The sequence below is a fragment of the Pseudomonas sp. Pseusp11 genome (genome assembly GCF_047304405.1).
Taxonomy (GTDB): Bacteria; Pseudomonadota; Gammaproteobacteria; order Pseudomonadales; family Pseudomonadaceae; genus Aquipseudomonas.
Genome location: NZ_JBGLZF010000015.1, coordinates 113,355 through 156,526, shown reverse-complemented (window position 1 = coordinate 156,526; position 43,172 = coordinate 113,355). Strand labels below are relative to the sequence as shown.

Genomic DNA, 43,172 nt, shown 5'->3' with positions numbered 1-43,172 from the left:
TGCGTTTTGTGCCCGTATCCATTGCACCTTCCTGATAAGAAGCCAGAAGGTGTAAACCTTATTCAGGACGAAGCAACCCATAAATAAAAGGCCGCGATCCATATTGGATCGCGGCCTTTTTATTGGCTTCGATTCAGGCGTCAGACCGCATCCAGCTCCGGTTCGTCCGCCTGTATGTTGACCGTTGCCTTCACTTCATCGTGGCGACGGATGTACTTCCAGTCCGCCTCGTCGATGTAGATACCGTTCGGGCCGCTGCCGCCTTCCAGGTCGATGGCGACGCTGGCGCAGACTTGCGGCTTCACACTCGCCAGGATCGGCACGAAGCCCAGCTGCAGGCTGGTTTCCAACAGCGCTGCCTGGTTCTTCTCGTCGATGTCCGCCGCCTCGTCGAGGTAGTACGGCAGGCGCACGCGACCGGCCTGGTCGCGGTCCATCAAGTGCAGCAACAAGTACATGTTGGTCAGCGCCTTGATGGTCATGGTGGTGCCGTTGGACGCCGCGCCGTCGATGTCGGTGTGGATCACCGGTTGACCGTTGACCTTGGTGATCTCGAAGGCCAGTTCGAACAAGTCCTTGAGACCGAGCTGGTTGTGGTTCGCTGCCACCAGCCGTGCCAGGTATTCCTTGGCTTCTTCGTTCTTGTTGTCCTGCTCGGCGCTTTGGCTCAGATCGAAGACGGAGAGGGTTTCGCCTTCTTCGTACTGACCGGCGCTGTGGATGATCTGGTCAATGTGCTTGAGCGCTTCCTTGTTCGGCGCGAGCACGATACGGAAGCTCTGCAGGTTGGAGACCTGACGTTTGTTGATCTCGCGGTTGAACAGCGCCAGTTGATGTTCGAGGCTGTCGTAGTCGCTGCGGATGTTGCGCAGGGTCCGGGCGATGTCGGTAACCGCCGCGCGGCGCGCCTTGCCGAGGGTCAGGGCTTCATCGGTGCGGTGTGCGTACGCGTTGATCAGCAGTTGCAGGCGACGCTCCATATCGTCTTCGCTGTCGAACTTGGCCACGCCCTTGAGGCGAACCTGCGCGTAGAGCGCGTCGATCTGCCCGTCGGCCCGCAGCAGGCCTTGCCAGCTGTCCTGATAGTCATTGAGCAATGGCAGCAGGTTGTCCATGGAATCGTCGACCGGGTCCATGAACGGCGTGCCGAACGGCAGGTCAGCCGGCAACAGCTGACGGCGGCGCAGGGCATCGTCGAGGGTGCGTTGCTTGGCTTCCATGTCGCCGATCTGCCGGCCGACCAGTTGCAGCTTGGCCGACAGTTGCTGGACGCGTTCGGTGAACGCATCGCTTGAACGCTTCAATTCGTCCTGAGCGGCTTCCATCTGCGCCAATTGCTCAAGCTTGTCGCCTTCTTCGGCGCTCAGGGTTTGCGCGCGGCGGAAGTCTTCCAGGGCTTTCTGCGCATCCAGCACTTGCTGATACAGGGCTTCGGTCTGAGTCTTGCTGGCCGCGCGGTCGGCCGCCACGGCTTGTTGGGTTTTCAGTTGCTTGAGTTCTTTGTCCAGACGCTCTTTCTGATCGCGCAGTGCCGCACGGTCGGCCAAGGCTTGCAGGGCTGGCGGCTCGATGTGCGACAAGTCGATGGACAGGCCCGGCACTTCGAAGCGCTCGCCTTTGAAGCCATCGAGGATCAGCTCCATGGACTTGACCCACTCACCGTCTTCATCCAGCGCGATGCCGTGTTCACCCAACGGCAGGCTGAACAGCGCACTGTTGAACAGTCGCATCAGGCGCTCGACATCCTGCTGCGAGAACTCTTCGCGCAGACGGGCATAGCTGTTGTTGTCGGCGTGATCGAGTTGCTGCTTCACCGATTTCAGGCGTTTTTCCAGATCGCGCAGGCGCTCTTCCAGGTCTTCGGCCGAGAACTGTCGCGACTGGGCCAGCGCACCGGCCAGTTCGTCGTGCGCGTCCTTGGCGGCGAGCAATTGCTGTTCGAGGACTTTGACGTCATCGACCAGGGCGAAGCGATGCTTAAGCACCGACAACTCGCCGAGCCAGCGCTGGATACCGGTGATTTCCCGCTCCAGACGCATCAGCTCTTGAGTGCCGCCGCGTTGATCGTTTTGCAGGGCGTCCTGCTCGTTGCGGTAATGCTCGGCCTGAATCGTCAATTCTTCCTTGCGCGCACTGGCATAGTCCGACCAGGTGCCGAGCAGGGAGTCGAGCAGCGGCGACAGGCGATGCAGTTTGCCGCGCAGGATATCCCGCTGTTTCACGCCGTTGGCCAAGGCCTCGACCAAGGGACCGGCCGCGACCAGCGAGTTGTAGTCCTGCTCCATGCGGCGGACATCGCGGAACGCTTCTTCGCACGCGGCGATGTAATCGACGCTGCCGGAACGCAGGCTGTGTTCGAAGGCATCGAGGAACAGCTGCTTGAGCTTGGCCGCGGTGATCTCGCGCATGTGCAGCAAGTTGATGAACAGGGCGCGGAAGGTCTTCAGGCTCTGCTCGCTGGTGGAGCGCAGCGGAATCAGCGTCAGGTCGAGCGGAATCGAGGTGTGGCCACCCACCAGCAAACGACGCAGCTCATCCGGCTTGAGTTCGTAGGCTTTCAGGCCCTCGCGCTCAAGATTGGTGAACAGCTCTTTCTGCCGCAGGCAGGTGTCGTCTTTCTGATAATGAGCCAGGTCGAGTTTGCCGGCGTAGGCAAAGAACTGGTGACCGAAACCGCCGCCCGGGCCGCGACCGACCACGCCAATCACGTGCGGGCCGTGGGGCAGGGAGACTTCGACGAGGATGTAACTGGTGTCCGAGGCGAAGTAGAAACGCCGGGATTGCTCCAGGCTGTACTTTCCGAAACTCATGTCCGACATGCGCGCCAGGATCGGGAACTGCAAGGCGTTGATCGAGGCGGACTTACCAAGGTTGTTCGCGCCGTAGACCGACAGTGGCTCTTCCAGCGGGAACAGGCCGAGGCTGTAACCGGCGGTGTTCAAAAGGGCAAAGCGGCGAATGCCGTAGCGTTCCTTGCTCATGCGTCGGTCTCCTGTTCTTCGGCAATGGCGCGGGCCAGGGCGTCTTCTTCGCTCTCTTCTTCAAACTCGGTGAGATCGAGCGGGTCGTCGGTCTGCAGCAGTTTTTCGTCGCTGTCTTCGTCGATCAGCACCGGCGCTGGTAACGGCAGCACGCTGTGCAGGCTGGCGGCCAGGTCGCGGTCCTGCTGAACCGACAGGCAGACATCGAGGAAACGGTGCATCGGCGGCAGGAAACGGTAGACACCGTTTTCTTCGCCGGCGAATCCGAGCTGGGTCATGCGGCGCATGATTTTTTCTTCGAGTTCTTCGACGGTCTGCACTTCGGCCTGGATGAACAGGTCGCGGTACTTCTCCAGCAGCGATGGCAATTCATCGCGACCGAGGCTGCCACCGTCGAGCACGGCGATCGGGTCGCGGCCCTGGTCGGCCAGGTGTTCGACGAGGATGAAGGTGAACAGCGCCAGACGTTGCGCCGTCTTGTTTACCGCCGCCGCGGCCAGGTCCGGCACAAAGTAGTAGAAACCACGGGTGTCGCACACCAGTTCAAAACCCAGCGCCTTGAACAGGGTGCGGTACTGGTCCTGGAAGTTCGACAGTTGGGCGTACAGCTCCGGGTCGCGGCGGCTGACGTGGTAGCCCTTGAACAGCTCGCGAAAGATCGGCGCCAGCTGGGACAGTTCGGATAGATCAAGATGCATGTGGGGTGCTCGCAGAATCCTCGGCGGCGGTGTCGCGGGCCGAGAGCAGGGCGAAGGAGCGCAGGCTGACCTGGTGCTCGTGAGTGTGGTAATCGCGGCGTTCCAGACGCTCGCGCTTGAAGCGTTTTTCCCGCGACAGGCGCGAGAACCAGTAGAGCAATTCGTCGGTGGCGCCGTCCGGCTCCTGCTCCAGCAGCCAGCTCATCAGGTCCGGCATCGGCAGGGCGTCTTCGCAGCGTTCGAGCATTTCCCGAACCGTGCGTGGCGCGCGCGGGGCTTCGCCTTTCTGGGTCTTGTGGGCCTTGGGGAAACGCGCCGGTTTCGGCTCGAAACGGGCCAGGGCGTAGACGTAGGCTTCGACCTGGCTGGCGCTGCCGAGGAAGGTGCTTTGCGGGCGGGTGAACAGCGGCATCGCGGCTTGCGGCACCGCATCGATGCCTTTGCGACGAATGGCCGACAGCGCCAGGGCTGCGCCACGGGTCACGGCGTTATGCCGACGGGCTTCTTCGCGCAGCGGCAGCAGCAGTTCGCGTGCGTGGCGCAAAGTCAGTTGGGCGCTGGTCTGCATTTCGAGGATGCGTGCGTGGGTGCGCAGCAGCATGTCGTCGTCGACCAGATGGCCGAGGCGCTGCTGTTCGGTGAGCATGCGCAACAACACGTTCTCAACCTTGCGCACGCCTTGTTCGAAGGCGCCGTCGGCATTCACCAACTGGATCATCGGTTCGACGTATTCGTCCCAGGTCGCCAGCACTTCAGCATAACGCTGACGCAGCGGAATCTGCCGGTCGCTGGTCTTGGCCCGCTCGGCGACGGCCACCAGGGCCTGTTCGTCGTTGGCGAGTTTCTTCAGCACGTCCCGCACACGCATGTCGAGCAGGCGCAACTGGCGCGCCAGATCGTTGCCGTCGCGAATGTCGAAGGCGTCCTGGATGTAACCGGCCAGGCGTTCGAGGTGGCGCAGATAGGCTTCGATTTCCAGGCACAGGCCCAGACGGTGCTCACGGCGCAGGTAAGCGAGGAAGTCGTGAATCTGCGCGTTGAGCTCGAAACGGTTCGGGCTTTTCGCCACGGGAACCAGAATGTCGAGGCGGATCCACACGTCCAGCAGGCTGGTGATGTCCTGCGGTGTGCTGTCCAGTTGCTGGGCGGCCAACTGTGAACGCAGTTCGTTGAGGCTCAGGGTGCCTTGGTCGAAGTGCTCGCACAGTGGCTCCAGAAGTGCCCAGTGTTCAGCGAGGGCGCGCAAGACGCGCTTGGGTTCGATCATCGGAATGGCCGGCTGGTTGGCGAATAAAAGCCGCGATTGTACTTCATCGCAGCCGTGTCGATTCACTCTCGGGATGGGCTGTCGCTTCTTCTATCGGTGAAGTCTATCGATCAAGCGTGGGCGATCTTGAGCGAAGGGCGGTAGAATCACCGCACTTTAGTTATCCACAAGTGGCCGACCTTTGCTTATCGAGTCCCGTCGTCGCGCTTATTTGACCGCCATGCAGGTGGTCAACTGGCTGCCGCGCACCGAATTGCCCTTTGCTGCGCCATCGCGGCCCGAGCTGCTGGAGACGCCTGAACCGTTGGTCGTCGCCCCGGTTGCACCTGCTCCGGTAGCGCAAACGCCCGTGGAGCCCGCGGCCAAACCGGCCGAGCGGGTGAAAATCGAGGTGCCACGGCCGACGCCATCGGCTGGAAAACCAGCAGGCAAAGCGACGCAAGAGAGCGAAGAGGCACCGCTCGTCGCCAAGGCTGCGCCAGTGCCGCCGCCGCGTTTCGCCCTGCAATTGCTGCGAGCCGGTCGCTGCCTGTTGCTGGTGGAGTTACCCACAGGCGAAACTTTCCAGACCCGCGATCCCGCTTATCTGTTGCTCAAAGACATGCTGCGCGCCGCCGGTCTGCCGGACAGCCCGCAGATCGTCGGCGAGCCGGTGCGCTGGCCGTTGCTGGCTCGCGGCACCATGGACCAAGGGCCGGAAGCGGCTCGAGATTTCGTACAAGGTTTTCTGTCGGCCCGCCTGGAAGACGCACCGTGCGTCTGCCTGTGGCTGATCGGCCTGCCGGCGGTGCGTTTTGCCGGTGAGGCCACCGCCGAATCCTTCAACCGTGAACTTCAGGTCGAAGGCCTGGGGTCGGTCTGGGCCTTGCCGGGCCTGGAGTTATTAATGGAAGAGCCACAGCGTAAGGCTGATGTCTGGCAAGCCATGCGTCGGCTGATGGCGCGTTGGAAAGAATCGAATGAGTGACGCTGTATCGTTCCGCCCGATGACCGAGGCGGACCTGGACGCTGTACTGAAAATCGAATACGCGGCCTACAGCCATCCCTGGACCCGCGGGATTTTTCTCGATGGCCTGGGCAAGTACCAGATCTGGCTGATGTTCGAAGGGCAGCAGCAGGTCGGTCATGGCGTAGTGCAGATCATCCTTGATGAGGCGCATCTGCTGAACATCACCGTCAAACCGGAAAATCAGGGCCGCGGCCTGGGTTTGACGCTGCTGGAGCATTTGATGTCGATTGCCTACAAGGCTGAGGCGCGGGAATGTTTCCTGGAAGTGCGTGACAGCAACCGGGCGGCGTTTCGGTTGTATGAGCGGTATGGGTTTAACGAAATCGGGCGTCGGCGGGATTACTACCCGGCGGTTGGCGGGCGAGAAGATGCCGTGGTGATGGCCTGCACCTTGGTTGATTGATCCCCCTAGGAGCTGCCGAAGGCTACGATCTTTTGATCTTTACGATGGCGCGCCTATAGAAGATCAAAAGATCGCAGCCTTCGGCAGCTCCTACATTGGCATACGGTCAGCCCTGTAGATCAAGGCTTGCCGTCCAATGGATCCTGCCGGGCCAGTTCCGCTTCATCCAGCCCATCGCCCCCACCGATGTCGTCCTCGTCGACAATGCGCAACTCCCAATCCGCCTGGCCGTCTTCACCCGCTTCGTGGGCATCCCGTGCGCCGTCTTCACGGATCAGGGTTTCCGGGCTCAAATCATCGTCGGTGGCGTCATTGTCATTGGTCGCGCCGGTCATACCGGCTTTGCGGGCACGCTGGTCGGGAATCTTCTGCGCAAGTTCGCGTTCGGGGATCAGGTCACCGATTCTGGTGCCGGGTTCTTCCTCGTCGAAATCCAGCTCATGCACCGAGCCCATGCGGTCTTCATCGTCGTCGATGGGCTCGGGTTGCTCCTTATCGAACGGACGTCGTGAATCAGTCATGGCTATTCCTCATACTGTAGGCCCTACTACAATTGACCCACTGGACTGCCGAGAATTCCCGCGGGCATGGAGCGCCGGCTAGCCGTTACATACATCAGGGCATCAGGGGGATCTGCATTTCGTGCGTGACCCCGACGGGCGGTTGTCTGTCAAAGCAGTGCATCATTCTCGAGGCTTCATTGCATGAACGACTTACAAGATCTGATTGATAACAACGAGCGCTGGGCTGATGCGATCACCCGCGAAGATCCTGATTTCTTTGCCAAGCTAGCCCGTCAGCAAACCCCGGAATACCTGTGGATCGGCTGTTCAGACGCACGCGTGCCAGCCAACGAAATCGTCGGCATGCTGCCGGGTGATCTGTTCGTGCACCGCAACGTGGCCAACGTGGTGCTACACACCGACCTCAACTGCCTGTCGGTGATTCAGTATGCGGTGGATGTACTCAAGGTCAAACACATCCTGGTGACCGGCCACTATGGCTGCGGCGGTGTACGCGCCTCGATGCAGGATCGTCAGTTGGGCCTGATCGACGGCTGGTTGCGCTCGATTCGTGATCTCTACTATGAAAAACGCGACGAACTGGCCAAGTTGCCCACCGAAGAAGAGCGGGTCGACCGCCTCTGTGAGCTCAATGTGATCCAGCAGGTGGCCAACGTCGGTCACACCAGCATTGTGCAAAATGCCTGGCACCGCGGGCAGAGCCTGTCGATCCACGGCTGCATCTATGGCATCAAGGACGGTCGCTGGAAGAGCCTGAACGCCACCATCAGCGGTTTCGAGCAGTTGCCGCCGCAGTACCGTTTGCGCCCGGTCGAGGCGTTGTAAAAGCCTTTCAGCCGAGACTTCGCCGACGCCAGTGTTGAAAGAACTGTTCACCATTGGCATTCGGTGACTCGTCGTAGCCGATGATCCAGCCACGGCAGCAGGGACAACCGCAGCGGCAGGCGAACTGCCGCAGCAGCTTGTCTTCTGTCGCGGCGAAATCCATCGTCAGTCGGTCACCCTTTTTGATGTCTTTGAGCGCCCATAACCACAGCTCGCTCATATCGAGAAAGACGTTGGGGTCGCAGGAGTGACTCAGTAGACCACTGAAGCACGGATCGTAGACATGGATTCCCGGCGCCAACTGCCGGGTGTGTCGGCAGCGATAGGGCAATAGATGTCCGGAAACCCGGCAGATTCGGCTGATGCGGGGGAACTCGCGCAGTGCCGCGACCGCCATTGCCGAGCCCTGAGCGTTATGGATGATTTCAAAGTCGTCTTTGGAGGGGAATCCAAGGCGAAGGGGCAACTCTACAAACGGATAGATGCCGTTGGATGGCGGTAGGGTTGTTTCTTGTTCGGCACGGGTTCTCATAACAATCCTTGTCGGCTGGGTGCTACGACGTCCTTCAGCTGACTTCCTGTCAGCTCTGCAGCACATGGGGACACCCCAAGCCTCTCGCAAATGAAGCAACCGGTCTACTGTCAGATATGACAGGCGAAAAAAGCTCTTTCCCGCGTCAGCCATGGCTCGCGCGGGAAAGACTTTCAGCGTTTTACAGGTGTGGGGCAGTAGTGGAGGTCACAAGAGCCGGGGTCTGCAGCTGTTTCAGCTCGGATTTGACCGGCGCTGTCGAGCATTTGGCCACCGCTTGCTCAGGCGTCAGGTTGCGAATCGAGGTGTAGAACAGTTCGCAGGTTTTTTCTTTCTGGGTCACTTGCCAGGTCTGAGTGCAGCTTTTCAGCTGAGCGGTAGGGTCAGTGCCCGGTTTGCTGCCCATTCCGGCCTGCCAGCACGCGGCACTCAAATCCTGCCCCATGACTTTCAGCCCCGCGGCGTCGGCCTTGGCCTGCGCATCGTCGCCGCTATAGGCTTCGGGGTCGGCGGCGTACCAGATGTAGCTCGGGTGGTTGGAACCCAGTACGGGTACCGTCACCCCCTTGCTCGGGCTGATGGTTGCCAGGCCCAATATTTCTACGGTCTGCCCGTATTGTTGCTTGATCCAGTTACGCACCGGTGAACCAAAGGCGACCATTGGCAATGCTGCACCTTTGGCATTCTGGCTGACTTCCTTGACCATGGTGGTCTGGTAGTCCGTGAAGTAGTTGTAGACGCCTTCCAGGTCCTTGCCGGCGGTGGACGGCGCGGCAATCGGCGCGATGTCGATGATGGTCTGATAGGCCGGCGTCTGGTCGGCGGGAATGTTGTTGGCGGTCAGCAGCGCGGCCCAGCGGTCGGTGGTCTTGGACTCCAGATAGTCCTGGGCCTGGGTCAGGGAATAATCCGGCGGGAAGTGCAGCAGTTCGACGCTTTTACGGTTTTCCAGCGCCATGCCCAGCGGCAGGAACAGGTACCAGTTATAGGTCCATTTGCCATCGGCACTCAGCTTGTTGGCGCCGTTGTAGGCCAAATCCCCGGCATTGAGCAGCGCGGTCAGTGGCTTGTCATAGCCTTTGGGCACACCGCTGATATGGGCGTGGAGCTGCTTGTTTTCGGTTTTGACCAGCACTTTTGCGGTTTTGTAGCCATCGCGCTGTACGCTTTGGGTCAGGTAATGCTCGACGGTCTGCTCCAGTGTCCAGTTGCGGAAGCAGATGACATTACAGTTGTTGGGGTAGGCGAACAGCCGGGTGACGCGTTCGGTACTGCCCAGATTCAGATCGACATCGGCGTGAGCGGCGGCGCTCAGGGTGAGCGCGGCGAGGGTGAATCCTGCGAGTTTGAACATGCTCAGATCCTTTTCAGCGTGAGCCCTCGGAGGAGGGGTGGGTACATACTGGAACTAGTTGTGTCGAACGGTCTAGTACACAAGTGAAAAGATCGCCAGTCAGAGCCCCTTTTTCATCAGGCAAAGTGCAGTGTATTGCTCAAATCGCCCATGGGGTTCTGGCCACGCGCAATCATTGCGTCGTCCCGCTGCCTGAGGCCATCGAGCTTTTCAAGCTGAAACACCCGGGTGATCAACCGCAGAATCGAGCCAGTGTCATAGACCGTGTGATCCACCATGCCCTTGCGCGCAAACGGCGAAACCACCAGCGTCGGTACCCGCGAGCCCGGCCCCCAGCGGTCGCCCTTGGGTGGTGCGACGTGATCCCACCAACCGCCGTTCTCATCGACCGTGACCACGACCACCATGTTTTTCCACTGCGGGCTTTCCCGCAGCACTTTCAGGGCGCGGACGATGTGCCGGTCGCCGGACGCTACATCGGCGTAACCGGCGTGCATGTTCAGGTTGCCCTGGGGTTTATAGAAACTCACCGCCGGCAGCTTGCCCGCCTCGGCATCGGCAAAGAACTTGTTGGTATTCGATTCATCGCCCAACCCCGCATCCCGTAGACGTTTACCGCGCTCCAGCAGGTTTTCCGGTCCCTGCTGCTTGAAGTAGTTGAACGGCTGGTGGTGATACTGGAAGTTCGGGATTTTCGGAATGCCGCCAGAGTCCTTGTACTGATCCAGCGTCGCCTGCCAACCTCCGGCATACCAGGCCCAGTCGATGTTTTTCTTCGAGAGCTTGTCGCCTATGTGCTCGTGGGTCTGGGGGACCATGACGTTCGGCAGGTCTGGTTTGGCGTACGCCGGACGCTCGGGGTCGCGAATCCAGGTCGGCCAGTACGGCGGAGCGAGCGTGTTGACCCCATAGCCGTCCGGCGTCAGCGCGCTGGGGCCGAATTGGGGTGGGCCGGTCATGGCACTGGCCGGGGATTGTTCCAGGGGCTTGAGGCGTGGGTCGGCCGGATCGCCGCTTTGCAGCGTGGCGATTTGTGTCTTGGCTACCGAGTTGACGGCGTCCGGATAGAACGGCGCGGTGGCGCTGATCAGGTATTGATGGTTGAGAAACGAGCCGCCGAAAGCCCCCTGGAAAAAGTTATCGCAGAGCACAAACTCTTGGGCAACGTCCCACAACCGCAGGGAATATCGACTCTGGGCGTAATGCCCCATGGGCAGGCCACCGGAGTCGGCCCAGGCGACAAAGCCGTCATTTTTGCCACCGTTGATCTGCATCTGGTTCTGATAGAACGCATGCCACAGGTCGCGCGTCACCAGGCCGAACGGCAAGTCTTCTGCGTTCGGACCTTTGAGGGCAAAGGGCGCGTTAGGCAGGTGTTCCTGGAACTGGGTTGCGCTGGGGTAAGTCACGCCATCGAGGGTTTGCGGGCCGATCTGCAGCACGCCGCCCCAGACTGGCGGCAGGGTCTGCAATAGGCTGCCATCGCGATCGCGCTGCTGATATTCGACAGGGTTGAGGCCCGAGAGCGGTTTCTCTACACCTGGGAAGTCGCCGAACAGGTTATTGAAACTACGGTTCTCGGCGTAGATAACCACTACGGTTTTCACCTGGTCGCGTAGGGCTTTGTCCAATTCGACAGGTGAAAGCAGGCGTTCGACCGGTTTACCCGACTCATCGCCATGACTGCCACAAGCGCTGAGGGTCGCGCCGACACTGAGTACCGCCACGCCACCCAGGAAGCGGCGGCGACTGGTGTCGGTGGGCGTATCTGTTTGCGGGGAGGGGGCGTCGTTGCGGTCTTTTTTGTCGTTCATGCCGAGTCCTGTCTTGCATAAATGTTTCAATATATTTCAGCGGGACGCTAGCAGCGAGGTGTGACAGCGGGGTGACGGCTCTGAATGCAATGAGTCGCCGGTGTGGGAGCAAGCCCGCTCACACACTCAATGCTGTTCACTCAAGAGCGTCTTGAGTCAAGGAAACCTGTGGCGAGGGAGCTTGCTCCCGCTTGAGTGCGTAGCACTCACAAAAATAGGCGATGGTTGTCAGACTTTTGGGCCGCTACGCAGCCCAGGGCGAGCACGGGTTGTCCACAAGCGCATTTGCGTAGACCATGGGCGCCTTGGTTTTTTGCCTGCCAGAGTTCTTTTACATGACTGCCAACATCAATGCGCGCCCGGCGCCCTTCACTCGCTCGGACTACAAGACCCTGGGGCTTGCAGCCTTGGGCGGTGCGCTGGAAATCTACGACTTCATTATTTTCGTATTCTTCGCGCTGACCCTCAGCCAGCTGTTCTTCCCGCCGGAAATGCCCGAGTGGCTGCGTCTGCTGCAAAGCTTCGGGATCTTTGTCACTGGCTACCTCGCGCGTCCGTTGGGCGGGATCCTGATGGCGCATTTCGCTGACCGGTTGGGACGCAAGAAGGTGTTCAGCCTGAGCATTCTGATGATGGCGTTGCCGTGCTTGCTGATCGGGATCATGCCGACCTACGCCCAGATCGGCTATTTCGCACCACTGTTGCTGTTGGCCCTGAGGGTCCTGCAAGGCGCGGCGGTGGGCGGTGAAGTGCCGAGTGCCTGGGTGTTCGTCGCTGAGCACGCGCCGGTCGGGCATCGCGGCTATGCCCTTGGTTTCCTGCAGGCGGGGCTGACCTTCGGTTACCTGATCGGCGCCTTGACGGCGACTTTTCTGGCTCAGGCGTTTACCCCGGAGCAAATCCTCGATTACGCCTGGCGTTACCCGTTTCTGCTGGGCGGAGTGTTTGGCGTGATCGGTGTCTGGCTGCGCCGCTGGCTCAGTGAAACGCCGGTGTTCATGGCGATGCAGGCCCAGCGCGAGGCCGCTGTCGAACTGCCGCTGCGCACGGTCCTGCGTGAACGCCGCCTGGCGATGCTGCCGGCGATGATCCTCACCTGCGTGCTGACCTCGGCCGTGGTGGTGTTTGTGGTCATCACCCCGACCATGATGCAGAAAACCTTCGGCATGACCGCCAGCCATACCTTCGCGCTGAGTGCCTTGGGCATCGTCTTTCTGAATATTGGCTGTGTGCTCGCCGGGCTGCTCGTCGATCGTATCGGCGCCTGGCGCACGGTGATGCTGTATAGCCTGCTGCTGCCTCTGGGCATCGGCGTGCTCTATACCTGTCTGATCATTGAAGGCCAGTGGATCGGTCTGGCCTATGCGGTGGCCGGCCTTGGTTGTGGGGTGGTCGGCGCAGTGCCGTCAGTGATGGTCAGCCTGTTTCCGGCGCGGATTCGCGTCTCGGGGATTTCCTTCACCTACAATATTGCCTACGCCGCCTGGGCGAGTGTCACACCGCTGCTGTTGATCGGTCTGATGCCGTGGAGTCCGTGGATTTGTGTGATTTTCTGCGCGGTGATGGGGGCCGTGGGCATCAGCAGCGCGGTGTATTTCGGTGCGCGAATGCCGCGAGTTGGACGCTGTTCGGTGGCTGGTGCGGCATGAGGCTGTTTGTGCCGCGACTATTTTTGTAGGACAACCCTGCAACGCTCTTCAGAAAATACCCGCAAAGCCGATGGCTAGGCTGTAAGCCGCTTTTTATCTCTGTCCATCGGTGCTTCCCATGTTCAATAAACGCTTGAAGCAGGAGCTGTCGGCTCTTCGCGAAGAACTCTCCAGCCTTCTGCAAGTCAAGGAGAGTCTGGAAAGCGAGATGCTGGTCCTGACCCTCGACTCCGATGGGCGAATTCAATCGGTCAACCAAAACTTCGTCAGTGAGATGCTCTACAAAAGCAATGATCTGATCGGCCGGCACATCGAAGACCTTGTTCCGGTCCATGTGAAATCGGATGAATTCCATAACCGTTTCAAGGCGGCGCTGACCCGTGGCGAGCACTTTGCCGGCGCGGTCCGTTTGCTACGCGGCAACGGTGCCGAAGCCTGGTTGCGTTCGATCATGCAGCCGGTGCGGTCCTCGGACGGCCGTATCAAGAACTTCTCGATTTACTCCAGCGACCTGACCCGTACCATCGAGGCGTCCCGTGAGCATGAAAACCTGATTGGCGCGCTGGTGCGTTCGACGGCAGTGATCGAGTTCGACCTCAATGGCAACGTGCTGATGGCCAACGAGCGTTTCCTCAGTGGCATGGGTTACAGCCTGGCGCAGATCCAGGGTAAACATCACCGCATCTTCTGTGAGCCAGAGGAATACAACAGCGCCGAGTATCAGAACTTCTGGCGCCGTCTGAACGCTGGCGAGTTCGTCGCTGATCGTTTCAAGCGTGTCGATAGCCACGGTCGCGTGGTCTGGCTGGAGGCTTCCTACAACCCGGTGGTCGATGCCAACAACAAACTCTACAAAGTGGTGAAGTTCGCCACGGTGATTACCGATCAGGTCAATCAGGAGCAGGCTGTCGCCGAGGCGGCCAACATTGCCTACAGCACTTCTCAGCAAACCGACCAGAGTGCACAGCGCGGTACTGCCGTGGTGACTCAAGCTGTAGACGTGATGCGTGACCTGGCCAAACACATGCAAACCGCTGGCGAAGGTATCGAAGCACTGAACGAGCAATCGCTGGTGATCGGCACCATCGTCAAAACCATCAGCGGCATCGCCGAGCAGACCAACCTGCTGGCGCTCAACGCGGCCATCGAAGCGGCTCGTGCCGGTGAGCAGGGACGTGGGTTTGCCGTGGTGGCGGACGAAGTCCGGCAATTAGCCTCGCGCACCAGTCAGGCGACCGATGAAATTGTCGGCGTCGTGCGTCAGAACCAGGACATGGCGCGCAACGCCGTGGCCCTGATGACTGACGGCAAGCTCCAGGCTGAACAAGGTCTGGCGTTGGCGGCGGAGGCGGGCACGGTGATCGTCGAGATCCAGGACGGTGCGCAGAAAGTGGTGAACGCGGTCGGGCAGTTTGCCAACCAACTATCGACTTGATGCCCTGAATCCGGTGTCGTAACCCTAAAAAGTTCAGGCCTGCTTCACCGGCTTTATCAGACTTTCGGCTGGTATCCCAAATAGATCATGAAGCTTCCAGATCATCGGAAGCGTCAACGCACGCTTACCGTTGAGTACTTCATAAACCCGGTTTGTCCGGCCAATGGCTGGTGCCAGATCAGCGGGGGACAGGCCGGACTGCTCCATACGAAATTTGATCGCGTCGATCGGAGTGGGTAGGTCGACCGGAAACTGCTTCGATTCATAGGCCTCGATGAGGGTAATCATGATGTCGAAGTAATCGCCTTCGGGGGTTCCCGGCTCAGGCTCATTGTCGAATAGTGCCGATACGTTTTTGAGGGCTACACGGTAGTCCTCGTCGGTGTGAATCGGATGAATGTTCATGGGTTATTCCATTTCGATGGTATCAGCGTCGATCCCATCGTATTGCTTGTGGGTGCCGACAAATTTTATGTATACGGCGCCGAAACGATAGGCCACCGCGGCTACTAACCGAAAGTCATTGCCCTTGATGTTGAACACGACTCTGCGGCTTTTGAGAATGCTGGTGGTGGCAAAGTGTGCCTTGATGTCAGCAGGCGTCTTCCAGTCCGCTTTCCTTGCTTCGTCAATCCAGGCCAGAAAAGGTTGTTCTGAATCCGGGTATCTCTCCCAAAAACTTTTCAGGTGACTGATGGCGATAATTCTCATGGAGTGATCCTAGTCCCGTAGTGGGACTTGTACAAGTATGTGGCGGAGTAGCCGACATGTGGGGAGTAAATCCGACTCCCGCAAACAGGCACTGCCGATAGCTGATTTGATGAGGTGGGTTAACATGGTTTTCGAGATAAAAACGGTTTCCACACTCTATCCAAGAGGTAGCAATTTGAGGGTAGGAAAAGGCTACGCGTGACACTTGATCAGGATTCTTCTCCAATCAAAAAAGGCCTACCTCTCAGTAAGCCTTTCCTCGTTCCTGCGTACGACTCAATCCCCCAATGCTTCCCCCTCGCGCCGCGGATCAGCCCCGCCGGCCAATGCCGCTTTTCCCTGCGCATCCTTGACCCGAACAATCGCCTGGGTTCCGCTGGTCATATCGATCTCGCCCACGCTGTGCCCTTTGTCCTTCAGCGCCTGAATCAGTGCCGGGCTGAACTGACCCTGTTCCAGTTCGGTCGGGCCGTTGCGGCTGCCGAAGTTGGGCAGGTTGATGGCGGCTTGCGGGTCCAGGCTCCAGTCGAGCAGGCCAATAGTGGATTTGGCCACATACTCGATGATCTGCGAGCCGCCGGGCGAGCCGACGGTGGCCAGGAACTCACCGCTCTGGCGGTCGAAGATCAGTGTTGGTGCCATGGACGAGCGCGGGCGTTTGCCGGGTTCGACGCGGTTGGCGACTTTTTGCCCTTGCTCTTCGGGGATGAACGAAAAGTCGGTCATCTGGTTGTTGAGCAGAAAACCCTGGACCATCAAGTGTGAGCCGAATGCCGCTTCCACGGTGGTGGTCATGGACACGGCATCGCCCTCGTCGTCGACCGCCACCACCTGCGAGGTGGAGATGCGCAGCGGCGAGCGGTCCGGTGCGTAGGCGACCTGAATACCCGGCGGGGTGCCGGGTTTGGCCTGACCCATGCTGCGCTCGCCAATCAAGGTCGCGCGTGTCGCCAGATAAGTCGGGTCGACCAACCCTTTGACCGGCACGGGTACGAAGTCGGTGTCGGCAACGTATTGCGCACGATCGGCATAAGCCAGGCGCTCGGCTTCGGCGATCAGGTGCACGGCTTCAGGGGCTGGCTCTATGCCCGCTGGTTTGCTGGTCTTGACCGGTTTGAGTGGTGCCAGGGCAAAGCGTGGGTCGCGGGTTTCCAGGGCCTGCAAGGTGCCGAGGATTTGCGCCACGGCGATTCCGCCCGATGACGGCGGCGGCATGCCGCACACTTGCCAGCGTTTGTAGTCGGTGCACAGCGGCGCGCGTTCCTTGGCCTTGTAGCCCTGGAGATCGCTCAGCGACAGGCTGCCGGGGTTGGTATGGCCCTGAACCTTGGCGACGATCTCTTTTGCGATGGTGCCTGTGTATAGCGCGTCGGGACCTTCCTTGGCGATGCGCTTGAACACCGCGGCGAGTGCCGGGTTTTTCAGCTGTGTACCGACGGCTTTCGGATGGCCATCGGCAGTCAGAAAGTAGGCGGCCATGTCCGGTGAGCGCTGGATAAACGCGTCGGCCGCGATCAACTGATGCAGTCGTGGCGAGATGGCGAAGCCTTGTTCCGCCAGTTTGATCGCGGGCTCGAACAGCCTCGCCCACGGCAGGCGACCGTGCTTGCGATGGGCCAGCTCCAGCGCCCGTAACACGCCCGGTGTACCCACCGAGCGCCCGCCGATCTGCGCCTGGGTGAAAGGCATCGGTTTGCCGTCGGCTTGCAGGAACAGTTTCTCGGTGGCGCCAGCCGGTGCGGTTTCGCGACCGTCGTAGGTGCGCACGGCCTTGCCATCCCACAGCACAATCAATGCGCCACCGCCGATACCCGACGATTGCGGTTCGACCAGCGTCAACACCGCTTGCATGGCAATGGCCGCATCAATCGCCGAGCCACCCTCGCGTAGCATCTCCCGCCCGGCTTCGGCCGCCAACGGGTTGGCGGCTGCGGCCATGTGTCTGGAGGCGTGCCGCGTCTGCAGGTCGGTGCGATAACCAGAGGTGATTTCCGGCGCAGCCGGTAAGGTCGAGACCGAAGGCGAAGAGGGCGGGGCGTTACACGCGGCGAGGGTTAAAGCGGTGGCGATCAGCGAAAAGGCTGACAGGCGATAGCGGTTCAAGTGGAAGGCTGAGAACACGCGAGGCACTCCGTCCATGGGATAAAAGGTCCGGGGACTTTATCGGTCGAAGGAGTGCTACGCAAATTCCGCCACTTTTCTCGAGGCATAAAAAAACGGCCTACCTTTCGGTAAGCCGTTTTTAGTACTTGGTGGCTACACAGGGACTTGAACCCCGGACCCCAGCATTATGAATGCTATGCTCTAACCAACTGAGCTATGTAGCCAAGTGGCGCGCATTATTCACCTGGAACGACGATGCGTCAAGCGTAAATCTAAAATATTTCTCCACACTTTCAACCGCTTATCCCGCTGACCCGAAAAATCGGGTCAGCGGAGGGCATCAACCGAGCTGAAATCTCCCGGTATTCGCACTCAAGGCCTTGCTGCCCTGGCTCAAGGTGTCCGCGGCGAGGTTCACCGCCCGCGCGCCTTCGAGCAAGCGTACCGCCGCCTGATCGACTTGCTGGATGTTGCCGCTGACTTCATCGGCGGTGCTCGCTTGCTCTTCAACGGCAGTGGCGATTTGTGCCAGGGTGTCGGTGACGCTTTGCACCGCGCTGGCGATTTCCCCCAGGCGTTCGCCAAGACCGGTGACGGCTTGCGCATCCGATTGCGCCTGGCCGCAGGCGGCTTCCATCAGGCTTACCGCTTCGTTCACGGTGCTGCGCAGGCTGTCGACGGTGCCGGCGATCTGCGCGGTGGAGGACTGGGTGCGTTGCGACAGGCTGCGCACTTCATCGGCCACCACCGCAAAGCCGCGACCTTGCTCGCCAGCCCGTGCGGCCTCGATGGCGGCGTTGAGGGCCAGCAGGTTGGTCTGCTCGGCCACGCCGCGAATGGTATCGACCACCAATTGAATCTGCTGTCCTTGCTCGCTGACCCGACCCAGTGCCGCCGCCGTGTCGTTCAACCGCTGATTGAGCTGCTGAATACTCGCTGTCGTGCGTTGGCTGTCGCGGCTGCTGTCGGCGGCGATGCGCTGGGTGTGCTGAGCGCTGCCAGACGCCTGTTCGCAACTCTGGGCGACCCCTTGTGAGGTGGCGGCCAATTGCGTGGCCGCTGCAGCGATCTGGCTGATCTGCAACTGCTGGGCTTCGACTTCGCCAAGAGCACCGCTGGAGTGATCGTTGAGGGTGCGCACCGCGTTGCTCAACTGCAGGGTTTCGTGATCGACCCCCAGCAAACTGTTGCGCAGTTGTACTACCGCGACGTTAAGCGAGGTGCTGATCGCCGCCAGTTCGTCGCGGCCCTGTACCGGTACTTGCAGGCTCAGATTGCCGTCACGCAGCGCTTCGGCCAATAGCGTGATGCCGCTGGCGCTGCGACGGATCGAGGCCTGTAGACAGATGAACAGGTACAGCGCGGCCAGCAGCAGGCAGCCAAAAATTGTCGCCACCAGGATGAACTGGCGGATGGCCGAGCCGTGGTAATAATCCAGCCGTTGATCCAGAGAAACCAACGATTGCTGGCGCAGCGAGGCAAGGTTACCGAGGAGGGCGTCGAGACTGCGTTCGAAGTCTTCGGGCTTGAGGTTGATGCTGCCACCGAAGACGCCGTCGTCCAGCACTTTCAAGCCGGTATCCAGCTGCTTGAGGCTGTCATGGTACTGCCCGGCCCAGGTTTGCAGGGCACTGGGCAGGCGCGCTTCCAGCAGGCCACCAGTTTTCACCAGCTGTTCCCGAGCGTCGCCGATGCGGCTGCGCAAGTCACGCAATTGCAGACGGCTTTGCAGAGTGAACTGCCCGGACACCACCGAAGCTTGACCAACCGCGGCGAGGCGACCGACCCGTTCGATCAGGTCCGGTGCGTGTTGAGTGGAGATCTGCGTCAGCAGATAAGTTTCCAGCCATGGCGCGAGGGTCAGGCGATTGTCCATGGCGATTTGTTCGCGCAAGGCTTGCAGGGCGCTCAAGGCATTGGTGAAGCGATCATAGCCGTCCGGCCACCATCCAACGCTGCTCAGGCTTTTCGAATCCAGGCCGGTGAGGGCGCTTTGCAGGGCTTGATAGCGGGTGAGGGTCTCGCCCTCGGCGCCTTCGGTTTTCAAGGCATTGCCCAAGTCTGTGATTGCTTGGGCCACGGCCGGCTGAACCGTGTCGAACGCTGCCATCGCCGCGATGGTTGCTGGCGTCGGCTGGCGATTGGTTTCGGTGGCGCGCCAGCGCGCGGCGCGGTCACGCTGGGCGGAGAGCAAGTTGTCGAGCGCATCCAGGGCAATCAATTGCCGGACCCCGGCGCGTTCGCCGGCGATCAGGCTCAACTTTTCACGATAGTCCTGGCCGATCATCCACAAGCTGCCTGCCAGCGGCAGGATAAACAGCAGAAACAGCAGCTGAAATTTGCGCGCGAAGCCGAAACGCCCCAGCAGCCCGATCCCCGGTGATAAAAAAGCCTGCATGCCCCATGACTCCTCTGGACACCACGCACCATTGGCGTGCGTCGAGGCCATTGCGACCGCGACTGATGTCCTTCTAAAAGGCCTCGAAAGTTCACCTTGGTCCGCTCTGTAGGCCGACTCTGTAGCGAAACTTCCCATTCTCGGTCCCCTTTGTAAGGGGCCGCGTTGAAGCGGATAAGCAAGGCAAGATTCAGACCATGGCTTTGCGCTATCACCTTTTTGAGGTCGTTAGCAAGCTAAGGGGATGGCGTGACTGCACCGAAAAATGGCACATTGACCGACCTGCCTGTGCGCACCCATCCGCAGTACGGAAACTCTCATGGCCATCAGTAACGTTCAGTCCGCCGCGACATCGGCGCCCGCTCCTTCACAAAGCAGTCCGCTGGTCATGCGCATCATCGGCGCAGTGGCGCTGGCGCATTTGATCAACGACTTGATTCAGGCGGTGTTGCCGTCGATCTATCCGATGCTCAAGGCCAACTATGGCCTGACTTTCACTCAGGTCGGCCTGATTACCCTGACTTTTCAACTGACGGCCTCGCTGTTGCAGCCGTGGGTTGGTTACCACACCGATCGCCATCCCAAGCCCTGGCTGTTGCCGGCCGGCACCGTTTGCACATTGATCGGCATCTTGATGATGTCGGTGGTCGGCAGCTTCCCGATGATCCTGCTGGCGGCAGGGTTGATCGGCATCGGCTCGTCGACCTTTCACCCGGAAGCTTCTCGCGTCGCGCGACTGGCCTCGGGTGGGCGTTTCGGGCTGGCGCAATCGACGTTTCAGGTCGGCGGTAATGCGGGCTCGGCCTTCGGGCCGTTGTTGGCGGCAGCGATCATCATTCCCTATGGTCAGGGCAATGTGGCCTGGTTCGGCTTGTTCGCGCTGTTTGCGTTGTTCGTGCTGTACCGGATCAGCCGCTGGTACGCCAATCACTTGAACCTGTTCAAACTCAAACAAGGTCAGGCGGCGACGCACGGTTTATCAAAAGGCCGGGTGATCAGTGCGTTGGTGGTGCTGGGGTTGCTGGTGTTCTCCAAGTATTTCTACATGGCCAGTCTCACTAGTTACTTCACGTTCTACCTGATCGAGAAGTTCGACCTGTCGGTGGCCAGCTCGCAGTTGCATCTGTTCCTGTTTCTCGGCGCGGTAGCGGCAGGGACCTTCTTCGGCGGGCCGATCGGCGACAGGATCGGGCGCAAGGCGGTGATCTGGTTCTCGATCCTCGGTGTGGCGCCGTTCACGCTGCTGCTGCCCCATGTGGACCTGTTCTGGACCAGTGTGTTGAGCGTGGTGATCGGTTTCATTCTGGCCTCGGCGTTCTCGGCCATTGTGGTGTATGCGCAAGAACTGGTGCCGGGCAATGTCGGAATGATTGCGGGAGTGTTCTTCGGTTTGATGTTCGGTTTCGGCGGGATTGGCGCGGCGTTGCTCGGGCATTTGGCGGATATTCGCGGCATCGAGTATGTGTACTTCCTGTGTTCGTTCTTGCCGCTGTTTGGGGTGTTGGCGATCTTTCTGCCACGGACCAAAAAAGTCTGACCCGGAGCGCCTGCGGGCACCTGCAGCCGTGATTGCAGTTTGCGCAAATCACTATCCTGGTGGACACTTTGCGCCTTTCTGGACTCGATAAGGACGCGAGCAGTGGAGTTTGACAGGAATCAATTTATCGCCAATCACGGCATTGTCTTCAGCGTCACCCGTTTCAGCATCACCCCCAGTGACCGGAGTGGCCTCAGGACGCTCCATTTCGGGGAGGCGAAATCGGCCCATTTTGAGGTCAGCAGTTTGCTGGTCGAGCTGTATGACAAGATGCTCGCCAAGGACCTGCCCTGCGTAATGATGGTAGGTATCTCCAGCCCGCTGACCCGCAAGCAGGGTGACCTGCTCAACGACCAGCGCATGAGTATTGCCAACGTTACCGCCGGGATCTTTATGGCGGCTGGCTCTAAAGTACCGGTTATTGGCATCGCTGTCGGGCCAGCGGCCGGCTATTTTGGCCGAGAGTTGGTGAAGAGCAAGCTACCGACCTATCACGCTGGCGATATCATCGTCAGTCTGGACGCTCAAGTCAGCGGCGGCATCGGACCGCAGCGCTCGGTGTCTTCCATGATCATCAAGTCCCAAGGAACATAGGCCCATGAATCTCTACAGTCAGTATGCGTTGGCCTGTGTGGGGATGGTGCTGCTGTACACTTGCGTAAGGAGCTACGTACTCAGGAAATGGCTCGGTATTGCTCTGGTCGGTCTGGGCTTTGGCGTGATGTTTGTGCTGCCACCCTACATTGGCAGCATTGATGTCGGGATCTTTGCAATCGCGGTAGTGGGGGCGGGGTCTTCGATGTTCTTCAATCGGAGTAAGTACCGAGTGTGAACATCGCGGTGGCGGTTCCTGATAAAGGAGCCGCCGTAGCCTTTGTTGTGCTGGTTTTATCCACGAAAAAAGATGTCGCGTACTGAATGAGGTTTATACCTGTTTCAGGATCCTCAAAATATTCAGCCGTTTCGTCAATTTCCGCTCCCAGCACGCGGCTCATCAGGATATTCCCAACCCGGTCGTAGACCGCATCCGGGAATGGAACCCAGCTTTCTTGAACGAGACTGCACTTCATGCCGAGTTTGGCAGCGACAGCCGCGACCTGGCGCGTGTGGTTTGACTGGACGCCACCGATGGACACCAGCGTATCCGCCTGCGAGGCACTGGCATCGGGAATGATGTATTCCAGCTTTCGGATCTTGTTACCGCCAAACGCAAGCCCGGAGTTGCAATCCTCTCGTTTGGCATAGAGCTCGATATTGCCCCCGAGACACGCCGATAGGCGATTCAGTTTCTCGATCGGCGTAGGGCCGAACATGAGTGGATAGCGTTCAAATTTCTCCAGCATGACGGTTCTCCAGATCACGGATGAGCCGTTTTCAATCTAGCAGAGCACATGTAAGAGGGTTGCGCGCTACCAGGATCCCAAAAAGCAAAATCCCCGTATCAGCGAGTGATTACGGGGATTTTGTGTCTATCGAGGTCCGTGGAAAACCACGGTTCCTCTTTACACGTTGAAACGGAAGTGCATCACGTCGCCGTCTTTAACGATGTAGTCCTTGCCTTCCAGGCGCCATTTACCGGCTTCTTTGGTGCCGGCTTCGCCCTTGTACTGGATGAAGTCGTCATAGGCGATGACTTCGGCGCGGATGAAGCCTTTTTCGAAGTCGGTGTGGATCACGCCGGCGGCTTGCGGTGCGGTAGCACCGACGCGGACGGTCCAGGCACGGACTTCTTCGACACCGGCGGTGAAGTAGGTCTGCAGGTGCAGCATTTCGTAGCCGGCGCGGATTACGCGGTTCAGGCCAGGCTCTTCGAGGCCCAGGGCTTCGAGGAACATGTCTTTCTCTTCGCCGTCTTCCAGTTCGGCGATTTCGGCTTCGATCTTGTTGCAGACCGGAACCACCACGGCGCCTTCTTCTTCGGCGATAGCCTTGACCACGTCCAGCAGCGGGTTGTTCTCGAAACCGTCTTCAGCGACGTTGGCGATGTACATGACCGGCTTGGTGGTCAGCAGGTGGAAACCGCGAATCACCTGCTTCTCGTCGGTGCTCATGTTCTTCATCAGGCTGCGCGCAGGCTTGCCCAGGGTGAAGTGAGCGATCAGCTGCTCAAGCAGGCCTTTCTGGACCACTGCATCCTTGTCACCGCCCTTGGCGTTACGAGCGACTTTCTGCAGTTGCTTCTCGCAGCTGTCGAGGTCGGCAAAGATCAGTTCCAGGTCGATGATCTCGATGTCGCGTTTCGGGTCGACGCTGTTGGAGACGTGAATCACGTTCTCGTCTTCGAAGCAGCGGACCACGTGGGCGATGGCATCGGTCTCGCGGATGTTGGCGAGGAACTTGTTGCCCAGGCCTTCACCTTTCGAGGCGCCGGCCACCAGGCCTGCGATATCGACGAATTCCATGGTGGTCGGCAGGATGCGCTTGGGCTTGACGATGGCCGCCAGGGCTTCCAGGCGTGGGTCCGGCATCGGCACGATACCGCTGTTGGGCTCGATGGTGCAGAAGGGGAAGTTCTCGGCCGCGATACCGGATTTGGTCAGGGCGTTGAACAGGGTGGACTTGCCGACGTTAGGCAGGCCGACGATGCCGCAATTGAATCCCATGGTGTTTCCCCTCGGGTAAGAGTCAGGCCTTCTGGCTGTGCAGGTTTTTCATCGCGCGGTTCCATTCCCCGGCGAGGATATCCGGCAGCACGCCGAGGGCAAAGTCGATGCTGGCATCGAGTTTTTCCTGTTCGGCGCGTGGCGCACGACCCAGGACGAAGTTTGAAACCATACTGGCAACGCCCGGGTGGCCAATGCCAAGCCGCAGGCGGTGAAAGGTATTCTGATTGCCCAGTTGCGCAATGATGTCGCGCAACCCGTTATGACCGCCATGGCCGCCGCCCTGTTTGAGCTTGGCAACGCCCGGAGGCAGGTCGAGTTCGTCATGCGCCACCAGAATCTCTTCAGGCGTAATGCGAAAGAAGCCGGCAAGTGCCGCTACGGCCTGGCCGCTGCGGTTCATGTAGGTGGTGGGAATCAGTAGACGAACATCCTGACCCTGGTGCGAATAGCGCCCGGTCAGGCCGAAATATTTGCGATCGGCCACAAGGTTGACACCCTGTGCCTGCGCGATGCGCTCAACAAAAAGGGCCCCTGCGTTATGCCGGGTCTGTTCGTATTCAGCGCCTGGATTTCCCAGGCCAACGATCAGTTTGATGGCAGTCACGATAGGGGCCCTTCCTTGAAGTGGTGGATAACATCGCCGCCATCAGGGAGTGCGGCGAAAGTGGACGACAAGTGCTCATTTACCATTATGTAAACTCCGCGTTCTCGCCCGCTTTCTCGCTACGCTCTAGTCCGCGATGTTTCCGGTCACTCCGGCGTACAGAGTGAAATTACTCTGCAGCGCCTTCTGCAGCTTCTGGAGCAACACGTGGAGCGTGAACGTTGGCAACAGCCAGGTCGTTACCGTGAGCCAGAGCAACAAATTCAACGCCTTTAGGAGCGCTGATGTCGGACAGGTGAATGATCGAGCCGACTTCGGCGTTAGCCAGGTCAACTTCGATGAATTCAGGCAGGTCTTTCGGCAGGCAGGACACTTCGATTTCAGCAACAACGTGCGAAATCTCGCCGCCTTTCTTCACCGGAGCAGCTTCGTTGATGAAGTGCACTGGAACGATAGCGGTCAGCTTTTGGCCAGCAACTACGCGTACGAAGTCAGCGTGCATCACGTGGCCTTTGGCCGGGTGACGCTGCAGAGCCTTGATGATTACGTTTTGCTTGGTGCCGCCAACGTTCAGCTCGATGATGTGGCTGTAAGCCGCTTCGTTTTCGAGCAGTTTGGCAACTTCTTTAGCCAGCATGCTGATGGATTCAGGGGCTTTTTCGCCACCGTAAACTACAGCTGGAACCAGGCTTGCGAGACGACGCAGGCGGCGGCTCGCACCTTTCCCCAGGTCGGAACGCACTTCAGCATTCAGAGTAAAATCGTTCATGTTGTATCTCCAAAATAACCACATTCGCCCCAGCGTTTGCGACCAGCGCTAAAGGCGATATGGGCAAAAAAGCCCCGCCCCGACAGGAATGCCGGGGCGGGGCGCTTTTCGTCAACAGGATGTAATGAAAAGGGCAGGGCCCTTAACGGAACATCGCGCTGATCGATTCTTCATTGCTGATGCGGCGGACCGCCTCGGCAACTACCGGTGCGATATCCAGTTGTCGGATACGTGCACAGGCTTGTGCTGCAGCGGACAGCGGGATGGTGTTCGTCACCACCAGCTCGTCCAGCACGGAATTTTCAATGTTTTCGATCGCCCGACCCGACAGCACAGGGTGCGTGCAGTAGGCGAAAACCTTGGCAGCGCCATGCTCTTTCAAGGCCTTGGCCGCGTGGCACAGAGTGCCGGCGGTATCGACCATGTCATCGACCAGAATACAGGTACGCCCTTCGACATCACCGATGATATGCATCACTTCAGAGTGATTGGCTTTCTCACGGCGTTTGTCGATGATCCCGAGATCCACGCCCAGGGATTTGGCAACAGCCCGTGCACGCACGACGCCGCCAATGTCCGGGGACACGATCATCAGGTTTTCGAAGCGCTGATCTTCAATGTCATCCACCAGTACCGGGGAGCCGTAGATGTTATCTACCGGAATATCGAAGAAACCCTGGATTTGGTCAGCATGCAGATCAACCGTGAGAACACGGTCGATGCCGACTACGGTAAGCATGTCAGCAACGACTTTCGCGCTGATAGCCACACGTGCGGAACGCGGACGGCGATCCTGACGGGCATAACCAAAGTAAGGAATAACAGCAGTGATACGAGTAGCCGAGGAGCGGCGGAAGGCATCAGCCATCACTACCAGTTCCATCAGGTTATCGTTGGTCGGAGCGCAAGTCGGCTGAATAATGAAGACATCCTTACCGCGGACGTTTTCATTGATCTCGGCTGTAATTTCGCCGTCGGAGAACTTACCGACAGAGATGTCACCGAGAGGGATATGCAGCTGACGTACAACACGCCGAGCCAGATCGGGGTTAGCGTTCCCCGTAAAGACCATCATCTTGGACACGCGCAGTACCTGAAGGCTGAGGGTAACCTGGATGAGTATAGGAAAATGGCAGGGGCGGCTGGATTCGAACCAACGCATGGCAGGATCAAAACCTGCTGCCTTACCGCTTGGCGACGCCCCTGTATCTGTTGCAACGAGTACCCAGTACTCGATTCCTTTTAGAGCAGACTTTGTAGCTTGCGATGCAACATCGAAACGTTGCTTCCTTTTGCTACAAACCCTGTAAGGGTCTCTGTAAGAAGGGCCGAGACTTTATCAGCTTCAGCTTTGCTTGGGAAGCCCCCAAACACACAACTTCCAGTTCCGGTGAGTTTTGCTTCGGTAAATTTACCTAACAAATTCAAGGCGTTACGTACCTCTGGATAACGTCTTGCTACCACCGGCAAGCAGTCATTTCGACTGTTTCCCTTGGGAACGGGGCGCACTTTAATGGGAGGAGAGTTACGTGTCAACAGCGGATCTGAAAAAATTTCTGCTGTACTTACAGATACTTGCGGCACAAGCACCAGATACCACGGTTCCTCGGGTTCTACAGGCATGAGTTTCTCCCCCACGCCCTCGGCGAAAGCCGCGTGGCCACGCACGAAAACCGGGACGTCGGCGCCAAGCGTCAGGCCCAGCGCGGCCAGCCTGTCTTCATCCCAGCCCAGTTGCCAAAGATGATTGAGGCCCAGCAGCGTGGTTGCCGCATTCGAACTGCCGCCACCGATTCCGCCGCCCATGGGCAGGATTTTTTCGATCCAGATGTCGATGCCCAGCGAGCAACCGGATTGCTCCTGGAGTTTTTTCGCGGCTTTGACGATCAGGTTGCTGTCGTGAGGGACGTCGGCGAATTCGGTGTGCAATCGAATAACGCCATCGTCGCGAACGGCGAAGGTGATTTCATCGCCGTAATCGAGAAACTGAAAAATCGTCTGCAACTCGTGGTAACCATCTTCACGGCGACCGAGGATATGCAGCATCAGGTTGAGTTTGGCGGGTGAGGGCAGTGTCAGGCGTGGGGTAGTCATCTTCACTGCCCCAGTTTGCGCGGTTGCCAGTCCTTGATCACCAGCGTGACATCAAGGTCGGTGCCGTGCAGTTTGATCCGCTCGGGCAGCCAATAGCCGTTTTGCTCGGCATAACTGAGGTACTCGACCTGCCAGCCATCCTGTTCAAGATTGGCCAGGCGGCTGTCGACGTCCAGGGTCAGACGACTTTTGCTGTCCGGGGCCGGGAGACCGCGAACCCACCACGCCAGATGGGACACCGGCAATTTCCAGCCCAGTTGTTCTTCGACCAGGGCTTCCGGGGTCGACGCGTCATAACGGCCCTGATTGGCCACTTCCAGCGAGACTTTGCCGGGGCGCCCGGTCAAGCGGGCTGCGCCACGACCCAGTGGGCCGGAGAGGCGGATGTCGTAGTAATCCTGGCGTTGCAGCCAGAACAGGGTGCCGCTGCCCGAATCTTTTGGCGCGCGGATACCGATCTTGCCGTTGATCTGCCAGCCGTCGAGGCTGCTCAGTTGTTGTTTGTGCTCGCGCCATTGGGCCGGGTTACCGTGTCCCCCGACCGATTCACGGGCGCTGAAGCCCGCGCAACCGGCGAGCAGGGCGATGAAGCTGAAAACGATGATGTGGCGCAAAAACATAATCTTAAAGAGTCTCTGATCCGGTCAGGCGCTTGATGGTGCTGCGCAGGGTAGGGCTGTCGGGCTGCTCCTTGAGGAACTTGCTCCAGACTTGTTTGGCTTCGCGTTGTTTGCCATTGGCCCACAGGACCTCGCCCAGATGAGCGGCAACTTCCTGATCGGGGAAGCGCTCCAGCGCCTGGCGCAAATAGCGCTCGGCTTCGTCGAGGTTGCCCAGGCGGAAATTCACCCAGCCGAGGCTGTCGAGAACGGCCGGGTCTTCCGGGTTCAACTGGTGCGCCTGTTCGATCAGGGCCTTGGCTTCGGCGTAGCGCGTGGTGCGGTCGGACAGGGTGTAGCCGAGGGCATTCAACGCCATCGCATTGTCCGGGTCGCGTTTGATGATCAGTCGCAGGTCTTTTTCCATCTGCGCCAGGTCATTACGTTTTTCCGCCTGCATGGCTCGGGTATACAGCAGATTCAAATCATCCGGGAATTTCTGCAGGGCTTGCTGCAAGACGTTCCAGGCCTTGTCGCCCTGTTTGTTGGCCGACAGGGTTTCGACTTCGATCAGGTACAACTGGATCGCGTAATCGGGTTGCTCGTCGCGCTGGGCCGCAAGACGTTTTTGGGCTTCGGCGGTCCTGCCGTTGTTCATCAGAATATCGGCCTGACGCAATTGCGCTGGCAGGTAATCGTTGCCCGGCCCGACCTGGGCGTACTCGATCAGCGCGCCCTGGGGGTCGTTACGCTCTTCAGCGATACGCCCAAGGTTCAGGTGAGCTGAGTCGACATGGCTTTCCCTGGCGATCAAGTCTTCCAGATAACCTTTTGCTTCGTTCCAGGCCTTGGCTTCCAGGCAGACCAGGGCCAACGAATAACGCAGTTCGTCGTCTTCCGGGTATTGCTGCACCAGGCTCGAGAACTCGACCTTGGCGTCGTCCATGCGGTCCTGTTCGACCAGCATGCGCGCGTAGGTCAGGCGCAGGCGTTTGTCGTCCGGGTATTTCTTGATGCTTTTTTGCAGTAGCGGCAAGGCTTCACCGCCACGGCTGAGCCCTTGCAGCAGGCGCGCGCGCAGCAGAATCGGCGCTATTTCGCCTTCTTCCGGCGGGTTGTCTTCGAGCAGGGTCAGCGCGCCTTTGGCGTCGCCATCCTGTTGCAACAGCAAGGCCTTGCCGAAAATCAGCTGGTTGTTGTGCGGGTGGCGCTGCAACAAACGGTCAAAACCTTTCATCAGGCCGTTGCGGGTTTCCTGGTCGGTATCGGCCGCAGACAGGGCGAGGAAGTCGAAATGAGTGTCGCCTTTGCCTTGCAGGACTTTTTCCATATAAGCCATGGAGTCGTCGTAACGCCCGGCGCGGGCGAGTTGCACGGCCGCAGCCCGTTGTGCCTCGAGATCGTTCGGGGCGTTTTTTGCCCAGATCAGCGAGGTGTCGAGGGCCGCTTGATCGGCGCCCAGGTATTCGGCAATGCGAAATGCCCGCTCGGAGATGCCCGGATCCTGGGTATTGATGGCCTGGGTCACGTAGTTGTCCAGGGCAATGTCGTAACGATTGCGCTGGCCAGCCAGTTCGGCGCTCAACAGGCTGAAGACGGTTTCTTCGCTGAACGAGCTGTAAACCTTGGGCTTTTCAGGCGCCGGGGTGCTGTCTTCGACCGGCGGCGTACCGTCCGACGAAACGGGTGCCAAGGCCTGGCAGCCGCTGAGGAAGACAAAAGCGAGGAGCAACGCGGAAGATCTATTCATATAGGAAGAGGACGACTAACCTGCGGTCGGATCATCATGACACAAGCCTTCGGTCAAACATAACCGCCCGGCCAATTTACCCGCGCACGCAATCCCGGCAGGCCCGGCGCTGGTGTAAACGAGAACGGATCGCAGCTTCGGCGGCGTCAACCGGGACGATAGATATCGAGTGGTTGTTCTGGCTCTGTCGAAGTAGGACAATTGTCGGCTTCACGTCACCATCAGCGACCTTGAATGGCCTTCCTTGCACTCGGTATTAACCACAAGACTGCTTCAGTAGACGTCCGCGAGCGCGTGGCCTTTACCCCTGAGCAGCTGGTTGAGGCCTTGCAGCAGCTCTGCCGACTCACCGACAGCCGCGAAGCTGCGATCCTCTCCACCTGCAATCGCAGTGAACTGTATATAGAACAGGATCACCTTTCGGCTGACATCGTGCTGCGCTGGCTGGCCGATTATCATCATTTGAGCCTCGAAGAACTGCGTGCAAGCGCTTATGTGCATGAAGATGATGCGGCAGTTCGTCACATGATGCGGGTCGCCTCCGGGCTCGATTCGCTGGTGTTGGGTGAACCACAGATTCTTGGCCAGATGAAATCGGCCTACGCCGTGGCTCGCGAGGCGGGCACCATTGGTCCGCTACTCGGGCGTTTGTTCCAGGCCACGTTCAATGCGGCCAAACAGGTGCGAACCGACACCGCCATCGGTGAAAACCCGGTGTCGGTGGCGTTTGCCGCGGTCAGCCTGGCGAAACAGATTTTCAGTGATTTGCAACGCAGCCAGGCCTTGCTGATCGGCGCCGGCGAGACCATCACCCTGGTCGCCCGCCATCTGCATGAGCTGGGCGTGAAGCGAATCGTGGTCGCCAACCGTACCCTGGAGCGCGCAAGCACCCTGGCCGAGCAGTTCGGCGCCCACGCGGTGTTGCTCTCGGACATCCCGACAGAATTGGTGCGCAGCGACATCGTCATCAGTTCCACCGCCAGCCAGTTGCCTATTCTCGGTAAAGGCGCGGTGGAAAGCGCCTTGAAATTGCGTAAGCACAAGCCGATTTTCATGGTGGATATCGCAGTCCCTCGGGATATCGAACCGGAAGTCGGCGAGTTGGACGACGTTTACCTGTATAGCGTCGACGATCTCCACGAAGTGGTCGCCGAAAACCTCAAGAGCCGTCAGGGCGCTGCCCAGGCTGCCGAGGAGATGGTGTCGGTCGGAGCCGAAGATTTCATGGTTCGCCTGCGCGAACTGGCGGCGGTGGATGTGCTCAAGGCTTATCGTCAACAAAGCGAGCGCCTGCGCGACGAAGAATTGCAGAAGGCCCAGCGCATGCTCGCCAATGGCAGCAGCGCCGAGGACGTGCTGGTGCAACTGGCCCGTGGCCTGACCAACAAACTCTTGCATGCCCCGAGCGTGCAATTGAAAAAGCTCTCTGCCGAAGGCCGCCTCGATGCGCTGGCCATGGCCCAGGAACTCTTTGCCCTCGGTGAGGGCTCATCGGATAGCTTTTCGGATAAGAAACCGCAATGAAAGCGTCACTGCTCAATAAGCTGGACATCCTCCAGGACCGTTTCGAGGAATTGACCGCCCTGCTTGGCGATGGCGAAGTCATTTCCGATCAGAACAAATTCCGCACCTATTCCAAGGAATACGCGGAAGTCGAGCCGATCGTCGGCACCTATAAACAGCTGCTCAAAGTGCAGGGCGACCTCGAAGGCGCACAGGCACTGCTCAAGGACAGCGACCCGGACATGCGTGAAATGGCCGTGGAAGAAGTCCGCGAAGCCAAGGAACGATTGATCGAGCTCGAAGCCAGCCTGCAACGCATGCTGCTGCCCAAGGATCCGAACGACGGTCGTAACGTGTTCCTGGAAATCCGCGCGGGCACTGGCGGTGATGAAGCGGCGATTTTCTCCGGCGACCTGTTCCGCATGTATTCGCGTTACGCCGAGCGGCGTGGCTGGCGGGTAGAGATTCTCTCGGAGAACGAAGGCGAACACGGTGGCTATAAAGAAGTTATCGCCCGTGTCGAAGGCGAGAACGTCTACGGCAAACTGAAGTTCGAATCCGGTGCGCACCGTGTGCAGCGGGTTCCGGCCACTGAGTCTCAAGGTCGCATCCACACCTCGGCCTGCACCGTGGCGGTATTGCCCGAGCCGGACGAGCAGGAAGCCATCGAGATCAACCCGGCGGATCTGCGGGTCGACACCTATCGCTCCTCCGGTGCCGGTGGTCAGCACGTCAACAAGACCGACTCGGCGATTCGTATCACGCACTTGCCGTCCGGTATTGTCGTCGAGTGCCAGGAAGAACGTTCCCAGCACAAGAACCGCGCCCGGGCGATGTCCTGGCTGTCGGCCAAACTCAACGACCAGCAGACCAGTGCCGCGGCCAATGCCATCGCCAGCGAGCGTAAATTGCTGGTCGGTTCCGGTGACCGCTCCGAGCGGATCCGTACCTACAACTTCGCCCAGGGCCGGGTCACCGACCATCGGGTCAACCTGACGCTGTATTCGCTCGACGAAATTCTCGCGGGCGGCGTGGATGCGGTGATCGAACCGTTGCTGGCCGAATACCAGGCCGATCAATTGGCAGCGATAGGTGAGTAAATGACGATCATTGCCAGTTTGCTGCGCGCCGCCGATTTGCCTGATTCGCCCACCGCGCGCCTGGATGCCGAATTGCTGCTGGCGGCGGCCTTGGGCAAGTCCCGCAGCTTTCTGCACACCTGGCCTGAGCGTATCGTCCCGAGCGAAGCGGCACTGAAGTTTGCCGAGTATTTGCAGCGCCGCCGCAGCGGTGAGCCAGTGGCCTATATTCTGGGTCAGCAAGGCTTCTGGAAGCTCGACCTGGAAGTCGCGCCCCACACGTTGATTCCGCGTCCCGACACTGAATTGCTGGTGGAAGCAGCGTTGGAACTGTTGCCGGCCACCCCAGCCAAGGTGCTCGATCTGGGTACCGGCAGTGGTGCCATCGCCCTGGCGCTGGCCAGCGAGCGTCCTGCCTGGAAGGTCACCGCCGTGGATCGCGTGCTGGAAGCCGTGGCCCTGGCCGAGCGCAATCGTCAGCGCTTGAACCTGAACAATGCCACGGTGTTGAGCAGTCATTGGTTCAGTGCCCTGGAAGGCCAGCGTTTTCAACTGATCATCAGCAATCCGCCCTACATCGCTTCGACCGATCCGCATCTGGTGGAGGGCGACGTACGCTTTGAGCCGGCCAGTGCCTTGGTGGCGGGTGTCGATGGGCTCGACGATTTGCGTCTGATCGTCGCCCAGGCACCGGATTATCTTGAAGCGGGTGGTTGGTTGATGCTCGAACACGGTTACGATCAAGCCTGCTCAGTGTGCGATTTGCTGCTGACCCGTGGCTTTGAAGAAGTCCATAGCCGCACCGATCTGGGCGGTCACCAACGCATCAGTCTGGGGCGCTTGCCGTGCTGAATGATCAGGAATTGCTGCGATACAGCCGGCAGATTCTGCTGCAACACGTCGACATCGACGGCCAGTTACGGCTCAAGGAAAGCCGTGTGCTGATTATCGGTCTCGGTGGCCTCGGGTCGCCGGTTGCGCTGTACCTGGCCGCGGCTGGTGTCGGTGAGTTGCATCTGGCGGACTTCGACACGGTCGACCTGACCAATCTGCAACGCCAGATCGTTCACGACACCGACAGCGTCGGCCTGAGCAAGGTCGATTCGGCGATCCGTCGCCTGACCGCGATCAATCCAGAGATTCAGCTGATCGCCCATCGCACTGCATTGGACGAGGATTCGCTGGCCGCCGCTGTTGCCACGGTGGACCTGGTGCTGGACTGTTCCGACAATTTTTCCACCCGCGAGGCGGTCAACGCTGCGTGTGTGGCCGCGCGCAAGCCGCTGGTCAGCGGTGCGGCGATTCGCCTGGAAGGGCAATTGTCGGTGTTCGACCCGCGTCGTCCAGAGAGCCCGTGCTACCACTGTTTATACGGGCACGGCAGCGAGGCCGAGTTGACCTGCAGCGAGGCGGGCGTCGTCGGTCCTTTGGTCGGGTTGGTCGGCAGCCTCCAGGCACTGGAAGCGCTGAAACTGCTGGTGGGGTTCGGCGAGCCGCTGGTGGGGCGCCTGTTATTGATTGATGCCTTGGGCTCACGCTTCCGTGAATTGCGGGTCAAGCGTGATCCAGGCTGCAGCGTCTGCGGGTCGCGCCATGCGTGAAGCGCCGATTGCTGTGTTCGATTCCGGCGTCGGTGGACTCTCCGTGCTGGCCGAGATCCAGCAGTTGCTGCCAAACGAGTCTCTGTTGTACTTCGGCGATTGCGGGAATATTCCCTACGGCGAGAAAACCCCGGCATTCATCCGCCAGCGTTGCAGTGTCATGGCGCGGTTCTTTCAGCAGCAAGGCGCCAAGGCGCTGGTGCTGGCTTGCAACACCGCGACGGTGGCCGGCGTTGCGGACTTGCGGCGCGATTACCCCGAGTGGCCTATCGTCGGCATGGAGCCTGCGGTCAAACCGGCCGCTGCGGCGACGCGTAGCGGTGTGGTCGGCGTGCTCGCCACCACCGGTACTTTGCAGAGTGCCAAGTTTGCTGCCTTGCTCGATCGTTTCGCCACCGATGTACGGGTGATCACTCAGCCGTGCCCCGGGCTGGTGGAGCTGATTGAAAATGGCGATCTGCACAGCGAGACGTTGCGTCAGTTGCTGCGAGGGTATGTCGAGCCGCTGCTGGCTGCAGGTGCAGATACGATCATTCTGGGCTGTACGCATTATCCCTTTTTAAAGCCGCTGCTAAAGCAGATGCTCCCGCAAAACATCAGCTTGATTGATACCGGCGCCGCTGTGGCGCGGCAGCTCCAGCGTCTGCTGGCCGAGCGAGAATTGCTGGCCGAGGGGCCTGCTCGCCCCGCACAGTTCTGGTCGAGTGCGGACCCAGAGCATTTCAGAAATATCTTGCCGATCCTGTGGAATATGTCTGGGGTTGTGCGAAGCTTCGAAAGATAGAGACGCGTAGCAAACGAATAATTGGGGTGAGCTTCTGATTAAACGGTGACTTCTATAGCTTTGTTTGTTTTGCAGCATAAAAATCATACTAAATTGTTCGGAAAAGGATGTTTCTAATGAAGCGACTATTCTGTTTGGCCGCGATTGCGACCGCATTGATGGGGCACAGTTTTACCGCGCAGGCGGCAGGGGTGGAGTTCGGGGTCGGCCAGACCAGCGATTCGACCATGACCTACCGACTGGGCATGCAGTTCGATTGGGACAAGAGCTGGTTGCAGAGTGATGTTGGCCGCTTGACCGGCTACTGGAGCGGCGCTTACACCTACTGGGATGGCGACAAAACGGCGAGCAATCACAGTTTGTCGTTCTCGCCGGTACTGGTGTACGAGTTTGCCGGTCAGAACATCAAGCCCTACGTCGAAGCGGGTATCGGTATCGCGGTGTTTGCCAACACCGAATACGAAGATAACAAGCTCGGCAGTGCCTTTCAGTTCGAAGACCGTTTCGGGTTTGGTCTGCGCTTTGCCGGCGGACATGAAGTCGGGATTCGCGCCACCCACTACTCCAATGCCGGGATCAGTAACCCGAACGACGGTGTAGAAAGCTACGCATTGCATTACACGATGCCGTTGTAAGCCTGCAATGTTTGGATGTGGGAGCTACCTGTGGCGGGGGCTCTCACATGGCACCGGGTGACTTCGATCTCACCGATACGCTGTCGCAATCCCCTGGCGTTCGGTGATGCATTCCGGTGCGCCCATTTCGAACTCCCGGCAGATCAGCGGACGCTTTTCATAGATGGTGCACATCATGCTGTTGCGATCCAGTGCGGCGCACCAGCCGTCATCCAGTCGCAGCATGACTTCACCACCCCAATCATCGGTATCGATAAAACGTTCGGGCACGCCGGTGTCAGTGATCAGCATCACTTCAAGCTGGCAGCAGCAGGCTGCGCAGGTCGAGCAGGTGACCGCAGGCTCGGCGACTTGCGTGTGGGGAATGGTTTTCATGGCGCGCAGTGTAAGGCAGTGAGCCCACGCTGTGTAAAAGGCCTGACAGACGCTCAGGCTTCACGGCAGACCCTCGATCGGCGGCTTGTTTCGCGCTTGTTCGTCGATTGCCAGTCCCGCCCGGTCGGGTTGTTGCGGCAGGGGCCAAAGAACAGGCATGAGCAGCTCCGGCAAGGAGAATTCCAGTGGACGATTCTTGATCATGTCGAGGAGGTATCGCGCGGCTTGGCCTGCCGACCAGTCGAGAAGTATCGGGACGCCGTTGTTCAGAGGCGTATTGATAAGTTCTGGGCTGACCACGGTCATTTCGATGTTTTCCGGCGCCATGTCGATGCGCAATGACTCGAATAGATGACGCAACCCGGCCTTTGAATCGCCATAGGATTCGGCCCACGGCAGGGGTAACCAGGTCACCGAACTGGCAATGCCCACCAGATGCGGCGCAGTGCCCGCCTGCAGCAAAGGCCGGGCGGCTGCGATGCAATAACTGCTGGCAAGCAAGTTGGTTCGCACGATGTGCTCGATGATTGACGAGTCTAACTGATTGGCGTCGACGTATTCGCAGGTGCCGGCGTTAAGGATCATGGTGTCCAGAGAATCCCATTCCTGCGCAATATGCTCGCCGATTTCACGCACTCTTTGCCCGTTGGTCAAATCGCCCGCGACCACCAGCACCTGACCGGGATAGCGCTCAGACAGGTCTTTCAGTGACGCCACCGAGCGGGAGCTGACCGCCAGATGGGCACCGCTTTTCAGTATTTCTTCAGCCAGCGCAGCGCCAATACCGTTGCTGGCGCCGGTCAACCAGTATCGCCTTGGAGGTGTACGACTCATCCCAATCCCCTTATTTACCCAATATTTCCCTGGCTCAATTCCGTGTTCATGACGCAACGCTCAGCATCAATTTAATGACGGTGGCGATAAACCCTGTCGTGATGGCAGGTTCTTGAACGCGGCCAGGGCCCGTTCACGGGAAGCACTCAGATTGACGATGGGCGACGGATAATTCCTCACGCCGAACAGTCCGTCGAGATTTGCCGGGTTGTGCAGGTCTTCTCTATTCAATTCGTTGAGCTCCGGCACCCAGTGCTTGATGAACACCCCTTCGGCATCGAACTTTTCCGACTGGCTCAGCGGGTTGAAAATCCGGAAGTAGGGCGCCGAATCGGTGCCGGTGGACGAACTCCACTGCCAGCCACCATTGTTCGCCGCCAGGTCGCCATCAATCAGGTGCCGCATGAAGAAGCGCTCGCCTTCACGCCAGTCGATCAGCAGGTTCTTGGTCAGGAACATCGCCACCACCATGCGCAGGCGGTTGTGCATCCAGCCGGTTTCCAGCAATTGGCGCATGGCGGCATCGATGATCGGCAGGCCGGTGCGGCCTTGCTGCCAGGCCTCGAGTTCTTGCGGGGCGTCACGCCAGACCAGGGCTTCGGTTTCCGGACGGAAGGCGCGGTGCCGGGATACACGTGGGTAGCCCACCAATATGTGTTTGTAGAACTCGCGCCACAGCAGCTCGTTGATCCAGGTGACGGCGCCGACCTTGCCGCTTTCGAACTCGCCCTGATTGCTTCGCAACGCGGCGTGCAGGCACTGACGAGGGGAAATCACCCCGGCGGTGAGATAGGCCGAGAGCTGGCTGGTGCCGGGTATTGCCGGGAAGTCGCGTTCGCTGTGGTAATAGTCGATCTGGGCGTCGACAAAGGTGTCGAGGCGGCGCCGGGCTTCGGTTTCACCGGCTGGCCAGAGGGCGCGCAAGCTGTCGTTGGGAGAAGCGAAACCCTCGACACGGGAGGGCGGTTCGTCGCTGCTGATATGCAATGGAGCCTGAAGGGCGGGTGCAGCGACCAATCCGGGTAATGAAGCGTGCAGGCGTTCGTAGCAGACCTTGCGAAACTGGCTGAAGACCTGGAAGTAGGTTCCGGTTCTGGTGAGCACGGTGCCTGGCTTGAACAGCAGCTGATCGAGGTGGCTGTAAAAGTCGATGCCCCGGGCTTTCAGCGCGTGGGCCACCGCCGCATCACGGCGAGTCTCATGTATGCCGTATTCCTCGTTGACGTGCACCGCGTCGATCTTCAACTGCTGGCACAGTTCGAGCAGAACCTTGGGCGCTTCATCCCAGCAGGACGCCTGGCGAATCAGTAGCGGGATGTTCAGGGCGTCCAGCGCACGGCGTAACTCGCCGAGGTTGCGCAGCCAGAAATCCACTTTGCACGGCGCGTCGTCGTGCGCAAGCCACTGCTGCGGACTTGGCAAATACACCGCCACACACGGGCCACGGGCTGCGGCGGCCGAGAGGGCGGTGTTGTCGTGTAGACGCAAGTCGCTGCGCAGCCAGATCAATTGCATGGTCGTATCCGTACGATTCATCAAAAAAACGCCATTAAATGAGCCCGCGCTGAATCAGGTCCAGATGGGCCGATAACGGGCTGTCGGCCAGGATCAAATCAGCAATGGCGGTGTTTTTTGCGGACAAATCGGCGTGGTGGATGCATACCGTTGGTCCGGCGATCATTTTTGGGCAACTGACGCCATTCAAAAGTTTCGACAATTTTGCAAGATTCATGGCTTTGCTGGAATACAGCAGTACACCGCGGGCTTGCAGGTGATCGACCGCCAGCGTCAGTTCGCCGGCCGGGAGTGGCCAGTCGAAAACTTCCACCGGGCAATCGGTGCTGCTGATCAGCCAGGCGGTGAGCCAGAGATGAGGTTCCAGAGGCAGGTCCGAGTGATTGATCAGCAGCAGCGGCGCGGTACGTAACTGGCGGTTGTTGTGGTAAATCCTCGCGCCGAATTTGCTGCGCAACCAGGAATAGACAAACACCCGCTCCATCTGCGCGCCGAACTGGCCTTGCCAGCGTTGTTCCAGTTCCGCCAGCAACGGCATCAACAGGTGTTCACACAAGGTGCGTGGCGGATACAGCGCCATCGCCTGGTTCACGGTGTCATCGAGGGTGCGTTCGGCCAGTTGGGTAACGGCTTGTAGCAGTGTCTGGCGCAACGCCAGCCAATCGTTTCCGACGGGCTCGGCAAGTACCTGAGGCGTGTCGAGCAGTTGCTTGACCTGACCGACCGCCACGCCGCGATTGAGCCAGGTGAGGATCGTCAGGATGCGTTGAACGTGTTCGGCACAGAACAGCCGATGCCCCTTGGGAGTACGCTGAGGCACGATCAGCCCATAGCGCCGTTCCCAGGCGCGCAAGGTGACGGCGTTGACTCCGGTCTGCCGGGCCACTTCACGGATGGGCAGCCAGCCTGCGTCCAGGGCCTTTTTGAAGTCGGTGCCGAGGTCTTCGCTGGCGCTGGTGTCCGGTGGGGTTTTCATTAGATTGCGTTTCGCAGGCTGAGGTTTTCCGGGTGCGGTTGCAGGTAAACCTGTTGCGCAATGTATGAATCCGGGTGCTGGCGAAAGTAGTGTTTGAGCAACGTCAGCGGTACCACCAGCGGCACGATGCCGTGACGATACTGGCTGATCACATGCTGCACTTCCTGTTTGTCTTCAGTGCTGATGGCCTGTTTGAGATAGCCGCTGAGGTGTTGCAGGACGTTGGTGTGGGTGCGGCGCGTGGCGCATTTTTTCAAGGCCGCCATCAGTTCGCTGAAATAGCGCGGGCCGATGACTTCAGGAGCGGTCCGGCCCATGTTGCCGAGCAGGTTTCCCAGGGTTTTGTATTGCACCGGGTTGTGGGCCATTAACAGGTATTTGTAGCGCGAGTGAAAATCCGTGAGGCCGCGCCGGGTCAGGCCGGTTTGCAGCAACTGCTGCCAGGCGCTGTAGGCGAATACGCGGGTAAGGAAGTTTTCCCGCAGCACCGGATCGTTGAGCCGGCCTTCTTCCGCCACCGGCAAATCGGGATGCAGCGCGCAGAAGGTCCGGGCGTAAATGCCACGGCTACCGCCGTCCACCGGCGCGCCGTTGGCGTGGTAGACCTTGACCCGCTCCAGACCGCACGAAGGGGATTTCTGCATGAAGATATAGCCGCAGATGTCGCCCAGTTCCAAAGCCATTTTCCGAGCATATTCGGCCAGCGGCCGGGTGACGTTGTTTTCAGGATTGACCGTGCCGACCGCCTGCGGATGTTCAGGGTTGCCGACCAGTCGGATCGGTTCGCGAGGGATACCCAGGCCGATGGCAACTTCCGGGCACACCGGGACGAAATCGAAATAATCGGAAAGGATGCTGCTGCACAGCCGTGACGTCTTGTGCCCGCCGTTATAGCGCACCTCGGCCCCCATCAGGCAGGCGCTGATGGCGATTTTGGGTGGGGTCGCTGATTGTGCAGGCATCGGAGCACCTCGAATCCAGACCTGTACGGATTACTTAATCTGTACAACATCTGCTCAGCATAGATTCAAAGGTGTACAAGTCAATTTTTTTGTATAGGTTTTTTCAGGGCTGCTGTCCGTGTCGACAGCAGCAATGTGCTCGAATCGAGGCGGTTCACTGCAGGTGTTCGTGCAGACGGCGGGCCGCTTCCTGGCCACTGAGCCAGGCGCCTTCGACACGGCCGGACAGGCACCAGTCGCCGCATACATACAAGCCCAGATCAGCATCAGCCAGGGCACCCCACTCATGGCTGCTGGCCGGACGAGCGTAAAGCCAGCGGTGAGCGAGGCTGAAAGTCGGTGCAGGCATGGCGTCGTGCAGCAGTTCGGCAAAGGCACCATGCAATTGCTCGATCACCGCTTCCTTGGACAGATCGATATGTTGCCGGCTCCAGGCGCTGGTGGCGTGCAGCACCCACGTGTCGAGGGTGTTGTCGCGTCCCGGTTTGCTACGATTGCGCGCCAGCCAGTCGAGGGGGCTGTCCTGCACGAAGCAGCCTTCGATCGGGGTATCCAGTGGCGTGTCGAAAGCCAGGGCGACCGCCCAGGTCGGCTCCATTTTTACCCCGGCGGCGGCCCCGGCGAGTTTCGGCGCGGCGGGCAGCAGCGCGGTTGCCTGAGGGGCTGGCGTGGCAATCACCACATGACTGAACGGCCCGTGGGTGAAGCCTTCGGCGTCTTGCAGATGCCAGTGCTCTTCACCGCGATAGACCTCGGTGATCCGGCAGCTGAACTGCACTTCCAGGTCACCGAGCAGCGCACGGGTGATGGCGCTCATGCGCGGCGTGCCGACCCAGCGTGTCTGTTCGTCCGGCGAGGGGCTGAGTTGGCCGCCGTGGTAGGTATAGAGCTGCGGTGTCCACACGGCGACCCAGCCGTTGGCTTGCCAGCGCTGGACTTCGGTAACGAAACGACGGTCGCGGGCAGTGAAATATTGCGCGCCCATGTCCAGAGCACCCGCATCGCTGCGCTTGCTCGACATGCGTCCGCCACTGCCGCGGCTTTTATCGAACAGTTGAACGACATGCCCGGCCTCCGTAAGGGCCTGGGCGGCTGAGAGTCCGGCGATGCCGGTGCCGATGATTGCGATAGGTACAGTCATAGGGGCCTCGTTTGCCTTTCTGTACAGACTACGCCGTGGTTCAAACCTGTACAATATTGTTTTTTGGTATAACTTTTAGCGTTCTCGTTCTGAGAGCTTGGCCTATTGTTAAACACAGAACCTGCCCGATACCAAAGATCCCTGCTTATAAAAATAGACTAGTGATCCGGGTAAAACGCCACGCGAGGAAGATGTCATGCACATATTGCTGACCGGCGGTACTGGTTTGATAGGACGTCAGCTCTGCCGACACTGGTTGAGTCAGGGACATCACCTCACGGTCTGGAGTCGCACGCCCGCTAAAGTCGCCAAAATCTGCGGCACTCAGGTACGGGGAATCGCACGGCTTGAGGATTTTGGGCCAGAACCGGTGGATGCAATTGTCAACCTTGCGGGGGCGCCGATCGCCGATCGGCTCTGGACCCACAAACGCAAAGCGCTGTTGTGGAGCAGCCGGATCACCCTGACTGAGACCCTGTTGGCCTGGCTCGAAAGTCGGGAGCAGAAACCGCAGGTGCTGATCTCCGGCTCAGCGATCGGTTGGTACGGCGACGGCGGCGAGCGGGAGTTGACCGAGCAATCGCCACCGGTCATCGATGATTTCGCCAGCCAGTTGTGCATCGCCTGGGAAGAAACCGCGCAACGTGCCGAGGCCTTGGGCATTCGCGTGGTGCTCATCCGTACCGGGTTGGTGTTGTCCGCCGAGGGCGGCTTTTTGTCGCGGCTGTTATTGCCGTTCAAGCTGGGGCTGGGCGGGCCGATCGGCAGTGGTCGGCAGTGGATGTCGTGGATTCATATCGAAGATCAAATCGCCCTGATTGATTTTCTTCTGCATCGCAATGGGGCCAGCGGTCCCTATAATGCCTGCGCGCCCAAACCGGTGCGCAATCGCGAATTCGCCAAAACGTTGGGTGACGTGTTGCATCGTCCCGCGTTCATGCCGATGCCGACTCTCGTCTTGAAGGTCGGCCTGGGCGAGTTGTCATTGTTGTTGCTGGGGGGGCAGAAGGCGATGCCGGCTCGCTTGCTGGAAGCGGGTTTCACTTTCCGGTTCACTGATTTGCGCGCGGCATTGGACGATCTGTCCGGCCGCCTCTGAAATAGGACGTTGCATGACCGATCACGCGTTGCTTCTGGTCAACCTGGGTTCACCTGCCTCCACCTCGGTGGCGGATGTGCGCAGTTACCTCAATCAATTTCTGATGGACCCGTACGTGATCGACCTGCCTTGGCCGGTGCGGCGTTTGCTGGTGTCGTTGATTCTGATCAAGCGCCCGGAACAATCGGCTCACGCTTACGCGTCGATCTGGTGGGAGGAGGGCTCGCCACTGGTGGTGCTCAGCCGTCGCCTGCAGCAGGCCATGACCCGGCAGTGGACTCACGGGCCTGTTGAGCTGGCGATGCGGTACGGCGAGCCGTCCATTGAGTCCGCGCTGCTGCGGCTGGCTGCCCAGGGGCATAAGAAAGTGACCCTGGCACCGCTCTATCCGCAATTCGCCGACAGCACCGTGACCACGGTGATCGAAGAAGCCAAGCGCGTGGTGCGCGACAAAAAGCTCGACATGCAGTTCTCGGTTCTTCAGCCGTTCTACGATCAACCGGAATACCTCGATGCGTTGGTGGCCAGTGTCAGGCCTTATCTGCAACAGGATTTCGATCATCTGCTGCTGAGCTTCCACGGTTTGCCGGAGCGTCACCTGAAAAAGCTCAATCCGGGGCACAGCTTCGAGGGTGGCGGCGATTGCTGCGCCGGTGCGCCACCGGAAGTAGTCGCGACCTGTTACCGCGGTCAGTGCCTGCGCACGGCCGCAGAGTTTGCCAAACGTGTGGGCCTACCGGACGGCAAGTGGTCGGTATCGTTTCAGTCGCGTCTGGGCCGGGCCAAGTGGATAGAACCCTATACTGAAGCTCGCCTCGACGAGTTGGCCAAAAACGGCGTGAAGAAAGTCCTGGTGATGTGCCCGGCGTTCGTTGCCGATTGCATCGAGACGCTGGAGGAGATCGGTGATCGCGGGAAGGAGCAATTCCGCGAGGCGGGAGGGGAGGAGTTGGTGCTGGTGCCTTGCCTCAACGATGAGCCACAGTGGGCGCGGGCGCTGAGCGCC

Annotated in this window: 40 protein-coding genes, 2 tRNA genes and 2 pseudogenes (1 of these 44 only partly in view); 17 read left to right on the top strand and 27 right to left on the bottom strand. The window is 59.5% G+C overall.

Annotated elements, in window-relative coordinates; translation table 11 throughout:
* Positions 1 to 140: 140 nt before the first annotated feature.
* The 3 genes from mksF to mksB are packed head-to-tail and all read right to left on the bottom strand — an operon-like array spanning position 141 to position 4,946.
* Complete coding sequence (mksF, locus tag ACCC96_RS14855; protein WP_413696191.1) at positions 141 to 2,981, bottom strand: Mks condensin complex protein MksF; 2,841 nt, start codon at positions 2,979 to 2,981, stop codon at positions 141 to 143.
* Entirely contained in the window at positions 2,978 to 3,679 is a 702-nt protein-coding gene (mksE, locus tag ACCC96_RS14850; protein WP_019651131.1) for an Mks condensin complex protein MksE, read from the bottom strand. The genes mksF and mksE overlap by 4 nt, the downstream gene beginning before the upstream one ends.
* On the bottom strand, positions 3,669 to 4,946 hold the full coding sequence (gene mksB, locus ACCC96_RS14845; RefSeq protein WP_026286675.1) for an Mks condensin complex protein MksB: 1,278 nt from the start codon (positions 4,944 to 4,946) through the stop codon (positions 3,669 to 3,671). The genes mksE and mksB overlap by 11 nt, the downstream gene beginning before the upstream one ends.
* Positions 4,947 to 5,166: 220 nt before the next feature.
* Here mksB and ACCC96_RS14840 point away from each other — a divergent pair, with 220 nt between their 5' ends.
* The gene (locus ACCC96_RS14840) at positions 5,167 to 5,913 is read left to right on the top strand and encodes an energy transducer TonB (protein WP_413696194.1); all 747 of its coding nucleotides are present in this window, start codon (positions 5,167 to 5,169) and stop codon (positions 5,911 to 5,913) included.
* Entirely contained in the window at positions 5,906 to 6,358 is a 453-nt protein-coding gene (rimI, locus tag ACCC96_RS14835; RefSeq protein WP_018929537.1) for a ribosomal protein S18-alanine N-acetyltransferase, read from the top strand. The genes ACCC96_RS14840 and rimI overlap by 8 nt, the downstream gene beginning before the upstream one ends.
* A gap of 119 nt (positions 6,359 to 6,477) precedes the next feature.
* Here the strand turns inward: rimI and ACCC96_RS14830 are convergent, their stop codons facing one another.
* Complete coding sequence (locus ACCC96_RS14830) at positions 6,478 to 6,879, bottom strand: serine kinase/phosphatase (RefSeq protein WP_258672367.1); 402 nt, start codon at positions 6,877 to 6,879, stop codon at positions 6,478 to 6,480.
* 183 nt (positions 6,880 to 7,062) lie between these two features.
* Here ACCC96_RS14830 and can point away from each other — a divergent pair, with 183 nt between their 5' ends.
* On the top strand, positions 7,063 to 7,707 hold the full coding sequence (gene can / locus ACCC96_RS14825) for a carbonate dehydratase (RefSeq protein WP_007939732.1): 645 nt from the start codon (positions 7,063 to 7,065) through the stop codon (positions 7,705 to 7,707).
* 7 nt (positions 7,708 to 7,714) lie between these two features.
* Here the strand turns inward: can and ACCC96_RS14820 are convergent, their stop codons facing one another.
* The 3 genes from ACCC96_RS14820 to ACCC96_RS14810 form a co-directional block, all read right to left on the bottom strand.
* A complete protein-coding gene (locus ACCC96_RS14820) occupies positions 7,715 to 8,239 on the bottom strand; it encodes an SET domain-containing protein-lysine N-methyltransferase (RefSeq protein WP_026346019.1) in 525 nt (174 codons plus the stop codon).
* Between the two features lie 181 nt (positions 8,240 to 8,420).
* Positions 8,421 to 9,593 carry a hypothetical protein gene (locus ACCC96_RS14815; protein WP_019651135.1) on the bottom strand — a complete coding sequence of 391 codons (1,173 nt, stop codon included), beginning with the start codon at positions 9,591 to 9,593 and terminating at the stop codon, positions 8,421 to 8,423.
* A gap of 116 nt (positions 9,594 to 9,709) precedes the next feature.
* Positions 9,710 to 11,407, bottom strand: coding sequence for an acid phosphatase (locus tag ACCC96_RS14810; protein WP_413696190.1), 1,698 nt, complete (start codon positions 11,405 to 11,407; stop codon positions 9,710 to 9,712).
* 335 nt (positions 11,408 to 11,742) lie between these two features.
* On the opposite strand from ACCC96_RS14810, the gene ACCC96_RS14805 reads away from it, so the two are divergent.
* The 3 genes and pseudogenes from ACCC96_RS14805 (at position 11,743) to ACCC96_RS14795 (ending at position 14,491) form a co-directional block, all read left to right on the top strand.
* Positions 11,743 to 13,056, top strand: a complete 1,314-nt coding sequence (locus tag ACCC96_RS14805) for an MFS transporter (RefSeq protein WP_413696189.1) — start codon at positions 11,743 to 11,745, stop codon at positions 13,054 to 13,056.
* Between the two features lie 118 nt (positions 13,057 to 13,174).
* Positions 13,175 to 13,951, top strand: a pseudogene (locus ACCC96_RS14800) (PAS domain-containing protein); the annotation flags it as partial.
* Entirely contained in the window at positions 13,931 to 14,491 is a 561-nt protein-coding gene (locus ACCC96_RS14795; protein ID WP_371929210.1) for a methyl-accepting chemotaxis protein, read from the top strand. The pseudogene ACCC96_RS14800 and the gene ACCC96_RS14795, both read left to right, overlap by 21 nt.
* 33 nt (positions 14,492 to 14,524) lie before the next feature.
* On the opposite strand, the gene ACCC96_RS14790 is transcribed toward ACCC96_RS14795, so the two are convergent.
* The 5 genes from ACCC96_RS14790 to ACCC96_RS14770 form a co-directional block, all read right to left on the bottom strand.
* Positions 14,525 to 14,896 (bottom strand): helix-turn-helix domain-containing protein, encoded by a 372-nt coding sequence (locus ACCC96_RS14790; protein ID WP_026346021.1) that lies wholly within the window; start codon positions 14,894 to 14,896, stop codon positions 14,525 to 14,527.
* Positions 14,897 to 14,899: 3 nt separating this feature from the next.
* Positions 14,900 to 15,202 carry a type II toxin-antitoxin system HigB family toxin gene (locus ACCC96_RS14785; RefSeq protein ID WP_413696188.1) on the bottom strand — a complete coding sequence of 101 codons (303 nt, stop codon included), beginning with the start codon at positions 15,200 to 15,202 and terminating at the stop codon, positions 14,900 to 14,902.
* Between the two features lie 276 nt (positions 15,203 to 15,478).
* Entirely contained in the window at positions 15,479 to 17,323 is a 1,845-nt protein-coding gene (gene ggt, locus ACCC96_RS14780; RefSeq protein ID WP_413696187.1) for a gamma-glutamyltransferase, read from the bottom strand.
* 129 nt (positions 17,324 to 17,452) lie between these two features.
* Positions 17,453 to 17,529, bottom strand: a tRNA-Met gene (locus tag ACCC96_RS14775).
* A 116-nt stretch (positions 17,530 to 17,645) separates the two neighbouring features.
* Complete coding sequence (locus tag ACCC96_RS14770) at positions 17,646 to 19,703, bottom strand: methyl-accepting chemotaxis protein (protein ID WP_413696186.1); 2,058 nt, start codon at positions 19,701 to 19,703, stop codon at positions 17,646 to 17,648.
* Positions 19,704 to 20,022: 319 nt separating this feature from the next.
* On the opposite strand from ACCC96_RS14770, the gene ACCC96_RS14765 reads away from it, so the two are divergent.
* From ACCC96_RS14765 to ACCC96_RS14755, 3 genes are all read left to right on the top strand, one after another.
* Complete coding sequence (locus ACCC96_RS14765) at positions 20,023 to 21,240, top strand: MFS transporter (protein ID WP_413696185.1); 1,218 nt, start codon at positions 20,023 to 20,025, stop codon at positions 21,238 to 21,240.
* Positions 21,241 to 21,342: 102 nt separating this feature from the next.
* Complete coding sequence (locus tag ACCC96_RS14760; protein WP_019651143.1) at positions 21,343 to 21,834, top strand: hypothetical protein; 492 nt, start codon at positions 21,343 to 21,345, stop codon at positions 21,832 to 21,834.
* Positions 21,835 to 21,838: 4 nt separating this feature from the next.
* Complete coding sequence (locus ACCC96_RS14755) at positions 21,839 to 22,072, top strand: hypothetical protein (RefSeq protein ID WP_019651144.1); 234 nt, start codon at positions 21,839 to 21,841, stop codon at positions 22,070 to 22,072.
* Between the two features lie 112 nt (positions 22,073 to 22,184).
* Here the strand turns inward: ACCC96_RS14755 and ACCC96_RS14750 are convergent.
* The 9 genes and pseudogenes from ACCC96_RS14750 to ACCC96_RS14710 form a co-directional block, all read right to left on the bottom strand.
* Positions 22,185 to 22,583 (bottom strand): annotated as a pseudogene (locus tag ACCC96_RS14750) (pyridoxal-phosphate dependent enzyme); the annotation flags it as partial.
* Positions 22,584 to 22,742: 159 nt separating this feature from the next.
* Positions 22,743 to 23,843, bottom strand: a complete 1,101-nt coding sequence (gene ychF, locus ACCC96_RS14745; protein ID WP_018929566.1) for a redox-regulated ATPase YchF — start codon at positions 23,841 to 23,843, stop codon at positions 22,743 to 22,745.
* Between the two features lie 22 nt (positions 23,844 to 23,865).
* Complete coding sequence (gene pth / locus ACCC96_RS14740; RefSeq protein ID WP_019651146.1) at positions 23,866 to 24,450, bottom strand: aminoacyl-tRNA hydrolase; 585 nt, start codon at positions 24,448 to 24,450, stop codon at positions 23,866 to 23,868.
* A 169-nt stretch (positions 24,451 to 24,619) separates the two neighbouring features.
* On the bottom strand, positions 24,620 to 25,219 hold the full coding sequence (locus ACCC96_RS14735) for a 50S ribosomal protein L25/general stress protein Ctc (protein ID WP_018929567.1): 600 nt from the start codon (positions 25,217 to 25,219) through the stop codon (positions 24,620 to 24,622).
* A 142-nt stretch (positions 25,220 to 25,361) separates the two neighbouring features.
* Positions 25,362 to 26,303 carry a ribose-phosphate pyrophosphokinase gene (locus ACCC96_RS14730; protein ID WP_003171603.1) on the bottom strand — a complete coding sequence of 314 codons (942 nt, stop codon included), beginning with the start codon at positions 26,301 to 26,303 and terminating at the stop codon, positions 25,362 to 25,364.
* Between the two features lie 46 nt (positions 26,304 to 26,349).
* A tRNA-Gln gene (locus tag ACCC96_RS14725) sits at positions 26,350 to 26,424 on the bottom strand.
* 37 nt (positions 26,425 to 26,461) lie between these two features.
* Positions 26,462 to 27,313: a 4-(cytidine 5'-diphospho)-2-C-methyl-D-erythritol kinase gene (ispE, locus tag ACCC96_RS14720; RefSeq protein ID WP_413696184.1), complete on the bottom strand. Its 852-nt coding sequence runs from the start codon at positions 27,311 to 27,313 to the stop codon at positions 26,462 to 26,464.
* 2 nt (positions 27,314 to 27,315) lie between these two features.
* A complete protein-coding gene (gene lolB, locus ACCC96_RS14715; protein ID WP_018929569.1) occupies positions 27,316 to 27,933 on the bottom strand; it encodes a lipoprotein insertase outer membrane protein LolB in 618 nt (205 codons plus the stop codon).
* A gap of 4 nt (positions 27,934 to 27,937) precedes the next feature.
* Positions 27,938 to 29,662, bottom strand: coding sequence for a tetratricopeptide repeat protein (locus tag ACCC96_RS14710; protein WP_026346023.1), 1,725 nt, complete (start codon positions 29,660 to 29,662; stop codon positions 27,938 to 27,940).
* 234 nt (positions 29,663 to 29,896) lie between these two features.
* Here ACCC96_RS14710 and hemA point away from each other — a divergent pair, with 234 nt between their 5' ends.
* The 6 genes from hemA to ACCC96_RS14680 all read left to right on the top strand — a co-directional run bounded on the left by hemA (position 29,897) and on the right by ACCC96_RS14680 (position 35,264).
* The gene (gene hemA, locus ACCC96_RS14705) at positions 29,897 to 31,186 is read left to right on the top strand and encodes a glutamyl-tRNA reductase (protein WP_026346024.1); all 1,290 of its coding nucleotides are present in this window, start codon (positions 29,897 to 29,899) and stop codon (positions 31,184 to 31,186) included.
* The gene (gene prfA / locus ACCC96_RS14700) at positions 31,183 to 32,265 is read left to right on the top strand and encodes a peptide chain release factor 1 (RefSeq protein ID WP_019651150.1); all 1,083 of its coding nucleotides are present in this window, start codon (positions 31,183 to 31,185) and stop codon (positions 32,263 to 32,265) included. The genes hemA and prfA overlap by 4 nt, the downstream gene beginning before the upstream one ends.
* Positions 32,266 to 33,096: a peptide chain release factor N(5)-glutamine methyltransferase gene (prmC, locus tag ACCC96_RS14695; RefSeq protein ID WP_019651151.1), complete on the top strand. Its 831-nt coding sequence runs from the start codon at positions 32,266 to 32,268 to the stop codon at positions 33,094 to 33,096. It begins immediately after the preceding gene.
* Positions 33,090 to 33,845, top strand: a complete 756-nt coding sequence (locus ACCC96_RS14690) for a molybdopterin-synthase adenylyltransferase MoeB (protein WP_258672374.1) — start codon at positions 33,090 to 33,092, stop codon at positions 33,843 to 33,845. The genes prmC and ACCC96_RS14690 overlap by 7 nt, the downstream gene beginning before the upstream one ends.
* Complete coding sequence (gene murI / locus ACCC96_RS14685) at positions 33,838 to 34,629, top strand: glutamate racemase (RefSeq protein ID WP_019651153.1); 792 nt, start codon at positions 33,838 to 33,840, stop codon at positions 34,627 to 34,629. The genes ACCC96_RS14690 and murI overlap by 8 nt, the downstream gene beginning before the upstream one ends.
* A 116-nt stretch (positions 34,630 to 34,745) precedes the next feature.
* Complete coding sequence (locus tag ACCC96_RS14680) at positions 34,746 to 35,264, top strand: acyloxyacyl hydrolase (protein ID WP_019651154.1); 519 nt, start codon at positions 34,746 to 34,748, stop codon at positions 35,262 to 35,264.
* A 69-nt stretch (positions 35,265 to 35,333) separates the two neighbouring features.
* On the opposite strand, the gene ACCC96_RS14675 is transcribed toward ACCC96_RS14680, so the two are convergent.
* The 6 genes from ACCC96_RS14675 to ACCC96_RS14650 form a co-directional block, all read right to left on the bottom strand.
* A complete protein-coding gene (locus ACCC96_RS14675) occupies positions 35,334 to 35,639 on the bottom strand; it encodes a YkgJ family cysteine cluster protein (protein WP_018929577.1) in 306 nt (101 codons plus the stop codon).
* Positions 35,640 to 35,699: 60 nt separating this feature from the next.
* Entirely contained in the window at positions 35,700 to 36,473 is a 774-nt protein-coding gene (locus tag ACCC96_RS14670) for an SDR family oxidoreductase (RefSeq protein ID WP_026346025.1), read from the bottom strand.
* Positions 36,474 to 36,539: 66 nt separating this feature from the next.
* A complete protein-coding gene (gene phrB / locus ACCC96_RS14665) occupies positions 36,540 to 37,988 on the bottom strand; it encodes a deoxyribodipyrimidine photo-lyase (protein WP_019651156.1) in 1,449 nt (482 codons plus the stop codon).
* 34 nt (positions 37,989 to 38,022) lie between these two features.
* On the bottom strand, positions 38,023 to 38,964 hold the full coding sequence (locus ACCC96_RS14660) for a MerR family transcriptional regulator (RefSeq protein WP_019651157.1): 942 nt from the start codon (positions 38,962 to 38,964) through the stop codon (positions 38,023 to 38,025).
* A complete protein-coding gene (locus ACCC96_RS14655) occupies positions 38,964 to 39,926 on the bottom strand; it encodes a YbgA family protein (RefSeq protein ID WP_413696183.1) in 963 nt (320 codons plus the stop codon). Before ACCC96_RS14655 ends, ACCC96_RS14660 begins: the two co-directional genes overlap by 1 nt.
* Positions 39,927 to 40,080: 154 nt before the next feature.
* Positions 40,081 to 41,067, bottom strand: coding sequence for an NAD(P)/FAD-dependent oxidoreductase (locus ACCC96_RS14650; RefSeq protein ID WP_019651159.1), 987 nt, complete (start codon positions 41,065 to 41,067; stop codon positions 40,081 to 40,083).
* 196 nt (positions 41,068 to 41,263) lie between these two features.
* On the opposite strand from ACCC96_RS14650, the gene ACCC96_RS14645 reads away from it, so the two are divergent.
* A complete protein-coding gene (locus ACCC96_RS14645) occupies positions 41,264 to 42,166 on the top strand; it encodes a TIGR01777 family oxidoreductase (protein WP_026346026.1) in 903 nt (300 codons plus the stop codon).
* 13 nt (positions 42,167 to 42,179) lie between these two features.
* On the top strand, positions 42,180 to 43,172 hold the 5' portion of the coding sequence (gene hemH / locus ACCC96_RS14640; protein ID WP_413696182.1) for a ferrochelatase. It continues 30 nt past the right edge of the window; 993 of the gene's 1,023 nt are visible here — the first part of the coding sequence; its start codon is at positions 42,180 to 42,182; its stop codon lies beyond the right edge, outside the window.

Coding starts and splice junctions, on each gene's coding strand:
- ACCC96_RS14755 (WP_019651144.1), top strand. CDS start 21,839: ATGAATCTCTACAGTCAGTATGCGTTGGCCTGTGTGGGGATGGTGCTG.
- ACCC96_RS14765 (WP_413696185.1), top strand. CDS start 20,023: ATGGCCATCAGTAACGTTCAGTCCGCCGCGACATCGGCGCCCGCTCCT.
- ACCC96_RS14670 (WP_026346025.1), bottom strand. CDS start 36,473: ATGAGTCGTACACCTCCAAGGCGATACTGGTTGACCGGCGCCAGCAAC.
- murI (WP_019651153.1), top strand. CDS start 33,838: ATGCGTGAAGCGCCGATTGCTGTGTTCGATTCCGGCGTCGGTGGACTC.
- ACCC96_RS14710 (WP_026346023.1), bottom strand. CDS start 29,662: ATGAATAGATCTTCCGCGTTGCTCCTCGCTTTTGTCTTCCTCAGCGGC.
- mksB (WP_026286675.1), bottom strand. CDS start 4,946: ATGATCGAACCCAAGCGCGTCTTGCGCGCCCTCGCTGAACACTGGGCA.
- prmC (WP_019651151.1), top strand. CDS start 32,266: ATGACGATCATTGCCAGTTTGCTGCGCGCCGCCGATTTGCCTGATTCG.
- ACCC96_RS14645 (WP_026346026.1), top strand. CDS start 41,264: ATGCACATATTGCTGACCGGCGGTACTGGTTTGATAGGACGTCAGCTC.
- ACCC96_RS14810 (WP_413696190.1), bottom strand. CDS start 11,407: ATGAACGACAAAAAAGACCGCAACGACGCCCCCTCCCCGCAAACAGAT.
- phrB (WP_019651156.1), bottom strand. CDS start 37,988: ATGCAATTGATCTGGCTGCGCAGCGACTTGCGTCTACACGACAACACC.
- ACCC96_RS14660 (WP_019651157.1), bottom strand. CDS start 38,964: ATGAAAACCCCACCGGACACCAGCGCCAGCGAAGACCTCGGCACCGAC.
- ispE (WP_413696184.1), bottom strand. CDS start 27,313: ATGACTACCCCACGCCTGACACTGCCCTCACCCGCCAAACTCAACCTG.
- ACCC96_RS14675 (WP_018929577.1), bottom strand. CDS start 35,639: ATGAAAACCATTCCCCACACGCAAGTCGCCGAGCCTGCGGTCACCTGC.
- lolB (WP_018929569.1), bottom strand. CDS start 27,933: ATGTTTTTGCGCCACATCATCGTTTTCAGCTTCATCGCCCTGCTCGCC.
- rimI (WP_018929537.1), top strand. CDS start 5,906: ATGAGTGACGCTGTATCGTTCCGCCCGATGACCGAGGCGGACCTGGAC.
- mksF (WP_413696191.1), bottom strand. CDS start 2,981: ATGAGCAAGGAACGCTACGGCATTCGCCGCTTTGCCCTTTTGAACACC.
- ACCC96_RS14785 (WP_413696188.1), bottom strand. CDS start 15,202: ATGAGAATTATCGCCATCAGTCACCTGAAAAGTTTTTGGGAGAGATAC.
- ACCC96_RS14805 (WP_413696189.1), top strand. CDS start 11,743: ATGACTGCCAACATCAATGCGCGCCCGGCGCCCTTCACTCGCTCGGAC.
- ACCC96_RS14790 (WP_026346021.1), bottom strand. CDS start 14,896: ATGAACATTCATCCGATTCACACCGACGAGGACTACCGTGTAGCCCTC.
- ACCC96_RS14815 (WP_019651135.1), bottom strand. CDS start 9,593: ATGTTCAAACTCGCAGGATTCACCCTCGCCGCGCTCACCCTGAGCGCC.
- ACCC96_RS14770 (WP_413696186.1), bottom strand. CDS start 19,703: ATGCAGGCTTTTTTATCACCGGGGATCGGGCTGCTGGGGCGTTTCGGC.
- ACCC96_RS14830 (WP_258672367.1), bottom strand. CDS start 6,879: ATGACTGATTCACGACGTCCGTTCGATAAGGAGCAACCCGAGCCCATC.
- ACCC96_RS14735 (WP_018929567.1), bottom strand. CDS start 25,219: ATGAACGATTTTACTCTGAATGCTGAAGTGCGTTCCGACCTGGGGAAA.
- ACCC96_RS14650 (WP_019651159.1), bottom strand. CDS start 41,067: ATGACTGTACCTATCGCAATCATCGGCACCGGCATCGCCGGACTCTCA.
- ychF (WP_018929566.1), bottom strand. CDS start 23,843: ATGGGATTCAATTGCGGCATCGTCGGCCTGCCTAACGTCGGCAAGTCC.
- can (WP_007939732.1), top strand. CDS start 7,063: ATGAACGACTTACAAGATCTGATTGATAACAACGAGCGCTGGGCTGAT.
- ACCC96_RS14655 (WP_413696183.1), bottom strand. CDS start 39,926: ATGCCTGCACAATCAGCGACCCCACCCAAAATCGCCATCAGCGCCTGC.
- ACCC96_RS14680 (WP_019651154.1), top strand. CDS start 34,746: ATGAAGCGACTATTCTGTTTGGCCGCGATTGCGACCGCATTGATGGGG.
- hemA (WP_026346024.1), top strand. CDS start 29,897: ATGGCCTTCCTTGCACTCGGTATTAACCACAAGACTGCTTCAGTAGAC.
- prfA (WP_019651150.1), top strand. CDS start 31,183: ATGAAAGCGTCACTGCTCAATAAGCTGGACATCCTCCAGGACCGTTTC.
- mksE (WP_019651131.1), bottom strand. CDS start 3,679: ATGCATCTTGATCTATCCGAACTGTCCCAGCTGGCGCCGATCTTTCGC.
- ACCC96_RS14840 (WP_413696194.1), top strand. CDS start 5,167: ATGCAGGTGGTCAACTGGCTGCCGCGCACCGAATTGCCCTTTGCTGCG.
- ACCC96_RS14820 (WP_026346019.1), bottom strand. CDS start 8,239: ATGAGAACCCGTGCCGAACAAGAAACAACCCTACCGCCATCCAACGGC.